The sequence below is a fragment of the Streptomyces sp. NPDC006610 genome (assembly GCF_040611575.1).
Classification (GTDB): domain Bacteria; phylum Actinomycetota; class Actinomycetes; order Streptomycetales; family Streptomycetaceae; genus Streptomyces.
The window spans coordinates 1-55556 of sequence record NZ_JBEXOP010000010.1; the positions used below are offsets into that span (position 1 = coordinate 1).

Genomic DNA, 55556 nt, shown 5'->3' on the forward strand with positions numbered 1-55556 from the left:
GCGGTGCGCCGGCCGGGTTGCCCTACGAGAACCCCGGGCTCGGGCGGGCGGCCCCACTCCGCCCGCCGGACCCCGAGCGAGACCACCGGGAGCCTCGTGACGCGAGCCCGCACTCCCCAGCTACGGGCCGCTCGCGGCAGTCAGCCGGCTCCCCGCGATCCCGGTCCGGGTCAGAACGCGAAGATGCTCGTTCCGTAGGTGTTCTTCTCGCACTCGTTGGCGAAGGTCCGTTCGTAGGACACGTACCGGCCCTGCCAGACGCCGTCGACCGTGACGACCACGGGCTCGTACTCCCGGGTGCACCACACGCCCGGCGTGCTCTGCAGGGTGCCGAGGTCGCCGTCCGCGGCGCGCAGGTCGGCGCACGCCCCGACGGCGTTCGGGTGGGTGCCCGAGGGCCTGGGCGCACAGCTCAGGGTCACCGCGCGTTCCGGGGTGGAGGTCGCCGCGGTCTCGCCGTGGCCCACGGTGAGGACCAGGGCCGAGGGGGCGTGGAGCGAGGCCGGGGCGGTGCCGGGAGCGGCCTGCGCGGCCCCGGTCAGGGGTACGCAGACGGCGGTGGCGGTGAGGCCGAGGAGGGTCGCTGCCCAGCGCGCGGGGTTCCGCATTGTGTGCATCCTTCCGCTCGATGATGAGAGGCCGGCGGGCGACGGATCGGTGCCCGACCGGCGAGCGCGAGTCTGCCGAGTCCGCCGCGGAAACACACCTCGACCCCATGCGTTTCGGTAACCTTGCGTATTGAATCAGTGGCGGGAAGTCACGTAATTCGAACGTTACAACCCCCCAACCGCGCGGTTCTTGATCGCGTTCGATGGCCGAATGGCCGAAAAACACCGTCTTCTGATTCGGCCGGAAACGTTCCGAACGAGCCCCTTCTGAGGCATCGTCGGCGGCGAGCGGCTCGACGGCGAGAGGCGGGGACCGGCGGTGGGCAGGCACTGGGCGGACTTCCAGTACGAGATCTATCTGGGCGGCATGACGGGGGCGGTCCCCCGGCTGCCCACGGACCCGACCCGGCTGGAGGAACTGACCGAGCGGCGGCTCGGGCCGGGTCCGGTCGGCTATGTGGCGGGCAGCGCGGGGGACGGCAGCACCGCCCTGGCGAACCGGGCCGCGCTGGAGCGGCGGCGGATCGTGCCGCGGATGCTGCGGGACGTCCACGAACGGGACCTCACGGTCGAGGTGCTGGGCCGCGCCCTGCCAGCGCCGCTGGCGCTGGCGCCGGTCGGCGTGCTGTCGATCATGCATCCGGACGCGGAGCCGGCCGCGGCACGGGCGGCGGCGGCGCACGGGGTGCCGTTCGTGCTGTCCTCGGCGTCCAGCACGCCGATGGAGGAGGTCGCCGAGGCGATGGGCGACGCCGAGCGCTGGTTCCAGCTGTACTGGGCCAAGGACCGCGAGGTGACCCTGAGCTTCCTGAACCGCGCGCGGGCGGCGGGGTTCTCCGTGCTGGTCGTGACCCTGGACACCCCGCTGCTGGCCTGGCGTCCGCGCGATCTCGACCAGGCGTACCTGCCGTTCCTGCACGGGGTGGGCGCCGCCAACTACTTCACCGACCCGGCGTTCCGGGCCGGGCTGGCCAAGCCGGTGCACGAGGACCCGAACGCCGCTGTGCTGCACTTCGTCGGCATGTTCGCGGACCCCGGCAAGACCTGGCCCGACCTGGCGTTCCTGCGGGAGAACTGGGACGGTCCGATCGTCGTGAAGGGCGTGCTGCACCCGGACGACGCCCGGGCCGCCGCCGACGCCGGCATGGACGGCGTGGTCGTGTCCAACCACGGCGGCCGTCAGGTGGCCGGCGCGGTGGCGGCGGCCGACGCGCTGCCCGGGGTGGCGGCGGCGGTCGGGGACCGGCTGACGGTCCTGTTCGACAGCGGGGTGCGCACGGGGGCCGACGTCTTCAAGGCGCTCGCGCTCGGCGCGCGGGCGGTCCTGCTGGGGCGGCCGTACGTGTACGGCCTGGCCCTCGACGGTCAGGCGGGCGTGGACCACGTCATCCGCTGCGTCCTGGCCGAACTGGACCTCACCCTCGCCCTGTCGGGCCACGCCGCCCCGGCCGGCGTGACCGCGGCCGACCTCTTCGAGGGACCCGCCTGACCGGGGCCGGCGCGTCGGTCACCGGCCGCCGGTCAGCTCGGCCGGGCGGGCGGAGGGGGCGGCGCGTTCGGCGACGGAGAGCGAGCCGGAGGCGGCCGGGCCGGGGTCGGTGAGCCAGTGCTGGGACGGGGAGCCGTCGCGGAGCCTGACGACGATGTCGGCGCCCGTCTGCGCGGCGGTGGGCGACAGCGCGAGCCGTACGTCCCGGCGGGGCAGCAACTCGCCCCGGGCGGTGAGGTCGTAGCGCACGTCGCCGCCGCGCGCCTGTCCCGCATCGGCGCACGCGCCGAGGACGACGACGCCGGCGTCCGCCCGCGAGTCCAGGCACAGCCCCGGGTCGGCGGCGCTGCGCAGCAGCCCGTCGGTCTCGTACGACCACCGCTGGGTGAGGTCGTCGGAGCAGGCCGCCAGCTGGGTCCCGGCGCCGGCCCGGGGCTCCCCGGCGACGTCGAGGCACAGCCGGGACGGGAGGCTCCGCAGCCGCGTCTGCGGGGGGCCGGCGGGCAGCCGGGCGGCGCCGGGCGAGGTGCTCGACGGGGCGGGCGGGGTTCGCGGGCCGGCGCCCGGGGCGACGGCGCCGTCGGTGGCGCCGGACGAGGCGGCGGGGTCGGTGCCGGCGTCGGAGGACGACAGGGCGGTGGCCAGGACCGTGCCGAGCAGGGCGGCGGAGGCGATGCCGACGCCGGTGCGCAGGGCCCGCGAGGAGCGTCCGGCGAGGCCCGGGACGCGGTCCAGGACACGGGGGCGGCCGGCGTGACGGGCGCGCGGGCGGTGCGGGGTGCGGCCGGGCCGGGAGTCGAGATAGCGGCGGGCGCCCCAGCCCAGGACCGCCTCGGTGAGCAGGATGCCCAGCCGGTCGTCGAAGTGGCCGAGCTGGTCGGCGGCGTCACGGCAGTGGCGGCAGTCGTCCAGATGGCGCTGGACGTCCGGCAGCAGGCCTGCGCCGCGGCGGATGGGGACGTCGAGGAGACGGTTGTGGAACCGGCAGTCGTCGCTCGGCGCGAGTTCCCGGTGGGCGCGGGCGCAGGCCCGGCGGAATTTCTCCCGTGCCTGTTCGGCGGTGGCCGTCGCGGTGTCGGTGTCCGTGCCGATCAGGGCGGCGGCGAAGTCGGCGGTCTCCGCCTCGACCTCGATGTGCCACAGCAGCGTGCGCAGCGGTCCGGGAAGGGAATGGAAAGCGCGTTCGGCCAGCTTGCGGTTTTCCGGTGTCATGGAGTGGGCCGCGCGCATACCTCGTCCCCCCGCGGGTTTGCGCAACACCCCGAGCGTCGCGGATATCCGTTCGTCGGCGGCCCAGGCGCGGACGGTGTCCCGCACGGCGACCAGGAGGGCGGGGCGCAGCGCGGCGGCCGGTTCTCCGCGGGTGAGGCGGTCGAGAACCTGGTGGAAGGCGGCGGTGGTGACCGTGTCGGCGGCGTGCGCCGAGGAGGCGAGGCAGATCACCGCGTAGTCGTGCGCGGCCTGCCGGTGCCGGGCGATCAGCAGGGCGGTGGCATGGGCGACGTCGGCGTCACGGGCGCCGCGCAGCCGGGCGGCGAGGGACTCGTCGGTCGCGCCGGGCGCCCCGCCGGGCAGGTGCGGAGAGCGGGCGGGGTGGGGGGTGGGCACTGAGCGGATTCCTTCCCACGCTGGACGCACGAGGGTGGTCGTTCGCCGAAAAGGGGCCCGGGCTTGGTGCGTACCTTTTGGCGGCGCGGGGGCGCGAATCCGCCGTCCCGGCTTTTTCCTCCCCCGCCGGGAGGGCTCACCTTTTCACACGACGCTCACGGCCAACAAGGCGCTCGGGTGATATCGGCCTTGTGGAAACGGTGTCGAATAGGCGGCGGGCCGGCGCGGGTCACGGACGCTTCGGTTATTGACGGAAGTGGATTCACCCGCCGTTCGCCGGGTTTCGCGGCGCAGCCCGGGCTTTGCCGGCAACCGTCAGATCTGCCAGGAACGCAGCCGGTCCGCGGCGCCGTAGACGTCGGTCCTGCCGTCGATGAGGTCGCGGACGAGGTCGACGAGCGCGCCGTAGGGCGGGTCGATGCCGACGCCGCTGACGAACATGTAGGCCACCGCGGTCGCGCAGGCGAAGCGGGCGTTGGCCGCCGGCAAGGGCTTCAGCAGCGCGATGGTGTGCAGCAGGGCCGCGGCCCGCCAGGCCGGGTCGGAGTTCACGCCGAGCCGGGGCGGGTCGACGCGGTGCCGGGCGACGGCGGCGACGAGCGCGGAGAAGTCGTTGACGGTGGGCTGGTCCGGCAGGACCTCTTCGTGCCGCTGGAGCAGCCAGGGCACGTCGATGTGGATGACAGGCGCCATCGGTCAGGCGGCCCGTCCCTCGCCGCCCGCGGGCGGCTCGTCGTCGGGGAAGGCGGCGGCGAACTCGTCGGCGTGCGCCGAGAAGAACCGGCGGAACGCCTCGGCGCCCTCCTGGAGGGCACGGTGCCGCGCTATGTCGGCCGCGGCCGCTTCCCGTACGAGGGCCTTCATGGACGTACCGCGCTCCTTGGCGATCTGACGCAGGTCCTCCAGCTCACGATCGCTGAACTCCACGTTGAGGGCTGGCATGCGTTCCACGGTACCGCGCCGGTACTCGGCAGTAAATGGCCGCAGCTCACAGCGGTGGGGGCACGGTACCTCCGGGCAAACGGGAGCGGTCGGAATGTGACGGCGTCGGGTCGTTTCCGACCGTCCGCCGCCGCATTCCGACCGCTCAGGGGACTACTCGCGAACTATCCGCGACTGCTGGTGCGGATCAGGCCTGGTCGGCGACGAAGGCCGCCATCCGGGCGAGCGCCGCGTTCCAGTTGATGGTCAGCTCGTTCGTGGACCACGACTGGATGTCGTCGATGAAGCAGAACTGGGCGACGCAGCCCTGGAGCTTGCTCTGCGCGACGGGGTCCTGAATGCTCGAGTTCGGACCGCCCGAGAGCGAACCGGCCGGCGGGTTGGGCAGGTTCGGGTCGAGCTGGTGGGCGTACCAGCGGCTGTGCTGGTTGCGCACGTCGGCGTCGCCGTAGCCGGTGACGTACGACACGTTCAGCGCGTTGCGGCCCAGCACGTAGTCCATGCTCTGGACCGCGCCGTCCCGGTACTTCGAGCCGCCGGTGATGTCGTAGGCGGTGGCCAGCACCACGGCGTTGTTGAGCACCTGGTGGTTGGAGCCCCAGTCGTACCGGTTGCCGTCGGGCGCGTACGGCAGGCCGTACGGGTGCGCCTTCAGCGTGGCCAGGTAGCGGTCGGCGCCCTTGACGACGGACTGGCGGACCTTGTCCCGGCCGGGGAGCCGGTTGGGCACCAGGGCCAGGTCGAGCCGGCCGGCGGCCGCGGTGCGCGCCCAGTCGAACCCGGTCGGGCCCCAGATGTCGGCGGTGTGCACCGGGGAGCTCAGGATGTGGTCCTGGAAGGCCTTCTCACCGGTGGTGAGGTACAGCTGGGCGGCCGCCCAGTAGAACTCGTCCGCCACGTCCCGGTCGGGGTACGCGCCGCCGCCGATGCCGTCGTTCTCGTCCGCGTAGACGTCGGGGTGCTTCAGCGCCGCCGCCCAGGCCTTGCGGGCCGCGGTCAGCGCCCGCGCCGCGAACTCGCGGTCGTAGGGCTTGTAGAGCCGGGCCGCCTGGGCCGCGGCGGCGGCCAGGTTGAGGGTGGCCGCGGTGGTCGGCGGGTGCAGCTCCCGCTTTTGCGGGTCGTCGCTCGGCATCAGCGGCAGCCCGGTCCACGCCTCGTCGTGGATCTTGTGGTGGGCCATGCCCGCCAGCGGCTGTCCGTCCGGGACCTGCATCTTCAGCAGGAAGTCCAGCTCCCAGCGGGTCTCGTCCAGGATGTCCGGGACGCCGTTGCCGCTCTCCGGGATGTTCAGGGTGCCGTCGCGGAACTTGCCCGGCTCCCCGGTGCGGGCGTACAGCGCGCGCTCGTAGGTGCTCAGCAGCTCCCAGGCGGATATGCCGCCGTTGACGACGTACTTGCCGTGGTCGCCGGCGTCGTACCAGCCGCCGGAGACGTCGAGCCGGTAGTCGCACACGCCCGGCTGGCACGGCACGTCGGTGTCGCCCTGGTTCGGCGCGACGCCCACGTGGCCGGCCTCACGGCCGTAGCCCGGGCGCAGGTCCTCGCGTATCGGGGTGCCGCTGCGCTGGGTGTAGTAGAACTTCACCGAGTCCAGGCGCAGCCGCTCGTAGGCGCGGGTCCCGATGTCGAACGGGCGGCTGGTCTCGCCGTCCGCGACGAGCGTGAAGCCCTTGCCGGCCCGGCGGTAGGCGCCGAAGTCGATGGAGTGGACGTTCTGCCCCGAAGAGGCGTCCAGACCGCGCGGCACGCTCGCGCCCCGCGCCACCACGACCCCGTCGGCGTTCTTGAGCTGCCAGGGCAGCGGGTCGGCGGCGTCGGTGACCACGGTGGCGTTCTTCGGGCCGGCCGGCAGGTAGGCGAGCTGGTTGACGCGCACCCTGGGTCCGGTGTCGGGCTTGTACTCCTCCGGCGGCACCCCGCCGAGCAGGGACACGTCGTCCATGCAGAAGCGCCAGTCCTCGGCGGCGCCGCCGAGCTGGAAGCCGACCTGTCCCTGGGGGGTGTCGACGGGCGAGGTGAAGGTGTAGCTGTAGGTGTTGCCCGAGACGCTCAGCGCCGGACTGACCTCGAAGTACGTGTCGTACGGCGACACCGACAGGCCGACGATCGCCCGGACCACGTTGTCGGCGGGGGTGCCGGTGGCGCTGAAGGAGAAGCGGTACGACTCCCCCTTCACCAGCGCGATGTCGTTCTGGCCGACGGCCGCGTCCCAGCGGTTGGTGGTGCCGCCGGGCACGTCGGCGCAGAGCTTGCCGTCGGAGACGCCCGCGGTGACGTTGCTCGACGTCCACCAGGACTCGGTGCCGGAGTCGAAGGTGCCGTTCTTGACCTGTTCGACCTCGTCCGCCCCGGCCGGCGCCGCCGGGAGCGAGACGAGCCCTCCGGCCATCACGGCCGACAGGGCCAACAGGGCGGTCTTGCGTTTTCTCACGTCTGGGCTCCTCGTCGGAGATGCGGGTGACGCTGATGGGAGCGCTCCCATGCGCTGACGCGCCCCATGCTTGCCGTACTCATGTCATGGAGTCAACGGTCCGGACAGGACGGGATGGGAGCGCTCCCAAAAGCTGACGCCCGACATGCTTGTTGCACTCGTGTCGTGTCGTCAACGGTCGTGACGCGACAAATTCGACGAGGGCTTCGACGGAGCGGACGCACTAGGCTGGACCCGAGTGACTCTCTGTTCACTGTGGGTGCGCGCGATGGAGTGGCGACGATGAGCCGGGGCTATCCGTTCGACGAGGCCGCGACGGCCCGCGCTGTCATCGACGGCGAGGGCGTCGTGACCGAGTGGAGCGAGGGCGCCCGGCGGCTGCTGGGCTGGACGGCCGAGGAGGTCGTCGACCGCCCGGCGGACCGGCTGGTCGAGGGCCCGCTGCCGCCGCTGCGGGGCTCGCGCCGGCACGGGACGGTGACGCTGCGCCACCGGGACGGCCGTACGGTCCGGGTCTGGCTGCTCGCCCACCACCGCTCCCCGCGCTACGGCGGCGCCGGCGACTGGCTCGTCGTCACCCCGCTGGAGGCCGGCCGCGACCGCCCCGCGGACCGTGCCCTGGACGACGCCGACCTCACCCAGTACCCGTGCGCCCTCGCCGTCTACGACGACCGGCTGCGCCTGTACCGGATGAACGACGCGCTGGCCGAGGTCGTCGGACTGCCCGAGGAGCGGCTGCGCGGTCTGCGGCTGCCCGAGATGAGCGTGCGGCTCGCCGGCGACGAGATCGAGCGGCAACTGCTCCAGGTCCTCACCACCGGACGCGGGCACGACATGCACACCTATGTGCCGATCGGCGACCACGGCCGGGTGCACGCCTGGCTGGCCCGGATGACGCCGCTGAAGGACGAGGCGGGCCGGGTGCGCGGGGTGTGCGTCGCGGTCCACGACTTCTCCGAGCAGTACCTGGCGCGCGAACGGCTGCAGCTGGTCAACGAGGCGAGCAGGCGCATCGGCACCACCCTGGACGTCACCCGCACGGCACAGGAGCTGGCGGACGTCTGCGTGCCCGCCCTCGCCGACTTCGCCTGCGTGGACCTGCTCGACCCGCCCGAGCCCGGGACCGACGCCGCGCCGGGTCCCCTCGCCGCGCCGCTCCGGCTGCGCCGGGCCGCCCACCGGGCCGTCGGCCCCGAGGGCTTCGAGACGGTGGTCAAGCCCGGCCGGGTGGAGAGCTACCCCGCCGGCTCGCCGCAGGCCGATGCCATGACGGCCGGCCGCACGATGGTCGCCTCGGCGCCGTCCGACGAGCTGGAGCGCTGGACGGGCTGGGACGAGGCCCGGCTGCGGCACGCCCGGCAGTACGGCATCCACTCCACGATGTCGGTGCCGATCCGGGCCCGCGGCACCACCCTGGGGGCCGTCGTCCTGCACCGCTTCAGCCGCCCCGACGCCTTCACGCCGGACGACCGGCTGCTGGCCGAGGAGATCACCGCGCGGGCCGCCGTCTGTGTCGACAACGCCCGCCGCTACTCACGGGAGCGCGAGACCGCCCTCGCCCTCCAGCGCAGCCTGCTGCCCCGCTCGCTGCCGCGCACGGCGGCACTGGAGGTGTCCTCCCGCTACCTTCCGGCGGCGCGCGCCGGGGTGGGCGGCGACTGGTTCGACGTGATCCCGCTGTCCGGGATGCGGGTGGCGATGGTCGTCGGGGACGTCGTCGGCCACGGGGTGCAGGCTTCGGCCACCATGGGGCGGTTGCGCACCGCCGTGCGCACCCTCGCGGACATCGACCTCGCCCCGGACGAGCTGCTCACCCACCTCGACGACCTGGTGGTCAGGCTGTCCGCCGAGTCGGGCGGCGAGGGCAGCCCCGGCGAGCTGGGCGCCACCTGCCTGTACGCGGTGTACGACCCGGTGTCCCGGCGCTGCGCTCTCGCCCGGGCCGGCCATCCGCCGCCGGTGGTGGTCCCGCCGGGCGGCGCGGCGCGGGAGCTGGAGCTGCCCGCGGGCCCGCCGCTGGGCCTGGGCGGGCTGCCGTTCGAGGCGGCGGAGCTGTACCTGCCCGAGGGGACCGTGCTGTCGTTCTACACGGACGGCCTGGTGGAGAGCCGCGAGCGGGACGCCGGGACCGGCCGTGCGCTGCTGTGCGCGGCCCTGTCGGAGTCGGCCGACTCCCTGGACGGCGCCTGCGACCGGGTGCTGCACGCGCTGCTGCCGCCGACGGGCGCCTGCGACGACGTGGCCCTGCTGCTGGCCCGCACCCACGGCCTGTCCGCCTCGCAGGTGGCGACGTGGGACATCCCGGCCGACCCCGCCCTGGTCGCGCCGATCCGCAAGCAGGTCGTGGACCAGCTGGACGCCTGGACGCTGCAGGACGCCACCTTCACCGCCGAGCTGGTCGTCAGCGAGCTGGTCACCAACGCCATCCGCTACGGCGCGCCGCCCATCCGGCTCCGGCTGATCCATGACGCGGCCACGCTGATCTGCGAGGTCTCGGACACCAACCACACGGCCCCGCATCTGCGCCGCGCCAAGACCTGGGACGAGGGCGGCCGGGGTCTGCTGCTGGTCGCCCAGCTCACCCAGCGCTGGGGCAGCCGGCACACCCCCGAGGGCAAGACGATCTGGGCGGAACTGGCGCTGCTGGAAGAGGGGTGATGTTGTCCGGAGCCGGGCACATCGAGTTACATGTTCCTTACGTCCCCCTCCGTGCGCCCGCCGTCGCTCCTCGTGGGCGCGGTCGCGGTCCTGGGCCTGCTGACCGGGTGCGGCGGCGAGAGCGGCGGAACCGCGAGCGACACCGCACGGCCCTCGGCCACCGGCACGCCCACGAGTCCGGCCCCCGCGGCCCCGTCCGCCTCTTCGCCCGCTTCCCCGTCGGCCACCGCCCCGGCGTCGTCCCCGGCCTCGGCTCCGGAATCGGCGTCCGGATCGGCACCGGGATCGGCGTCCGCCCCGGCCTCTGCGCCGGCCGGCGCCCGCTGCCGCACCTTTGAGCTGAACGCGTCCCTCGGCACCCCCGACTTCGGCGCCGGGCAGCGGAACTTCCCGATCGTCCTCACCAACACCTCCTCGCGCTCCTGCACGGTGTACGGCTTCCCGGGCGCCGCCTTCGCCGACGCCGCCGGCCGTCAACTGGGCCCCGACCCCGAGCGCGGGCCCGAGTCGCCGGCCCGCGTGACGCTGGCCCCGGGCGGGCACGCGTGGGCCGGGCTGTCGTACTCCAACCCGGAGCTGAGCGGCGCGCCCACGGCGACCCCGGCGGCTCTGATGGTCACGCCTCCGGACGAGCGGGAGCCGTTGAGGGTGCCGTGGACGGCGGGCGCGGTGCCCGTGGGCGGCGCCGAGGGAGAGGTGACCCTCACCCCGTTCCGGGCGGGCACCGCGGGCTGATCGGTCAGCGGTGGGCGGCCCGGTGGGCGCCGGGCGGGGTGCCGTAGCGGGCGCGGAAGACCCGGTTGAAGTGGAACGGGCTGGCGAACCCGGAGGCGGCGGCCACCCGCTCCACGGACAGGTCGGTGGCCTCCAGCAGCTGGGCGGCGTGCCGCAGCCGCGCCTCGCGCAGGGCCCGCATCGGCGACCGGCCGAGCTGCTGGGCGAACAGATGGGCGAGCCGGGACGGTGACAGGGCGACCGCCTCGGCGAGCGAGCGGACGGTGTGCGGCGCGCCCGGGTCGGCGTCGATGAGCGCCTGCGCCCGGCGCACGCGCTCGTCCACGCCCGGCGCCGGGGCCGGCTCGCGGGCGGCGGAGGCGGTGAGCAGCACCACCTCCGCCAGCGCGCACAGGGCGAGTTCGCGGGCGGCGGTGCCGTGCGCGACGGCGACCCGGTCGTCGGCGGGCACGGTGTCGGGCGGGGGTCCGGCGCCGGTCCAGCGGGCGTCGGCGCGCATCCGGCGGAACGCCGACTCGATCCGGCCGTGCAGCCCGGCCGGCACCGGCCCGACGACGTACATGCCGTCCCCGGCGTCGTACGGGCGCAGCCAGGACTGCCAGGTCGGGCGGGGCGGGCAGTGGGCCCACCAGAACCGCCAGTGCGGGGCGTCCGGCGCGACGGCGTACTTCTGCCGCACGCCGGGCGCGAGCACGACGAGGTCGCCGGCGCCCGCGCGGGTCTCGGCCCGGCCCTGACGCAGCCTGCCGTGGCCGCCGGTCGTCCAGGTGAACAGCCAGCTGTCCGACCCGCGCGGCCGGTCGACGGCGTAACCGGGGGCCTGGTCGAAGTGTCCGACGACCACCAGGCCGGGCGGCGGCGACGGGGCGCCGCCGCCGGCAGCAGTCCCGGGCAATTCGTCAGCGCTCATGGGCATCCTCCCGGGCGGCGTACCGGCCTAGCGTGGGTGCACCGGGACACCTCAGCGAGGAGTGGACGCATGACAGCCACGGACATCGGCGCCGCCGGTACCCCCATGCTTACCCCGGAAGGGCTCGCACGGTTTCGCGACGACGGCTTCACCGTGGTGCGGGGGCTGTTCGGGCCCGCCGAGATCGCCCTGCTGTGCGGCGAGTTCGCGGCGCTGCACGCGGCCGGCCCGGTGCCGGGCCACTTCGAGCCGCGGGCCGTCGAGGCGGGCCGGCCCGCCGATCCGCTGGCGGAGTATCCGCGCGTGATGCACCCGCACGAGATCAACCCGGTGGCGCGGGGCTTCCTGCTGGACCCGCGGCTGCGCCGGATCCTGGAGACGCTGCTGGGCGAGGAGGTGCTGGCGGCGCAGAGCATGTTCTACTTCAAGCCGCCGGGCGCGCGCGGGCAGGCGCTGCACCAGGACAACTTCTATCTGCGGGTCGAGCCGGGCACCTGTGTGGCTGCCTGGGTGGCCTGCGACGACATCGACCGGGAGAACGGCGGTCTGGAGGTCGTGCCGGGCACCCACCGGATGGACGTCTTCTGCCCGGAGGAGGCGGACGCCGAGGTGTCCTTCGCTCGGGAGTACGTGCCGCCGCCGCCCGGCCTGAGCCCCGTGCCGGTCGACATGGCGCCGGGCGACGTCCTGTTCTTCAACGGCAGCCTGGTGCACGGCTCGGGGCCCAACCGCAGCGCCTGCCGCTTCCGCCGCTCCTACATCGGCCACTACGTGGGCCGCTCCACCGAGCGCATCGGCGGCTACTACCGCACCCTCGCCATGAACGGCGACCGGGTCCCGCTGCCGGAGAGCGAGGGCGCCGGGCCGTGCGGCACCGAGTTCGCGCCGGGAGGCCCGCACTGAGGATTGCTGCCCGCAGGTGACGGCCCGGCGTGGGAACGCGGGCTCGGCGCGGACCGTCGCGCATCCTCGGAGCGGACGACCGGCGACCGGCCGGTCCCCCCGGCGCCACGGCAGACCCGTGGCGCCGGCAGGTCCGGGAGGAACGCGATGCCGACACGTCCCACCACACGCAGGGTGCTGCGGGCACTGACCGCCACGACCGCCTTGACCCTCGCCCTCGCGGCGCCCGCCGTCGGGAAGTCCGAACCACCGGCCGCCGTCGCACGTCCCGAACCGGTGGCCGCCGTCGGGAAGCCCGAACCGGTGGCCGACCCCCTGCCCGGCACCCCCGCGACGCTGTGCGCGCCCGCCGGGACGCTGCGGGGCGCGGGCGGACAGCGCGCCTCGGTCGGCCTGTGCGCGAGCAGCGGCACGCCGACGATGGCCGTCTCGGCGCCGGCGACCTGCCACGGCAGGGCCGCCTGTCTGACGTCCGGCACCTGGACGGCGCTGCGCGGCGGCCGCACGGTCGCCTCCGGGACGCTGCCCGGATCAGGGCCGTACCCGGGGCCGGGCACGTACGACATCGAGGCCGACGTGCGGGTGCGCTCCGCCCCGGTCGGCGTCGACCTGACCGGCACCGTCCGGGCGCGGCTGACCTTCACCGCGCCGCTGCCGGAGCCGACGCACCGCGTCGAGGTCGCCGGGGGCCCGCTGCGGACGGGCGCCACGACCACGCTCACCTACACCGTCGCCCGGGACAGCGAACAGGGCGACGGCAGCGCCCGGTTCGGACTCATCGGCGAGGAGGGCAGCGGCGTACGGCTGGCCACGGACGACGCCCGCTGCGTCAACCCGCTGGTCGGCAGCCACCCGTCGAGGACCCGCCTCGGCCACGCCCTCGACTGCGCCCTCACCGACCTCCAGCCGGGCCGTCCGTCCACCGTCGTCGTCCGGGTGACGCTCGGCGGGTCCTGCTCGACGGTGGTCTCGAAACTGGGCTACTGGATGCCGCGCGGCCAGGCCCTGTACACGGGCGGGATGCTGGCGGGTCCGACGGTGCGCTGTGGCTAGCTACCGCTCGATCAGGTCCAGCGCGCGGGTCCAGGGGAACGCGGGTCGGCGGCCGTCGGGACCAGGGTCCCCGGAGTACGGGTCGCCGAAGCGGACGTTCATCGCGCGCAGCCGGGTCAGGCTGTCGCCGTACGCGGGGTGGGCGGCCAGGGCGTCGGAGACGCAGGGCAGGGCGGCGACGGGGACGCCGAGGCCGAGGGCCTCGCACAGGGTGGCCAGGGCCAGGGTGTCGGCGATGCCGGCCGCCCACTTGTTGACGGTGTTGAAGGTGGCGGGGGCGACGATCACGGCGTCCGGCGGCGGGAAGGGACGCGGCTCGCCGGGCCTGCGCGGAGCGCAGCGGATCGGACGGCCGGACAGCGCCTCGACGGCGGCGGCGTCGAAGAAGCCGTCCATCGCCGCGGGGGTGGCGATGACGCCGACCGTCCAGCCCCGCTCCCGGGCGGCGGCGACGAGGTCGCCGACGCCCGCCGCGATCCCGGCGGCGCAGACGACGACGTAGAGGAAGGGCTTCTCGTCCTGTTCGTTCACCCGGGCAGCCTAGTGCGGCCCGGTGGACGGAAAAGGGGAGGCCGAGGCTCGTCGACGGTCGCCGCGGCGGGGCGCCTCGGTAACGGCGTGGAGCGGATCGGCGGGCGGACCTCGGAAGCGGCGTGAAGCGCATCGGCGGGCGGTCTCGGAAACGGCGTGAAAGGGCGCATCGGCGACGCTCGCCGCCCCGCCCGCCGCCGCCGTCGCCGGGACGCCGACGGCGGCGGGCCGAGCGCGTCAGCGGGAGGCGGCGAAGGCGTCGGCGACCGCCAGGCTGTCCTCGTAGACGTGGTGGCGCACGATCCGGCCGTCCTCGACGGTGAGATGGAGGGCGAAGCGAGCGCGGTAGGGGCGGCCGGTGGAACGCGCCGTCTGGCGGATCTCCCCGAGCAGCACGGCGTCGGTCCCGTCGACCAGGATGCGTTCGACGCGGGTGTCGGCGGTGTCGGGGAGGTGGTGGGCGGCGAGCTCCCGGTAGTGCTCGGCCGCCTCGGCCCGGGTGCCCCGTCGCCGGATCCACGGGGTCTCCGCACGCCCGTGCTCCGCGTCCGGCCAGCTCAGGCGCCAGTCGACGGAGTCCGCGTACAGGTCGGCGATCAGGTCGGGCTCGCCCCGGCCGATCCTGCGCAGCAGTTCCTCGACCACTGCGCGGGTGCTCTGACGGGGGGTGTCGGTCATGCGGGGCACTCTCCTTCGACTTCGGGGGGGGGTGACGTGCGGGACGATGTTCCCAAACCCGACTGTGCCGCGTGCCGCGGTCGTGGCGCCGCTCCCTGCCGACGTAATCGGCCACCGTCGCCGGCCGGGACGGCCGATGCGCGAGTCGCGGAGGAAACCCGGGGCGCCGGGTGTTGCATGGGAGGACAGGAGCAGGAGCAGAGCCAAGGAAGCTAGTGGATGAGGGGACGGTGACCATGCCTCTGGAAGGCGAGTACGAACCCAGCCCGACGCAGTGGGTGCGGGAGCAGGTGGAGCTGTACGAGAGCTCCGGCGGGACCGAGGGCACGACCCTGGGGGACACGGGGATGCCGGTCGTCCTGCTGACCACGCGGGGCGCCAAGAGCGGCAAGCTGCGCAAGACGCCGCTGATGCGGGTCGAGCACGAGGGCCGGTACGCCGTCGTGGCCTCGTCGGGCGGCGCGCCGAAGCACCCGGTCTGGTACCACAATCTCAAGGCGGATCCGAAGGTGGAGCTGCAGGACGGGCCGGTGAAGCAGGACATGACCGCCCGCGAGGTCACCGGCGCGGAGAAGGCCGAGTGGTGGGAGCGGGCCGTCGCGGCCTATCCGCCGTACGCCGAGTACCAGGAGAAGACGGACCGCGAGATCCCGGTGTTCGTGCTGGAGCGGACCGAGGGCGGGAACTGACCGCGCCACCCCGCTGATTTCCGCCAGTTCCATGCATTTTTCTGCCCGGCACGCATGAACCCGTGCGGGCCGGGCACCGGATTAGCAGGCCCCGCCGCGCTCCCCCGTCGCGGCGGGGCTTTCCGCTGCCTCCCGTGCGCGCCGGTCGGTGACGTCGAGGAAGATCCGGTCCGCCTCGGGCACGGTGCGGGCGATCGACCGTTTGATGCGCACGGCCACCTCCTCGACCCGCTCGCTGTCGAGCCCGGGCACGAGGTCGACGCGGGCGGCGACCAGGGTGGAGTCGACGCCGGTCTTCATGGTGAACAGCGCCTCCACGCTGTCGATCTCCGGCTGGGCCGCCAGCAGGGCGCGGATCCGGGCGTCGGCCCGCGGGTCCGCGGCCTCGCCGATCAGCTGGTCACGGGCGTCCCGGCCGAGGCGGTACGCCACATGGACGAGCAGCGCGCCGATCGCCAGCGAGGCCGCCGCTTCCCACGCCATCCGCCCCGTGGCCATGTGCAGGCCCATGCCGGCCAGGGCGATGACGACGCCGAGCACCGCGGCGCCGTCCTCGGCGATCACCGTGCGCAGCGCGGGGTCGCGCAGCCCGTCGGCGACGCCCTGGACGCGCAGCTGGTGCAGGGCGCGCAGCAGTGAGGTCCCCTCGGCGAGCAGGGCGACGCCGAGCACCGCCATGCCCGCCGTGTAGCCGCCGAACGACTCCTCCCCGCCGTCGCGGAGCGCCTCGACACCCTGGAAGACGGAGAAGCAGCCGCCCATCACGAAGATGCCGACGGCCGCGAGCAGCGCCCAGAAGTACCGTTCCTTGCCGTAGCCGAAGGGGTGCCGCCGGTCGGCGGGGCGGCGGCTGCGGCGCAGGGCGGCCAGCAGGAACAGCTCGTTGACGCTGTCGGCCACCGAGTGCGCGGCCTCGGACAGCAGGGCGGGCGATCCGGCGACGAGACCGCCGGCCGCCTTGGCGGCGGCGATCACCAGATTGGCGGCGAGCGCCACCAGCACCGTGACCCGCGTCCTTCGATCGGCCCTGCGGGCCGCCTCGCTCCTCGGGGCGGCTTCCCGCGGGGTCTGCGAGGGGGTCTTCGGCGAGGTCTTCGGGGAAGTCGACATCACCACGCCGTTTGCCCCGGCCCCCGGCGATCACACCGGTGCCGGAGCCGGAAACGGGGGAACTCGTGCACGCGACGAGCGGGACGCCCCGGGGCGGCGTGCCCGCAAGGCGGAGGAGAGGGCACCATGCGCGGCGAGGGCGACGGCAACAGCGCCTACGGAAGGAAGTCGTTCAGCCGGTCCAGGAGTCACTTCGGGGACCGGATCACCGCCGACGGCCGGGACGGGTGGCCGGTGGCGGCCGGACGGTACCGGCTGGTGGTCAGCCGTGCCTGTCCGTGGGCGAGCCGCGCGGTGATCTCCCGGCGGCTGCTGGGGCTGGAGCCCGCGTTGTCGCTGGCCATCGCCGACCCGCTGCAGGACGACCGCAGCTGGCGGTTCACCCTGGACCCCGACGGCCGCGACCCGGTCCTCGGCATCCGCCACCTCAGCGAGGCCTACGACAAACGGGAGACGGGATATCCGGGCGGCGTCAGCGTCCCGGCGATCGTGGACGTGGGCAGCGGAGAACTGGTCACCAACGACTACCAGCGGATCACCCTGGACTTCGCCACCCAGTGGACGGCCCTGCACCGCGAGGGCGCTCCGGACCTGTATCCCGAGGCGCTGCGGGACGAGATCGACGACGTCATGGCGGGCGTCCACGAGGACGTCAACAACGGGGTGTACCGGGCCGGGTTCGCCACCGGGCAGGAGGAGTACGAGGCTGCCTGCACGGACGTCTTCCGGCGGCTGGACCTGCTGACGCAGCGGCTGTCCCGGCGGCGGTACCTGGTCGGCGACACCATCACCGAGGCGGACATCCGGCTGTTCACCACACTGGTCCGGTTCGACGCCGTCTATCACGGGCACTTCAAGTGCAACCGCTACAAGCTGACGGAGAACCAGGTGCTCTGGGCGTACGCCCGTGACCTGTTCCAGACACCCGGCTTCGGGGACACCGTCGACTTCGACCACATCAAGCGGCACTACTACCAGGTGCACACCGGCATCAACCCGACCGGGATCGTGCCGCTCGGTCCGGATCTGTCCGGCTGGACCGCGCCGCACCACCGCCAGGAACTCGGCAGTCGCCCGTTCGGGGACGGCGTGCCGCCCGGACCGGTCCGTCCGGGGGAAGAAGTGCCGCAAGCGGGCCGCCCCTGAGCGACCGGGGACGGCCGCCGGGAATCACCATCGGGAAACGACCAGGAGCAGGAGACACCCACGTGGGCAAGAAGAGCAAGAAGCAGAAGCTGCCGTTCGCGTATCAGCCGGTCGGCTGGCTGTTGGGCTACGCGGGCGGCATGCTGGCCGGCATCGCGTTCCGCAAGACGTGGATGGCGATCCGGCACGAGGAGGACGCGCCCGACGCGCTGGACCCGGACCGCGGCTGGGGCGAGATCCTGCTGGCCGCCGCGATCCAGGGCGCCATCTTCGCCACGGTGCGCAGCGCGGTGGACCGCAGCGGCGCAAAGATCATCGAGCGCCGGACCGGGGTGTGGCCGGCCGGGGAGAAGGGCGGCCGGGACTGACCCGGCGGCGCCGACCGCCTTGGAGGCCCCGGCCGGTGCCGGGGCCTCAGCCCTGTTTGGGGGCCGTCGGGGTGGTCGTCCGCAGGATGAAGGAGTGGCCGGCGGGGTCGGCGTAGCCGCGCTCCTCGAAGGGGCCGGAGGCGTCCTTGGTCTCCGTGGGGCGTCCGCCGAGCGAGACGATCCGGCGTTCGGCGGCGTCCAGGTCCGTGACCTCGAATTCCAGGTGGGTCTGGAGGGAGTTCTCGGGGCGCGGCCAGCTCGGCGGGGTCGCGTTGACGTCGCGGCGCAGCGCCAGGCGGATGCCGTCGGCGCCGCGGATCTCGACGCGGTTGGCGCTCGCCTCCGTCTCCTCGGCATCCAGCAGCTGCCGGTAGAACTCGGCGAGCTTCTCGGGCTCGGCGCAGTCCAGCACCACCACGCCCGCGGTCACCAGTGCCATGTCTCCTCCGTGGGGCTTGCCGCTCTCCGGCCGCGCGGCGGTCGGCCCCGCGGCCCTGCACCAAGCGGATATCCCGGCTCGGTGGATTCAGTCGGCGGGGCGGCGGGGCCCGGCGGGGCGCGCGGGTGGGAGGGGGCGGCTCGGGCCGGGCGCCGGGTCCCCGACGGCGTCGAGCGCGGGTGCGCCGCACCGGTGCGCGCCCGCCCCGTCAGCGGGTCGTCTGGAAGGTGCGCCGGTAGGCCTGCGGGGAGACGCCGATCGCCGCGTGGAGGTGCTGGCGCAGGGACGCCGCGGTGGCGAAGCCGACCTGGCCGGCGATGCGGTCGACGGGCAGGTCGCTGGACTCCAGCAGGTGCCGGGCGCGGGCCACGCGCTGCTGGACGAGCCAGCGGCCCGGGCTGAGGCCGACCTCGTCGTGGAAGCGGCGGGCGAAGGTGCGCAGGCTCATCCCGGCGTGGGCGGCGAGCCGCGTCAGCGTCAGGGGTTCGCCGAGGCGTTCCAGCGCCCAGGCGCGGGTCGCGGCCGTGCTCGCGGCGCCGGCCTCGGGGACGGGCCGCTCGATGTACTGGGCCTGGCCGCCGTCGCGGAACGGGGGCACCACGCAGCGGCGGGCGACGGTGTTGGCGAGGCTGCTGCCGTGGTCCTTGCGGACGAGGTGCAGACAGACGTCGACGCCCGAGGCGGCCCCGGCGGACGTGAGGATGCGGCCGTCGTCGACGAAGAGCACGTCCGGGTCGAGGTCGACGTACGGGAACCGGCGCCGGAACTCGTCGGCGAGCTGCCAGTGGGTGGTGGCCCGGCGGCCGTCGAGCAGGCCCGCCGCGGCGAGCACGAAGGCGCCGGTGCAGATCGACACGATGCGCGCGCCGGGGCGGATCAGGCCGAGCGCGGCCCGTAGTCCGTCCGGCAGTCCGTCGGGTACGGCCGCGGGGGCGACCGGCGCGATGACGACCGTGTCGGCGGTGGCGAGGATGCCGGGGCCGTGCTCGACGGTGACCGAGAAGTCGGCGTCGGTGCGGACCGGGCGGCCGTCGACGGTGCAGGTCAGCACCTCGTACCGGCCGTCGGCCGCGCCGAATATCCGGGCCGGGATGCTCAGTTCGAAGGGGTAGACCCCGTCGAGCGCGAGGACGACGACCCGCTGCGCCCGCCGCCCGTCCTGTCCGCCGTCGTCACACCGCATGGCAGGATCCTATCGGACCATGACCTTCATGCCATTTCCCGAACGGGCGGATCGGGGCAGGCTGGGTGACCATGAGCGATGTGAACACGATGCGAGCCATCAGCCAGGACGGCCTCGGCGGCCCCGAGGTCCTCCGCGAAGTGCGCGTGGAGCGGCCCGCTCCGCGGCCGAACGAGGTGCTGGTCCGGGTGCGGGCCGCCGGCGTCAACCCGACCGACTGGAAGCACCGGGAGACGGGCGGCTTCCTGGGCGAGCCGCCCTTCGTGCTCGGCTGGGACGTCTCCGGCGTCGTCGAGGAGACCGGGATCGGCGTGTGCGCCTTCCGGCCCGGCGACGAGGTCTGGGGCATGCTGCCCTATCCGTTCGGCCACGGCTCCCACGCCGAGTACGTCACCGTCCCGGCCCGCGCCCTCGCGCCCAAGCCGGCCGGGATCGACCACGTCCAGGCGGGCGCGCTGCCCCTGGTGTCGCTGACCGCGTGGCACGCCCTGGTGGAGAACGCCGGGCTGCGGCCCGGACAGCGGGTGCTGATCCACGCCGCGGCGGGCGGGGTCGGGCATGTGGCGGTGCAGATCGCCAAGGCGCTCGGGGCGCACGTCATCGGCACGGCGAGCGCGGGCAAGCACGATTTCCTGCGGGAGCTGGGCGCCGACGAGGTGATCGACTACCGGGAGACCGACTTCGCCGAGGCGGTGAAGGACGTCGACGTGGTGCTGGACACGCTCGGCGGCGAGACCTCCGTGCGCTCGCTGCGGGTGCTGCGTCCGGGCGGGATCGTGGTGTCGATCCTCCCGGTCGGCTCCGACGACTTCTACGAGGAGGCCGAGCGGCTCGGCGTCCGGGCGGTGAGGATGCTGGTGGACGCCGACCGCGCCGGGCTGAACGCGCTCGCGGAGCTGGTCGGGGCGGGGAAGCTGCGCGCGACGATCGCGGGAACGTTCCCGCTGGCCGAAGCCGCCGAGGCGCACCGGCGCGGCGAGACCGGGCGGACCGCGGGCAAGCTGGTGCTGGTGGTCGACTGAGCCGCCGTCCGGCCCTCCGGCCGATTCTCCGCCCGCCCGTCGGCCGACTCTCCGGCCGGCGGGCGAGCGACTTCGTCCAACCCTTCGTTCACACCTCGAACGAACTCGGCCGAACTCCGCCGTAATTCGGCGACATATGTCAACCGAACATGCTGGAATTCACTCGATCGGGGGTAACTTGCTGAGCGGGGCACCTAGTTGGGCGCCCCGCCCGGGCCAGCTGGAGGGACGTCGTCGTGGAGCAGGGGGCTGCGCCGCTCACCCGGCATCTGCGGGTCCACCGGGGCGAGGGGCACACGGTCCTGGAGTTCCGGGGAGAGATCGACATCATCGCCGCGGAGGAGATCCTGCCGCACCTCGACGCGGCGACGGCGACGCCCGGCGCCCGGATCGTCATCGACCTCGGCCCGGTCGAGTTCTTCGACTGCTCCGGCCTGCGGCTGCTGTTCCGGGCGCGCAGCCGGTGCCAGGCGCACGGCGGCCGGCTCCACCTGGTCTGCGCCCACCCGCTGACACTGCGCGTCCTGCGGGTCACCGGCCTGTCCGCGCTGGTGCCCCCGCAGCCCACCCTGGACGCGGCCCTGCGGCGCCCCGGAACGCCCGCGGTCTGACTCCCCGCGCTGCCGCGCCCTCCGTGTCTCCGACGGGTCGTGCATTCCGCCAACCGATCGGTCTGTCACGGCATTTGATGGGCATGCGCAGCACAGGGAAGGAGGACAGCCGCCATGACGACTTCCGAACGTTCCACACGTTCCACACGTTCCACGCGTTCCCCACGGCGCGTGCCCGGCTGGGCCAAGGCGGTGAGCGCGGTGGTGCTCGTGCTCGTCGTGCTGTTCGCCGGACTCCGGCTGACCGTGATGCCCGCGCTGGGGGACCTGTTCGGCACGGAGACCCACGACCGTTCCGGTCCGGCGCTGCTCAAGTCCATCAAGGACATCAGCCGTTACGACGCCGCGTCCGGCAACTTCCAGGTCGTGGTGGACCTGGAGAAGGACACCAAGTACCTGCCCGACGCGATCCGCGGCAGCCGCACGCTCTACGTCGGCGCGGGCACCGTGGACGCCTACGTCGACCTGGGCAGGGTCGGCGAGACGGACGTCACGGTCGACGATGACCGCACCTCCGCCACCATCCGGCTGCCGCACGCGGCGCTCGGCGAGCCGGCCCTCGACCCCGACCGCTCCTACGCCGTCTCCAAACAGCGCGGTCTGCTGGACCGGCTCGGGGATGTGTTTTCGGACAACCCGAACAGCGAGCAGGCCGTGCAGAAGCTCGCGGTGCGGCACATCCGGGACGCGGCGAAGGAGAGCGAACTGACCGCGCGCGCCGAGTCCAACACCACCGGCATGCTCCAAGGACTCCTGGGTTCCCTCGGGTTCAAGGAGGTGCGGGTCGTCTACGGACCCTGACCGCTCCGCACGGCATCGAGGACAGGTTGCCGGGTAAGCGGCTCTCACCCGGCGGCCGTCGACGACTGGAGGACCGACCATGTCCCTTACCGCCCTGCGCGCCCGCCTCCTGCCGCGCCCTCGCGCACGGCAGGCCGAGGCGCCCCGGACCCCGGAGCGCCGGACCCCGGAGCGCCGGCCGCCGCGGCGGCTGCTCGCGCTCCTGCTCCGCGGGCTGGCCGTGGCGGTCGCCTTCGTGGCGATGGTGGCGTTCGCGGTGGTCCTGGCCCGGCTCACCCTGCAGCCCTCCCCCGCCTCCGAGTCCCTGACCCACAGCAACGTGCGGCCGGGCGACTCCCTGCGTGCCTACGTGGACCAGCCGTCCCTGCGTTACGCCGTCAAGCAGATCGGCGGCAACCTGCTGCTCGGCGTGCCCTTCGGCGTCCTCGTCCCCGTCCTCGCGCCGCGCACCCGGGGCTTCCTGCGCGTCCTGCTGCTGACCGCGACGGTCATGCTGCTGGTGGAGCTGGCCCAGGGCGCGATGGTGACGGGCCGCGCCTTCGACATCGACGACGTCATCCTCAACACCACGGGCGCGCTGATCGGTTACCTGCTGCTGGGGCGGCGCATGAGCCGGGCGGTGCACTCCCGCACCTGAACGGCGAGGGCGGCCGGGGCGGTCGCGGGGACCCCCCGGATCCCGGTCTGTACCAAGGTATTGACGAGTCCTTAGTTCAGTCCTTGAATCAAGGGGAAACCTCACCTTCACCCCCCACCACAGGCGGCGCCCCGGATCCTTCCTGGGCCGCCGCCCGGAAGGGAATGCCCGTGGCCGCCTCCCCGCGCCTGCTCCGCAGATGTCTCCTCGGCGCCCTGTCCGCGCTCCTGGTCGGCTCCGCCGCCGTCGTCCCCGCGCACGCGGAACCGGTCGGCGTCCAGGCCGTGACGTTCTCCGACACCTTCGACGGGCCCGCCGGCGCGGCGGTCGACCCCGCCAAGTGGCAGCTGGAGACCGGCGACAACGTCAACAACCACGAGCGGCAGTACTACACGGCCGGCACCCGCAACGCCGCCCTGGACGGCCAGGGCCACCTCGTGATCACCGCCCGCCGCGAGAACCCCGCCAACTACCAGTGCTGGTACGGCACCTGCCAGTACACCTCGGCGCGGCTGAACACCGCCGGCAAGTTCACCGCCCAGTACGGGCACGTCGAGGCACGCATGAAGATCCCGCGCGGCCAGGGCATGTGGCCGGCGTTCTGGATGCTGGGCCACGACCTGGGCCAGGTCGGCTGGCCGGCCTCCGGCGAGATCGACGTGATGGAGAACGTCGGATTCGAACCCTCCACGGTCCACGGCACCCTGCACGGCCCCGGCTACTCCGGCTCCGGCGGCATCGGCGCGGGCTACACCCTGCCCGGCGGCCAGGCCTTCGCGGACGGCTTCCACACCTTCGCCGTCGACTGGGCGCCCGACTCCATCACCTGGTCGGTCGACGGCAACGTCTACCAGCGGCGCACCCCGGCCGACCTGAACGGCAACCCCTGGGTGTTCAACAAGCCGTTCTTCCTGATCCTCAACCTGGCGGTCGGCGGCTACTGGCCCGGCGACCCGGACGGCTCCACGGTCTTCCCGCAGCAGCTCGTCGTGGACCACGTGTCCGTGACGACCGGCGACTCCCCGGCCGGCGCCGCGATCAGGGGCCTCGCGGGCAAGTGCGTCGACGTGGCCGCGGCCAACACCGCCAACGGCACTCCCGTACAGCTCTACGACTGCAACGGCACCGCCGCGCAGCGCTGGACCGTCGGCGCGGACGGCACGATCCGGGCGCTCGGCAAGTGCCTCGACGTCTCGGGCGGCGCCACGGCGGACGGCACTCCCGTGCAGCTGTGGGACTGCAACGGCACCGGCGCCCAGCGCTGGGTGGTGACCGCCGCGCGGGACATCGTCAACCCGCAGGCGAACAAGTGCCTCGACGTCACCGGGAACAACTCCGCCAACGGCACCCGGCTGCAGATCTGGACCTGCACCGGCGGCGCCAACCAGAAGTGGACGGTCGGCTGAGCCGACGCGTCGGTGCGCGGTCCGGGGCGGACGTCAGTGCACGGTCCAGGTGAACTTGTCGCCGCCGACCCAGCGCACGACGTCCGGATCGTCCAGGTCGTGGACCGTGATGCCGAAGGCGGCGGCGGCCGTCAGGACGTCGGTGACGGCCCTGGCCGCACCGACCACCTCGCCGTCGATCTCCACGATGCGGAACGGCGGGATGCCGGGCTGAACGCCGAGCACCATGATCCGCGGGTGGGACATGTAGGGGCTCGCGATTTCGGTCATGACATAGAGCGTAGAGCGGAATCGGCCAACTCGGCCGGATGACGGCGGCGGCCCGGGACCGGTTCGGTCCCGGGCCGCCGTGCGGCCGGGGCCGGGCCGGTGCGCGGCCGGGGCCGGGCCGGTGCGCGGCCGGTGGACTGGGTCTCAGGGCCGCCGCCAGTCGTCGTCGGTCAGATGGGACCCGGCCTGCGGGCCCATCCGCAGCATCCCTCCGTCCACGGTCCACGAGGCCCCGGTGACGTACGAGGCGTCCGGCCCGGCGAGGAAGGCGATCACGGCCGCGACCTCCCGTGCGTCGCCCGGACGGCCGAGCGGCACCCCGGGGCGGCGCTCGGTGCGCACGTCGGTGTCCTCCTGCCCGGTCATCGGCGTGGCGATCTCGCCGGGCGCCACGGCGTTGACGGTGATGCCGTGCTCGGCCAGCTCCAGCGCCATGACCTGGGTGAGGAGGCCGAGCCCGCCCTTGGCCGCGCAGTACGGGGCCGCGCCCACCCGCGGCTGGTGCTCGTGGACGGACGTGACGTTGACGATCCGGCCCCCGTCGCCCTGCCGGATCATGTGCCGGGCCGCCCGCTGACCGCACAGGAACGGCCCCACCAGGTCCACGTCGAGGACCTCGCGCACGGTGGCCAGGTCGATGTCGAGGTACGGCGTGGCCGTGCCCGTGCCGGCGTTGTTGACCAGGACGTCCAGCCGGCCGAGCCGCTCGCACAGCTCGTCGACGACGTCGGCGGCGTCCGGCAGCCGGGTCAGGTCCATCCGCGCCACCTCGGCGCGCCGCCCGTGGGAGCGGACCTCCTCGGCGGTCTCCTCGGCGCCCTTTTCATCGCCGTGCCAGGTGATCCCGACGTCCAGTCCCGCCTCGGCCAGCCGGACGGCGGTGGCCCGGCCGATGCCGGAGTCGGCGCCGGTGATCACGGCGACCCTGCGGGACGGATCGGACGCGGGGGACGCGGGGGTGGGGGCTGACATCGGGGCCTCCTGGAGGGCGGGGGTACTGACGCTGGGTGCGCTCGCGCGCACGTCCCGTCGTCGTTTCGGTCGGGGCATCGCAGTACCCGTGGCGCGTACCGGGCAAACCGCCCTGACCGCCGTGCGGGCGGCGCGGCTCTGGGGAACCCTTGAGGGACCGAGGAGGTGACGATGGAGCCGGTCGAGGCACTGGAGCGGATCGCGTTCCTGCTGGAGCGGTCCCTGGCGCCGACCTACCGCGTCCGAGCCTTCCGCACCGCCGCCAGGGTGCTGTCCGGGCTGCCCGCGGACGAGGTGCGCGAGCGGGCGGGCAACGGCACCCTGGAGTCGCTCAAGGGCATCGGCCCCAAGACGGCGCAGGTCGTGCGCGAGGCGCTGACCGGGCAGCCGCCGGGTTATCTGGCCCAGCTGGAGGCCGAGGCCGCCGAGGAGCGGCCGGACGACCGGGCCGGCGCGGCGTTGCGGGCGATGCTGCGCGGGGACTGCCATCTGCACTCCGACTGGTCCGACGGCGGCAGCCCGATCGAGGAGATGGGCCGGGCCGCGGCGGCGCTCGGCCACGAGTGGGCCGTGCTGACGGACCACTCCCCCAGGCTGACGGTGGCGCGCGGCCTGTCGGCGGAGCGGCTGCGTGAGCAACTGGACGTGGTGGCCGCGCTCAACGCCACCTGGGCGCCGTTCCGGCTGCTCACCGGCATCGAGTGCGACATCCTCGAGGACGGCTCGCTCGACCAGGAGCCGGAGCTGCTGGACCGGCTCGACGTGGTCGTCGTCTCGGTGCACTCCAAGCTGCGCATGGACGCCCGCTCGATGACCCGCCGCATGGTCGCCGCGGTGAGCGATCCGCACGCGGACGTCCTCGGGCACTGCACCGGGCGGCTGGTGACCGGGCGCGGGCGGCCGGAGTCGCAGTTCGACGCGGACGAGGTGTTCGCGGCGTGCGCGCGGTCGGGCACCGCCGTGGAGATCAACAGCCGTCCGGAGCGGCTCGACCCGCCGCGCCGGCTGCTGCGCCGGGCGGTGGACGCGGGCGTGCTGTTCTCGGTCGACACCGACGCGCACGCGCCGGGCCAGCTCGACTGGCAGATCCTCGGCTGCGCCCGCGCCGAGGAGTGCGGGGTGCCCTCGGAGCGCGTGGTGACCACCTGGTCGGCGCCGGAGCTCCTGACCTGGACGAAAGAGGGGCGGGTGCCGGCCCGGGCGGCGTGAAGAGGGGGGCGGGTGCCGGCCCGGGCGGGGTGAAACGCGAGGCGGGTGCCGGCCCGGTGGGGTGCTGAAGGGCGGATGCCGGCCGGGGCGGGGTGAGACGGACCGCCCGGTGGTACTCGGGAGCCATGAACCGTGCCGCTGTCTTCGACGTCGACGGAACCCTCGTCGACACCAATCACCTGCACGTCGTCACCTGGTGGGAGGCCTTCCGGCAGGCGGGCCACCGGGTGCCCATGCACGCCGTCCACCGGGCCGTGGGCCTCGGCTCCACGGACCTCGTCGCGCATCTGCTGGGCGAGGACCGGGACAAGGAGAAGGACGCCGACCTGAGCGCCGCCCACAAGGCGCTCTACGGACAGTACTTCGACCGGCTGCCCGCCCTGCCCGACGCCGGCCGGCTGCTGCGCCGGCTGCACCGGGACGGCTGGACGGTGGTCCTCGCCACCTCGGCGGGCGGCGCGGAACTGGACGCCCTGCGGCGCGCCCTCGACGCGGACGACGCCATCGCGGCGACCGCGAGCGCGGACGACGTGGACGAGGGCAAGCCCGCGGCCGAACCGGTGGAGCACGCCCTGGAGCTGGCCGGGGCGCCCGCCGCGCAGTCGGTGTTCGTCGGCGACACGGTGTGGGACATGCGGGCGGGCAGCAGGGCCGGGGTGCGCTGCGTCGGCGTGCTGTGCGGCGGGGTGCCTCGGGCCGACCTGGAGGAGGCCGGGGCCGACGCGGTCTACGCCGACCCCGCCCATCTCCTCGCGTCTCTGCCGGGCGACGGCATCTGGTGACCGACGTCACTCGGGGTCCCGGCCGTGCGGCGGAACGCCCGACGCCGTCCGTCCGTTGCACCCCTCGGACCGCCCCGACCGGAATCCCCCGTCCGGTCGGGGCTTTTTCGCGCCCTCACGGGTACTCGGTCCGTCCCTCCCCGCAGGACGGCCGAAGGAGACGGAAGTGAGCAGCGCAGCGGGCCGAAGGATCGTCGTCACCGGCGCCACGGGCAACGTGGGCACCAGCGTGGTACGGGCCCTCGCCCAGGATCCGCGGGTCGGATCCGTGCGGGGACTGGCCCGCCGGCTGCCCGACGAGGCGCCGGCGAAGACCGACTGGTCGGCGGTGGACATCGCCTCGCAGCAGGCCGATCTCGTCAAGGAGTTCACCGGTGCGGACGCCGTGATCCATCTGGCGTGGGCGTTCCAGCCCACCCACGATCCGGCGACCACCTGGCGCACCAACGTCCTCGGCGGCATCCGCGTCTTCGACGCGGTGGCCGAGGCGGGCGTACCGGCGCTGGTCCACGCCTCCTCGGTGGGCGCGTACTCGCCGGGTCCCAAGGACCGGGCGGTGGACGAGTCCTGGCCGACCCACGGCTGGCCGGACGCCGCGTACTGCCGCGAGAAGGCCTACCTGGAGCGCACCCTCGACACCTTCGAGCGGGACCATCCGGGGGTGCGGGTGGTGCGGATGCGGCCCGCGTTCCTGTTCAAGCGCGAGTCGGCGAGCGAGCAGCGGCGCATCTTCGGCGGCCGTTTCCTGCCGGGTCAGCTGGCGCGCCCGGAGCTGCTGCCGTTCCTGCCGGACATTCCGGGGCTGCGGGTGCAGGCGCTGCACACCGACGACGCGGCGGAGGCGTACCGGCTGGCGGCGCTCTCCGAGGTCCGGGGCGCGTTCAACATCGCCGCCGATCCGCCGGTCGACGCGCGGCTGCTGGCGGAGCACTTCGGCAGCCGTCCGGTGCGCCTCCCCCGTTCCGCTGCCCGTTCGGCGGTCGCGGCGGCCTGGGGGCTGCATCTGCTGCCCGCCTCCCCGCACCTGTTCGACGCGGTGCTGCGGCTGCCGCTGATGGACTGCACCCGTGCCCGCACGGAACTGGGCTGGAGCCCTCGGCGCACGGCGACCGAGGTCATCGAGGAGTTCGTGCAGGGGATGCAGCAGGGAGCGGGGGAACGCACCGCGCCGATGCGGGGGCGCAAGGTGGGCTAGCCGGTCAGGCCGGGGACTCCTGCGGTCCCTCGTCGTCCCCCGGCTCCGGCTGCCGGCCGGTGCCGCCTTCGTCGGTGTCGGGGACGTCGGCGGAGGGGTCGGTGGGACTCGCCTTCTTCCCGGCCTCCCTGGCGATGCTCTGCGGGTTCACGTCCCACGGGTCGTCGCCCTCGTAGGTCTGCTGGTCGGGCAGGTCCCGCGGCAGCGGGTCCTCGCTGCGGCCCGGCTCCTCGTTGCGGTGGTCCGTCACGGTGTGCTCCCTCGGTACACGGGCCCGGGCGGTCCGTGCCCGGGCCCACGCGAGTACCTCCCGGGCGGGCGCGCGAAACAGCGTTCCGGGCCCGGGTCCCGGGGCTCAGTGCGAGGCCCGCTCCTCCAGCACCGCGTGCCACGCCGGGAGCGGCCCCTGCGGCGCGGGCTCGGGACGGCGGCCGCCGCGGGCGAAGAAGTCGGCCAGCGGGAGGATGGCGGCGCCCACGGTGACCGCGTCCGGACCGAGCCGGCCCAGCTCGATGGCGACCTTCTCGGCCGGGTGGCGCAGCGCGTAGGCGGTGGCGTGGCGGCGTACGGCGGGCAGGAAGCCGGCGCCGAGCTGGAGGCCGGCCCAGCCGCCGATCAGGATGCGCTCGGGCTGGAAGAGGTTGATCAGGTCGGACAGGCCCGCACCCAGGTACTCGGCGGTCTCCTCCAGCACGCCGAGCGCGACCGGGTCGGGCGCGGCGCCGTCCGGCGGGTAGGCGGCGGCGAGCATCGCGGTCAGCGCGGTCTCCTCGTCGGCGTCCCGGGGCGGCCGGCCGCCCGCCTCGCGCCAGCGCTCCAGCAGGGACTCGGCGCCCGCGTAGGCCTCCAGGCAGCCGAGGGCTCCGCAGCGGCACCGGCGTCCGCGCACCCGGACGGTCAGGTGCCCCCACTCGACGGCCCGGCCGTGTTCCACCTCGGGCGTGACCAGGCAGGCGCCGACGCCGGAGCCGAACAGCACCACGACGGCGTTGTCGGCGCCGCGTCCGGCGCCGAACCACATCTCGGCCTGGCCGAGCGTGCGCGCGCCGTTGTCGATGAAGTACGGGACGCCGTCGGGGAGCGGGGACGAGGAACGCAGCAGGGCCTCCAGCGGGACGGCGTCCCAGCCGATCGTCTGCCCGTGCACGACCGCGCCCCGGTCGTCGGTGCGCTCGACTATGCCGGGCACGCCGATGCCGGCGCCCAGCAGCCGCTCGGGCGGCACGCCGGCGCCGGCCAGCACCTCGGCGACGCCGTCGCGGATGTGGCCGACGATGACCTCGACGTCGTAGCGCTGCTGCTCCAGCGGGCGCTCGGTGCGGGCCAGCTCGGTGAGGGCGAGGTCGAACAGCTCGACGCGGACCCGGGTCTCGCCGACGTCGACGCCGATCATGTGGCCGCTGGCGGGCGAGACCCGCAGCAGGGTGCGCGGCCGGCCGCCGTCGGAGTCGACGCTGCCCGCCTCCTCCACCAGCCCGTCGGCGACCAGGTCGGCGACGACGTTGCTGACCGAGCCGGAGCTGAGGCCGGTCGCCGGGCCCAGCTCGAAGCGGCTGAGCGGCCCGTCGAAGTACAGCCGTTGCAGCACGGCCGTGCGGTTGGCCCGCCGCAGATCCCGCACCGTGCGCCCGTTGCGCCCCGCCATGTGGCTCCCTCCGAAACCCTGCCCGACCTGCAACATACCCCGCCCGGGTCATCGGGGACACTATTGCCCCACCCCTTAATTCACGCCGTGAGCTAAGCGGGGCGGTGCGAACGGCCGGGCCTGGCGGTGCGGCTCCAGGCTACGGCGTCGCCGACGGCCCGCCCGTGGCCGCCCCGGAAAATCGGTTGGCCCGGGCGCGCGGACGCCGCCTAACCTGGCCCGGGCCCGGAGATTCCGGGCCCTTTGTGCGGCGTTCTCCGGAGACCCCCCTCATGCGACCACTCACCGAGCAGGACATCCGCGGTTCGTTCGTGAACTGCTCGAAGGGCGAGGCCAAGCGCCTGCCCGTGCCGCGCGATCTCGCCGACCGGCCCTGGGAGGACCTGGACTTCCTCGGCTGGCGGGACCCGGGGGCGCCGGACCGCAGCTACCTGGTGGTCGAGGGGGGAGAGCGCCTCGTCGGGATCACCCTGCGCTTCCCGCCCGCGCAGCGCGGCTATCTGCACCGGAGCCTGTGCTCGCTGTGCCTGACGACGCACCCGCGCGGCGGCGTGTCCCTGATGACCGCGCGAAAAGCGGGAGCGGCGGGCCGCGAGGGCAACTCGGTCGGCGTCTACATGTGCACCGACCTGGCCTGCTCCCTGTACCTGCGCGGCAAGAAGATCTCCGAGTCCGGCGCCCGCTTCGAGGAGAGCCTCACCCTCGACGAGCAGATCGCCCGCACCACGGGCAACCTCTTCGCCTTCCTGGACAAGCTCGGCGCCTGACCGCTCCCGCCCGGCGTTGCGCCACGTGACGGCAGTGCACTGGCGGGACGTTCGAGGTCCCTGGGGAACGGGAACAGGCCAAAGGATGCAAGTAGTACGAAAGTGGCCCGCCTCCCTTGCCCAGTCGCTGAAGCGGCATCGAGAACCCGTGGTCGTCCAGGCGTTCCGGTCGACCTTCGGGGCGACGCTCGCCTACGTCATCGCCCTACGGCTCAGTCCCGAGGCGGCCCCGCTGACCGCGCCGCTCACCGCTCTGCTGGTCGTCCAGGTCACGCTGTACGCCACCCTCACCAACGGCGTGCGCCGGGTGAACTCCGTGGTGGCGGGGGTGCTGGTCGCCATCGCGTTCAGCATGCTGGTGGGCCTGACGTGGTGGAGCCTGGCGCTGCTGATCATGGCGGCGCTGGCGGTCGGGCATCTGGTGCGGGTCGACGAGTACGTGCCCGAGGTGGCGATCAGCGCCATGCTGGTGCTCGGCGTCACCGCGCACGGGGACACCGCCTGGGCGCGGATCCTGGAGACGCTGATCGGCGCGGTGGTCGGGATGGGCGTCAACGTGCTGCTGCCGCCGCCGGTCTGGGTGGGCGAGGCCGGCGAGTCGATCGAGGGCCTGGCCCGCCGGATGCGGCAGCTGATGCTGCGCGTCGGCGAGCAGGCCGCCGGGCGCACCCCGTACGAGCGCGCGGCCGAGCGGCTGCACGAGGCGCGCCGGCTCGACCACGACATCGTGCAGGTGGACGCCGCGCTGCGGCAGGCCGAGGACAGTCTGCGGCTCAACCCGCGCGTGCGGGAGGGCGTGCTGCACCGGGTGGTGCTGCGCACCGGTCTGGACACGCTGGAGATCTGCACGGTCGTGCTGCGGGTCCTCGCCCGCTCCCTCACCGACCTGGCCAAGGAGCGGGAGCCGGAGCCGCTGTTCGAGCCGCCGACGGGCGCCGTGGTGGAGCAGTTGCTGGCGGAGATCGCCGACGCCGTGGTGAGCTACGCGGTGCTGGTCACCACGCATGTCAGCGAGAGCGCCGAGTCGGCGGAGGAACGGCTGACGGCCGAGCTGCACACCGCCCGGGCCACCCGCGACAAGCTGGCCGACCTGTTCCTCGACGAGGTCCGCCGCGACCCCAGCCAGTGGCAACTGCACGGCGCGGTGCTGACCGAGGTCAACCGCATCCTGGACGAGATGGACACCGAGCACCGCTCCCGCCGGCTGCTGGAGGAACTGGACCGCTCCACCCGCGAGCAGCGCGAGCGGCTGCCGCGGCTGACCCGGCTCCAGGACCGGCTGCGCGCCCTGCGCCGGTCGCGGCGGAACCGCGGGGCCGCCGCGCGGCGTGCTGAGTGACGAGGTCGCGGGCGCCCGCCCGCGGGCGAGAGGGCGACGAAGGGGAGCGTGGGATGGCCGACGGCGGCGGCGTACGGATCGACGGGAACACTCTGCGGCTGCCGGGCGGGGCGGCGGTGCGGTTCATCCGCACGCTGCGACTGCCCGAGACGGGCACGCACGCCCTGCCGCCCGGGCTGGGCGAGTTCCCGGTGCGCCGGGTCGCGGACTACCCGGACACCGTGCCGGAGCAGTGGCGGGCGCGCGGTGGCGTGATGCTGCCGGTGTACCTGCGCGAGGCGATGTGGCTGAGTTTCTCCGGCACGACGGAGCCGGCCGCGCTCCAGGTCGGGGTGGGCAAGGTGTGCGCGGTGTCCGGCCGGCCGTGGAGCGACCGGCTCTCCCGCGATCCGCAGAACTACGTCGTGCTGCCGCGCCAGCCGTGGCTGGACGGCATCAACTCGGGCAAGGGCACGGTGCGCCAGTTCGTCGCCGTTCCGCTCGGGCTCGGCGCGACGGTGGAGGGCCAGGTCACCGGCGAGGAGGTGTGGGGCGGCGTGCAGCTGCAGTCGTTCCCGCTGGGCGAGGGGGCGCTGGCCGTCTGGCGCGAGGCGCAGCGGCGGCTTGCGGAGCGTGCGCCCGCGGCGCCGATGATGGCCGCCGGTTTCGGCGCCCCGCCGCCCGCGCCGGGCGCGGCGCCCGCGGGCCGGCCGCGGGGCGCGGCGGCCATGGGGCTCGGCGTCGGCGGCTCGATGCGCCAGGAGGTGTACCGGGACGACCGGCCGCTGTCGGACTGGGCCGGCGAGCCGGCGGGGCGGGTCTTCGTGCATCTGGTGACGCCGCCCGAGTGGCGGCGGATCACCGGCGAGGCGCCGCCGCCGTCTCCGGTGGACCGGGCTGCGTACACGCGGGCGGGGCTGCCCTGGTTCGAGTACTACGACGAGGACGCGCTCGATCTCGACCCGACGCACACGCTGGGCGGGGCGAAGCCGGTGGGCGACTGGCTCGGCGACGACCACGAGCCGTGGCAGGACCCGGCGCCGTACCAGGTGAAGCCGCTGGGCGACGCGCCGGGCAAGCCGGTCCAGGACGGCGACTGGTAGCCGGCCGGCGGGCGTCAGCCGTCGCCGTCCGTGCGCTGCCGGTGCAGGGCGCGCGGGCAGGCGGCGGCGCTCGCCCGGGCCAGCAGGACGTGCATGCGCTCGGCGAGCTGGGCGACCCCGTCGGCGGGCGCGTGGAAGGCCAGGCGTACGTCGCCGTGGGCGCGGCGGCGTTCGATGCGCAGGGTCAGTCCGTGCCGGTCGACGGCGAGCGGCTGGACGCGGACCGCGCCGTGCCGGCTGCCCGGTTCCACGAGCCGGGTCAGCCGCTCGACGGCGTCGGGGTGGGCGTCGGCGAGGTGGGTGAGCAGTCCGGCCTCGGCGGTGGCCAGCGGGTCGGGGCGGGCGGCGGCGAACTCGTCCGGGTCGACGACCTCGGCGCCGGCGGTGCCGTGCAGCACGACGCGGGTGGGCCGGAAGGCGAGGCGGCCCTCCTCGACGGCGAACCAGCCGGCGAGCAGGACGCGGGCCCGGATGCGGTGGCGCAGCGGGACGGGCGCGACGTCGGCGAACTCCAGGACGGCGGACGGCTCGCCGCGCGGTGCGCACAGGGCGACGGCGAGCAGCGCGCTGTCGTCCGGCACGCGCAGGAGCACCCGGCCGTCGTCGGCGACGTCGTGCGCGCCGACGAGTTCCTCCCGGACGCCGTCCGTGCTCACGGCGCACGACCAGGCGGCGGCGAGCACCGAGCGGGCCCGTTCCGCCGCGGCGGGTGCGGCCGTCCGGGCTTGGCTGTCACGCATCCTCGACTCCTCATGATTAGGTAAGGCTCACCTAACCTATCGAAGATCGCGGCGCACGCCAACCGGGCACGTCCCAGGATTCCTGTTGAGGGATGGGGCGTTACGACCAGTGCGCGGGCCGGCGCAGCGACCGCGGCAACCGGGTGCCGGCCGTGCCGCGGGCCGCGTTGAGCTGCGGCTGGGTCAGGAAGAAGGCGCCGGTCAGATCGGCGTCCGTGAGGTCGGCGCCGCGCAGGTCGGCCCCGATCAGGTCCGCGCCGCGCAGATCGGCGCCGGTCAGGTCGGCGGCGATGAGACAGGCCCCGCGCAGGGTGGCGCACCGCAGGTCGGCCCGTCGGAGCCGGGCGCCGATCAGGTCGGCGCCCCGGCGCATCTTCCCGCGCCCGCGGACCCCCGCGCGGGCCAGCTCACTGGCCTTCAGCAGCAGGACGTCGACCTCCTGCCGGTGCGCGCCCACGTCCAGGGCGGCCAGCTCCTCCGCGGAGCGCAGGGTGAGTTCTTCGGTCCGCTCCAGGGCGTCGCGCAGATCGCCGTACAGCGGGCGGGCGGCGGGCAGGGCGAGCGCCTCGGTGAGATACCAGAGCAGCTCGTGGAGATGGCGTACGACGGGAAAGACGTCGAACATCCGGCGGGCGTGCTCACGGGAACCGGTGCGCCAGTCCTCGCCGCCGAAGGTGATCCGCGAGACCTTCTGGCCGGCGCCGAAGCAGTCGTAGACCGTGCACCCGGCGAAGCCCTCGGACCGCAGCCGGGCGTGGATGCCGCAGCGGTGGTCCTCGCGCAGGTTGCGGCAGGGCGTCCCGGCGGCCTTGTCCACCGCGAAGTCGGCGGAGGCGGCGAAGGGCAGGGCGACGCAGCACAGCCCGAAGCAGTTCGCGCAGTCGCCGCGCAGGGCGGCGGATCCGGCCGGGTCGCCGGGGTGGTCGTCGTGCATGGCGGCCAGCCTAATCGGCGCCGGAGCCCCGGAACGCGCCGGTGGGCCGCTGTCAGGGGCGCGAACGGCACGGCCGGCGTCAGCGGCCGGACAGGCTGGAGCGCCGTACCACCAGTTCGGGCTGGAGCACGACCCGCCGGTGCTCGTGCCGGACCGACCCCTCGATGCTTCCCGTCTCCTGGAGCAGCAGTTCGGCGGCGAGCGCCCCCAGCGTGACGGCGGGCTGCCGTACCGAGGTGAGCGGGACGGCGGCAGCGGCGGCGAACTCGATGTCGTCGTAGCCGACGATGGCGAGGTCGTCGGGGACGGAGACGCCGGCCGCGAACATGGCCTGGAGCACGCCGAGGGCGAGCAGGTCGTTGACGCAGAACACCGCCGTGGGGCGGTCGGCGAGGCCGAGGAGGCGGGCGCCCGCGTCCCGGCCCGCGGCGACGTCGAGCCGGTCGGTGGGCAGTTCGCGCAGCGCCTCGGGGCCGAGGCCCGCCTCCGCGAGCGCGTTCAGCGCGCCGGTGCGCCGGTCGCGGACCTGGTTGAGGGCGGGCGGCCCGCTGACGTACGCGATGCTGCGGTGCCCGGCGTCCACCAGGTGGCGCACGGCCAGCGCGCCGCCGGCGACGTCGTCCACGGAGACGGAGCACTCGGTGGCGCCCTCGGCGACCCGGTCGACGAGCACGAAGGGGATGTTGTGGCGGCGGAACGCCGCCATGTTGCGGCCGGTCGCGTCGGCCGGGGTGAGCAGCACCCCCCGCACCCGCTGCTCGGCGAAGAGGGAGAGGTACTCGGCCTCCTCGGCCGGGTCCTGGGCGCTGTTGCAGACCATCACGCCGAGTCCGGCGTCGCGGGCGGCCCGCTCCGCGCCGCGCGCCACGTCGACGAAGAAGGGGTTGCCCATGTCGAGGACGAGCAGGCCCATGATCCGGCTGCGGCCGGCGCGCAGTTGACGGGCGGACTCGCTGCGCACGTAGCCGAGCCGCTCGATCGCGGACTGCACGCGCGCGCGGGTCTCGGTGGCGACGGTCTCGGGCCGGTTGATCACGTTCGAGACCGTGCCCACGGAGACGCCGGCGGCGCGGGCGACGTCCTTGATACCCACGGACTGGGCCATCAGGCAGCGACCTCCAGGGAGACGAGGGGCGACGGGAGGGCCTTCACACTACCCGCACGCCGCCCCGGGCCGGTCACGCTCACGCGGGCAGCCGGAAGTCGACGACGCGGAGCGCGGACGGCGTCGTGCCGGTGGACCGCTCCTGGTACATGAACGACAGCACCCCGTCCTGTGCGACGCGGGTCTCGTCGGTCACGACCTCGCCGAAGGCGTTGAGTCCCGCCCCGTCGAACAGCAGCCGCCAGTCGGTGTGCCCGGATGCCTTGGAGGCGCCGGCGATCCGGCCGAAGGGGAGGATCGCGTAGGCGTTGTCGTACCTGTCCAGGATCAGCCGGGTCCGCTGGCTGGAGTCGAGCGGGACGGGGATCTCCGTCTTCTGCCAGGCGCCGGAGGCGGCCCTGCGCAGGTGGAACGCCCTGCCGCCCGCGGTGCGGTCGGCTACGTAGTTCGTGGTGCACTGGCCGAAGCGGCCGGGCACGTAGCTGATGATCGCGTGCGGCAGTCCGGCGGAGTCGGTGAACTGGCTCTCCTGGTTCATCAGGGAGTGGTCCGGGTTCAGCGCGTCCACCACCAGGCCGGGGTCGGTGACCTGCACGCGGTCGGCGCCGGTCGTGCCGACGACCGTGCCGGCGCTGTTGCGCCAGGTGCGGCCGCGGTCGTCGGAGTGGACGTAGCCGGTGTCGTGGTTGGTGATGCCGCCGCCGGAGCACATGACGGCGGCGTTCTGCTCGCGCCAGGTGAAGAACGCGTGCAGCCGGCCGGCCCGGTCGTAGTCGATGCCGTGCAGGTACATGTTGCGGGCGGTGCTGGAGCCGTGCTCGCTGGTGTACGTGCCGGTGGAACCGGACCACTCCCCCAGCGCGGTCCACCGCGAACCGTCGTACTCCGCCAGGCCGTTGCGGCCGTTGCCGGAGACGCCGGCCCGGTAGCTCAGCTGGAGCCCGCCCTCGGGGGTGGCGACGAACTGCGGGTAGGTGAACTGCGAGGTGAGGGCGAGCCCGTCGAGGGTGTTCCGGGGCGCGCCGAAGCGGCTCGCGGTCCAGCTCAGCCCGGTGGGGTCGTCCATGAGCCCGGCGGCGGACCTGACGTAGGTGAAGCCGTCGCTGTGGGAGTCCATGTTCAGATGCAGGCGGCCGTCGACGCGGGAGACGCCCATGGAGATGACGTTGTGGGAGTCGTCGTAGCGCAGGGTGTGACCGATCCTGACGGTCTGCCAGGTGGTCGCGCCCAGCGCCCGGCGGGCGACGACGGCGTTGCGGTCGGCGGTGTACCAGGCCGCGTACTGGTGGCCCTTGTAGGTGAGCAGGCCGTTCTTCTGGAACGCGTTGTTGTTGACCAGGCCGTTGTACGACACGAAGAACAGAGCCCGGGCGTCGAGCGTGGAGGTGCCGGTGCGGGTGACCGACGGGCCCGGGGCGGCGGCGCGGGCGCTGCCCGGCGCCGCCAGCGGGGCCAGCAGGGCGCTCGCCAGGACGGTGCGTCTTCTCATGAACGGACCTCTCTCCCGAACGGACCTGTCAGGCGAGGTGGAACACCTCGGTGAGCGGTTTCATCGCCTCGTCGGGGCGCGACCCGTCGAGGGACTCGAAGAAGGGCGCCATCTCCGCCTGCCACCGGGCGTTGACCTCGGTGGCCTCCATGCCGGCCCTGGCGGCCTCGAAGTCCTCGGTCTCCAGGTAGCCGACGAGCAGGCCGTCGTCGCGCAGGAAGAGGGAGTAGTTGTGCCAGCCGGTGGCCGAGAGCGCCTCGCGCATCTCGGGCCACACGTCGGCGTGGCGTTCGCGGTACTCGGCGATGCGGTCCTCGCGGACCTTGAGAAGGAAACAGACACGCTGCATGACGTACCGCCCCGCTGCTAGAAGTCGTACTGGTCGATGTTGTCGGCGTTGAACACGGTCGGCTTGCCGAGGCTGATGACGCCGTCCTCGCCGATGGTGTACTCGCCCATGCCGCCGGCCGTGAAGGTCTCGCCCTCCTTGCCGGTGATCTGCCCCGAGACCAGCGCGACGGCGGTGCGCGCGGCCAGCTCGCCGAGCTTGGCCGGGTCCCACAGCTCGAACGCCTCGACGGTGCCGTTCTTGACGTACTTGCGCATGTCGTTGGGGGTGCCGAGGCCGGTCAGCTTGACCTTGCCCTTGTACCGGGAGCCGGACAGGTACTGGGCGGCGGCCTTGATGCCGACGGTGGTCGGGGAGATGATCCCCTTGAGGTTCGGGTACTCCTGGAGCAGGCCCTGGGTCTGCTGGAAGGACTGCTGGGCGTCGTCGTTGCCGTACGCGACCTCGACCAGCTTCATGTCCTTGTACTTGGGGTCCTCGAGCTCGTCCTTCATGAACTCGATCCAGGTGTTCTGGTTGGTCGCGGTCTGCGCGGCGGACAGGATCGCGATCTCGCCCCTGTAGCCGATCTGCTCGGCGAGCAGCTGCACCTCGGTGCGGCCGAGGTCCTCGGCGGAGGCCTGGGAGACGAAGGCGTTGCGGCAGTCGGGCTTGGTGTCGGAGTCGTAGGTGACGACCTTGATGCCGTTGCTCATGGCCTGCTTCAGGGCGGTGCACAGGGCGCCGGGGTCCTGGGCGGAGACGGCCATCGCGTCGACCTGCTGCTGGGTGAGGGTGTTGACGTAGGAGACCTGGCCGGAGGTGTCGGTGGCGCTGGAGGGGCCGACCTCCTTGTAGCCGGAGCCCAGCTCCTTCAGGGCCGCCTCGCCGCCCTTGTCGGCGGAGGTGAAGTAGGGGTTGTTGACCTGCTTGGGCAGGAAGCCGACGGTCAGGCCCTTCTTGAGCTCGGCGTTCGGGTCGGCCCGGCCGGCCGCGGCGGCCGAGCCGCCCTCCCGGCTCACGTCCTCCTTCGTGGTGCCGCCGCAGGCGGTGGCGGCGAGGGCGAGCGAGGTGACGGCGGCGAGCGCGGCGCAGGCGCGACGCAGCGATGACTTGCGCATGACGGGGGTCCTTCGCGGAGGGAGGGTCAGGGGGTGGGTGCGGGCGTCCTGCCCGGCGGTTTCGAGGCGGCCGCCCGCCCGGCCCGTGCCGCCGCGATCTGCCGGGCGGCGCGGGGGCCGAGGACGGACAGGACGAGCAGGACGCCGGTGACGACGATCTGCGACTGAGCGGAGACGTCCTGCAGACTCATCACGTTCTGCAGCGCGCCGAGCAGGAACACGCCGGCGATCGCGCCGCCCAGCGTGCCCTTGCCGCCGTCGAAGTCGATGCCGCCGAGCAGCACGGCGGCGACGACGGACAGTTCGAGGCCGGTGGCGTTGTCGTAGCGGGCGCTGGCGTAGTGCAGGGCCCAGAAGACGCCGGTGAGGGAGGCCATGAGGCCGGTCGCCGTGAACAGGATCAGCTTCTGCCGCCTGACCCGGATCCCGGCGAACCGGGCCGCCTCCTCGCTCGCGCCGATCGCGAACAGCGACCGCCCGAACGGGGTGGCGTGCAGGACGACCACGGCGACGATCAGCAGCGCCAGGAAGGGCGGGAAGGCCCGCGGCACGAACGTGTCGCCGATGCGGCCCGCCGCGAACTCCAGGTAGGGCGTGGGGAAGTCGGTCACCGCGTCCGCGCCGAGGACGATCTGCGCGATGCCCCGGTAGGCGGCCAGGGTGCCGATGGTGACGGCCAGGGACGGCAGCCCGAGCCTGGTCACCAACAGCCCGTTGACCAGCCCGCACGCCGCACCGAGCAGCAGGCACACCGGGATGATCGTCTCGATGGTCATGCCCTGGTTCCACAGGGCGCCCATCACCGCGCCGGACAGCCCGGCGGTGGAGGCGACGGACAGGTCGATCTCGCCGGAGACGACGAGCAGCGTCATCGGCAGCGCGATCAGCGCGATGGGCAGGGTGTTGCCGATCAGGAAGGACAGGTTCAGGGCGTTGCCGAAGCCGTCCACGAAGGTGAACGACGCCAGCAGCACGGCGACGAGCAGCGCGCCGACGACCGTGTCCCAGCGGACCGCGCGCGTGAGGGACTCAGGCATGGCGGGCGTTCCTCTTCTTGAGGGCGGTGGCCACGCGCAGCGCGACCATCCGGTCGACCGCGATGGCGAGGAGGAGCAGGATGCCGTTGATCGCGAGCACCCAGACGGAGCTGACGCCGAGGGCGGGCAGCACGCTGTTGATCGACGTCAGCAGCAGCGCTCCGAGCGCGGCGCCGTAGACGCTGCCGGAGCCGCCGGTGAAGACCACGCCGCCGACCACGACGGCGCTGACCACGGTGAGTTCGTAACCGGTTCCGGTGCCTGAGTCGACGTTGCCGAACCGGGCCAGGTACATCGCCCCGGCGAGGCCGGCGAGGGCGCCGCAGAAGGTGTACGCGGCGAGGATCCGCCTGCGCACCGGGATGCCGGCGAGGCGGGCGGCCTCGGGGTTGGAGCCGAGCGCGTACAGCTCCCGGCCGCCGCCGAAGTGCCTGAGGTAGTAGGCGGTCGCCGCCAGCACCGCCAGCGCGATCATCGCGAGCCAGGGCACGGCCCACAGGCCGCCGGAGCCGAAGTCGACGAAGCCGCCGGGCAGGTCGGCCGCGGTGATCTGGCGGGATCCGACCCACAGGGAGTCGATGCCGCGGATGATGTAGAGCGTGCCGAGGGTGACGACGAGGGCGGGCACCTGGCCGAGGCTGACCAGCAGGCCGTTGAGGAGGCCGAAGCCGATGCCCAGGAGCACCGCGAGCGCCACGGCGACGACGGGGTCGCCGCCGCCCTGGAGGTGGGCGCCGGCGGCGAAGGCGCTGATGCCGAGGGTGGAGCCGACGGACAGGTCGACGTTGCGGGTGATGACGACCAGGGCCTGACCGGTGGCGACCAGCACCAGGATCGTGGCGTTGAGCAGCAGGTCCTTGATGCCCTGTTCGGACAGGAACGCGCTGTTGCCCGCCTGGGTGACGCCGATCATCACCAGGAAGACGGCCAGGATGGCCAGTTCGCGCATCTTGAACGCGCGGTCGACCAGCCGGGTGGCGCCGGCCCGGGGGGTCTCGGCGACGGGGGCGGGGGTGGTCACCGTCATGAGGCGGTCCTCCCGGTGGCTGCGGCCATCACGGTTTCCTCGGTGGCTTCGGAGCGCGGGATCTCGGCGGTGAGCCGGCCCTCGTGCATCACCAGCACGCGGTCGGCCATGCCGAGGATCTCGGGCAGGTCGGAGGAGATCATCAGGACGGCCACGCCGTCGGCGGCCAGTTCGCCGAGCAGCCGGTGCACCTCGGCCTTGGTGCCGACGTCGATGCCGCGGGTCGGTTCGTCGACGATCAGCACCTTGGGGCCGGTGGCGAGCCACTTGGCGAGGACGACCTTCTGCTGGTTGCCGCCGGACAGGGTGGAGACGGCGTCGGCGATGCGGGCGTACTTCACCTGGAGCCTGACGGCCCAGTCCACGGAGCGGCTGCGCTCGGCGCCCCGGTCCACCAGGCCGGCCCGCACGGTCGTGCGCAGCCCGGTCAGGCCGATGTTCCGCTCGATGGACATGTCCATCACCAAGCCCTGGGCGCGGCGGTCCTCGGGGACGAGGGCGAGGCCCGCGGCCATGGCGGCGGACGGGGCGGCGTTGGGCAGCTTCCGTCCGTCGACCACGACCTCCCCGGCGTCGCGGCGGTCGATGCCGAACACGGCCCGGGCCACCTCGGTGCGCCCGGCGCCCACGAGTCCGGCGAGGCCGACGATCTCGCCGCGCCGCACCTCGAAGGAGACGTCGGTGAAGACGCCCTCGCGGGTCAGCCGCCGTACGGCGAGGGCGACTTCGCCGGGGCGGACGGCCTGCTTGGGGTACAGCTCGTCCAGGTCGCGGCCGACCATCCGGCGCACCAGGTCGTCCTCGGTCATGCCGTCGAGCGATTCGCCGGCGATCCGGGCGCCGTCGCGCAGGGTGGTCACCCGCCGGCAGAGCTCGAAGATCTCCTCCAGGCGGTGGGAGATGAACAGCACGGCGGCGCCCTGGTCGCGCAGGGTGCGGACGACGCCGAAGAGGCGGGCGACCTCGCTGCCGGTGAGGGCGGCGGTCGGCTCGTCCATGATCAGGACGCGGGCGTCGAAGGAGAGGGCCTTGGCGATCTCGACGATCTGCTGGTCGGCGATGGACAGCCCGCGGGCCGGCCGGTCCGGGTCGAGGTCGACGCCGAGGCGGCGCATGAGGGCGGCGGTCGCGGCGCGGGTGGCCCGGTGGTCGATCCGGCCGAAAGCGCGCCGCATCTGGCGCCCCATGAAGATGTTCTCGGCGATCGAGAGGTCGGCAAAGAGCGTGGGCTCCTGGTAGATCACGGCGATGCCGGCGTCGCGGGCGTCGCCGGGGCCGTGGAAGACGACGGGCTCACCGTCGAGCAGCACCCGGCCGGCGTCCGGCCGGTGCACTCCGGCGAGCGTCTTGATGAGGGTCGACTTGCCCGCGCCGTTCTCTCCGGCGAGGGCGTGCACCTCGCCGGGGAACAGTTCCAGGGACACGTCCCGCAGGGCCCGTACGGCGCCGAAGGACTTGGAGACGCCCTGCAGCGCCAGCACCGGGGCCGGTCCCGTGTCGGACGGGTGGGTCATGAGGGCTCCTCGACGACGCACAGGGGGGACGGCCGAGGCGACCCACACAACGCCGTGAAAGGTTTCAACAGGGTTGCCGGGACGTTAGGCGCGCCGGATGCGTCGCGTCAATGGGGCCCTGTCGAAAAATTTTCGAGAATCAGGGGCCGGGAGCGGTCACGAGAAGCAGGGTCTGTCACAACGCTTGACACCCCTCCGAGGGACTCATAGCTTGCCTCTTGAATCGTTTCACATCGTCGTTCGCAGACCGTTCAGCCACCGTCGTGTGCGCGGACTCGTTCCGACCTATGTCACAGGAGCCCAGCAGTGACCGATCTCGCCGCGGTGAAGGCCGCGCTCAGGACCCAGGCCGTCGAGACGCCGTCGTGGGCGTACGGCAACTCCGGGACCCGGTTCAAGGTCTTCGCGCAGGCCGGCGTGCCCCGCGACCCGCGGGAAAAGCTGCAGGACGCGGCCAAGGTCCACGAGTTCACCGGGGTCGCGCCGACCGTGGCGCTGCACATCCCCTGGGACCGGGTCGAGGACTACGCGGCGCTGGCGAAGTTCGCCGAGGACCACGGCGTCCGGCTCGGCGCGATCAACTCCAACACCTTCCAGGACGACGACTACAAACTGGGCAGCATCTGCCACCCGGACGCGGCGGTGCGTCGCAAGGCCGTCGACCACCTGCTCGAGTGCGTCGACATCATGGACGCCACCGGCTCGCGCGACCTCAAGCTGTGGTTCGCGGACGGCACGAACTACCCGGGGCAGGACGACGTCCGCGCACGTCAGGACCGGCTCGCCGAGGGCCTGGCCGAGGTGTACGAGCGGCTGGGAGAGGGGCAGCGGATGCTGCTGGAGTACAAGTTCTTCGAGCCGGCCTTCTACACGACCGACGTCCCGGACTGGGGCACCGCCTACGCCCACTGCCTCAAGCTCGGCGAGAAGGCGCAGGTCGTGGTCGACACCGGGCACCACGCGCCGGGCACCAACATCGAGTTCATCGTGGCCACGCTGCTGCGCGAGGGCAAGCTCGGCGGGTTCGACTTCAACTCGCGGTTCTACGCGGACGACGACCTGATGGTGGGCGCGGCGGACCCCTTCCAGCTGTTCCGGATCATGTACGAGGTCGTGCGCGGGGGCGGCTTCTCCTCCGACGTGGCGTTCATGCTCGACCAGTGCCACAACATCGAGGCGAAGATCCCGGCGATCATCCGTTCGGTGATGAACGTGCAGGAGGCCACGGCCAAGGCGCTGCTCGTGGACCGGGACGCGCTCGCCGCCGCCCAGGCCGCCGGGGACGTGCTGGAGGCGAACGCCGTGCTGATGGACGCCTACGACACCGACGTCCGTCCGCTGCTGCGCGAGGTGCGCGAGGAGATGGGGCTCGACCCCGAGCCGATCGCGGCGTACAGGGCGTCCGGGTGGGCCGAGAAGATCGTGGCCGAGCGGGTCGGCGGTGAACAGGCCGGATGGGGGGCGTAGCCGCCGAGTTCCGCACGCCGGGGCGTGACCGGCCCCGGTCCCCCGAGGGCGTCCCCCCGGCCTTCCTTTCGCTCCTCCTTCGACCGTCGTCGTGACCCTCGTCTGAAAAGGACTGAACCCACATGGCACCCCATCCCGAAGCCGCCGCCCTGCTCGCGCGGTCGCACCGGCTCGGCTCCGATCCCCGCAACACCAACTACGCCGGCGGCAACGCCTCCGCCAAGGGCACCGACACCGACCCCGTCACCGGCGGCGACGTCGAGCTGATGTGGGTCAAGGGGTCCGGCGGCGACCTCGGGACCCTGACCGAGGCCGGGCTGGCCGTACTGCGCCTCGACCGCCTGCGCGCGCTGACCGGCGTCTACCCGGGCGTCGACCGCGAGGACGAGATGGTCGCCGCCTTCGACTTCTGCCTGCACGGCAAGGGCGGCGCCGCGCCGTCCATCGACACCGCCATGCACGGTCTGGTGGACGCCGCGCACGTGGATCATCTGCACCCCGACTCCGGGATCGCGCTGGCCTGCGCGGCCGACGGGGAGAAGCTGACCGCCGAGTGCTTCGGCGACAGCGTGGTGTGGGTGCCGTGGCGCCGGCCCGGTTTCCAGCTCGGCCTGGACATCGCGGCCGTCAAGGAGGCCAACCCGCAGGCCGTCGGCTGCATCCTCGGCGGGCACGGCATCACCGCCTGGGGCGACACGTCCGAGGAGTGCGAGCGCAACTCGCTGCACATCATCCGCACCGCCGAGAAGTTCCTCGCCGAGCGCGGCAGGCCCGAGCCCTTCGGTCCCGTGATCGAGGGCTACGAGGCCCTGCCCGAGGCCGAGCGGCGGGAGCGGGCGGCGGCGCTGGCCCCGTACGTGCGGGCCCTGGCCTCCCAGGACAAGCCGCAGGTCGGGCACTTCACCGACAGCGACGTGGTGCTGGACTTCCTGGCGCGCGCCGAGCACCCGCGGCTCGCGGCGCTGGGCACCTCCTGCCCAGATCACTTCCTGCGCACCAAGGTCCGCCCGCTGGTCCTCGACCTGCCGCCCGCCGCGGACCCGGACGAGGCGATCGCGCGGCTGAAGGAACTGCACGCCGCCTACCGCGAGGAGTACGCCGCCTACTACGAGCGGCACGCCGAGCCCGGCTCCCCCGCGATGCGCGGGGCCGACCCGGCGATCGTGCTGATCCCGGGCGTGGGCATGTTCAGCTTCGGCAAGGACAAGCAGACGGCGCGGGTCGCGGGCGAGTTCTACGTCAACGCGATCAACGTGATGCGCGGGGCCGAGGCGGTCTCCGCGTACGCGCCGATCGAGGAGTCGGAGAAGTTCCGCATCGAGTACTGGGCCCTGGAGGAGGCCAAGCTGCAGCGGATGCCGAAGCCGAAGCCGCTGGCCACGCGGGTGGCGCTGGTGACGGGTGCGGGCAGCGGCATCGGGCGGGCCATCGCCGAGCGGCTGGTTGCCGAGGGCGCCTGCGTGGTGATCGCCGACCTCGACGGGGAGAACGCCGCCGCGGTCGCCGAGGAGCTGGGCGGCCCGGACAAGGCCGTCGCCGTGACGGTGGACGTCACCTCCGAGGAGCAGATCGCCGAGGCCTTCAAGGCGGCGGCGCTCGCCTTCGGCGGCGTGGACCTCGTCGTCAACAACGCCGGCATCTCCATCTCCAAGCCGCTGCTGGAGACCTCCGCCAGGGACTGGGACCTCCAGCACGACATCATGGCGCGCGGTTCCTTCCTCGTCTCGCGCGAGGCGGCCCGCATGATGATCGCGCAGGGGCTGGGCGGCGACATCGTCTACATCGCTTCCAAGAACGCCGTCTTCGCCGGCCCGAACAACATCGCGTACTCCGCGACCAAGGCCGACCAGGCGCACCAGGTGCGGCTGCTGGCGGCCGAGCTGGGCGAGCACGGCATCCGCGTCAACGGCGTCAACCCGGACGGCGTGGTGCGCGGCTCCGGGATCTTCGCGGGCGGCTGGGGCGCCCAGCGCGCGGCCGTCTACGGGGTCCCGGAGGACAAGCTCGGCGAGTTCTACGCCCAGCGCACCATCCTCAAGCGGGAGGTGCTGCCGGAGCACGTGGCCAACGCGGTGTTCGCGCTGACCGGGGGCGAGCTGACGCACACCACCGGTCTGCACGTCCCGGTCGACGCGGGCGTCGCCGCCGCGTTCCTGCGGTGAGTCCGGGCATCAGGTCGTACGCCGCGGTCGACCTCGGCGCGTCCAGTGGACGCGTCATGGTCGGCCGCGTCGGGCGGCACGAACTGGAACTGACCGAGGCGCACCGCTTCCCGAACCGGCCCGTGCGCGTGCCGGAGGGGCTGCGCTGGGACGTCCTGGGGCTGTACGCGGGCGTGCTGGAGGGCCTGCGGGCCGCGGGCGACCGCTGCGGGGGACGGCTGGACTCCGTCGGCATCGACAGCTGGGCCGTGGACTACGGGCTGCTGGACGCGGACGGGGCGCTGCTGGGCAATCCGGTGCACTACCGGGACGCGCGCACCGACGGCATCGCCGAGCAGGTGTGGGCGGCCGTGCCCGCCGACGAGCTGTACGCGGCGACCGGGCTGCAGTACGCGCCGTTCAACACGCTGTACCAGCTGACCGCGGCGAAGTCGTCGGCGCAACTGGCGCACGCCGAGCGGCTGCTGCTGATCCCCGACCTGCTGGCGTACTGGCTGACCGGGGAGCAGGGCACCGAGCTGACCAACGCCTCGACGACGCAGCTCGTCGACCCGCGCAGGCGCGACTGGTCGTACGACGTCGCGGCGCGGCTGGGCATCGACCTGAGCCTGTTCGCGCCGCTGCGCCTGCCGGGCGACCCCGCGGGGCTGCTGCGGCCGGAGGTGCTGGAGGAGACGGCGCTGACCGGTCCGGTGCCGGTGACGGCGGTCGGCTCGCACGACACCGCCTCCGCGGTGGCCGCGGTGCCGGCGTCCGGCGAGCGGTTCGCCTACATCTGCACCGGCACCTGGTCGCTGGCCGGCCTGGAGCTGACCGCGCCGGTGCTGACCGAGGAGAGCCGGGCGGCCAACTTCACCAACGAGCTGGGGCTGGACGGCACGGTCCGCTATCTGCGCAACATCATGGGTCTGTGGCTGCTCCAGGAGTGCGTGCGCGCCTGGGGCGAGCCGGACCTCGGCGAGCTGCTGCGGGCGGCGGCCCGGGAGCCGGCGCTGCGGTCGGTGGTGGACGCGGGCGACGCGGCGTTCCTCGCGCCGGGCCGGATGCCGGAGCGGATCGCCGAGGCGTGCCGCGCCTCGGGGCAGCCGGCGCCCGGGACTCCGGCCGGGATCACGCGCTGCATCCTCGACTCCCTGGCCCTGGCCCACCGGCGGGCCGTGGCGGACGCGCAGCGGCTCGCCGACCATCCGGTGGACGTGGTGCACATCGTCGGCGGCGGGGTGCGCAACGCGCTGCTGTGCCAGCTGACCGCCGACGCCTGCGGGCTGCCGGTGGTGGCGGGCCCGACGGAGGCGGCGGCCCTGGGCAACGTCCTGGTGCAGGCCCGGGCGCACGATCTGGTGGGCAACCGGGCCGACATGCGCCGCCTGCTCACCCGCACCCAGCCGCTCACCCGGTACGAGCCGCGCGGCGACGCACAGGCGTGGCGCGCGGCCGAGGCACGGCTCGCCGGATCGTGAACCGGACCCCCCGGCCCTCGCGGCCCGCACTAACCTGCCCCCATCCGACCATCGACGACGAGGAGCCGCGATGCGTGTCGCCCTGTTCCTGACCTGCGTCAACGACACGCTCTACCCGGACACGGGGCGCGCCGTGGTGACGCTGCTGAACCGGCTGGGCGTGGAGGTCGACTTCCCGATGGCCCAGACGTGCTGCGGCCAGGCGCACTACAACACCGGCTACCGGCACGAGACGGAGCCGATGGCACGCAACTACGCCGAGGTGTTCGGCGGGTACGAGGCGATCGTCACGCCGTCCGGTTCGTGTGCGGCGATGGTGCGGGAGCTGTATCCGCGGATGGGCGAGCGGGCCAGGGCCGAGGGCCGGGGGGACGCGCTGGCGGCGACGCTGGCGCCGGTGGTGCCGAAGACGTTCGAGCTGACGGAGTTCCTGGTGGACGTGCTGGGGGTGACGGACGTCGGCGCGTACTACCCGCACACGGTGACGTACCACCCGACCTGTCACGGGTTGCGCGGCCTCGGGCTCGGGGACCGGCCGCGGCGGTTGCTGGAGGCCGTGAAGGGGCTGGAGCTGGTGGAGCTGCCGGGGGCGGAGGAGTGCTGCGGTTTCGGCGGCACGTTCTCGCTGAAGAACGCCGACGTCTCGGCGGCGATGGGCGCCGACAAGGTGCGCGCCGCCGAGTCGACGGGCGCCGAGGTGCTGTGCGCCGCCGACAACTCCTGTTTGATGCACATCGGCGGCACCATGACGCGGCTGCGCACCGGGATGCGGCCGGTGCACATCGCGGAGATCCTGGCGAGCACGGAGGAGGAGCCGGCCGTATGAGCGGGACGTTCGTAGGGATGCCGGCCTTCCCGAAGGCCGCGCGCGAGGCGGTCCACGACGAGACGCTGCGCGGCAATCTGCGCCATGCCACCCACACCATCCGCGCCAAGCGGGCGGCGGCCGTGGCCGAGGTGACGGACTGGGCGCAGCTGCGGGAGGCGGGCAAGCGGATCAAGGATCACACGCTGCGCCATCTGGACCGCTATCTGGTGCAGTTGGAGGAGGCGGTGACCGCGGCGGGCGGCGTGGTGCACTGGGCCGCCGACGCCGACGAGGCCAACCGGATCGTGACCGAACTGGTCCGGGCGACCGGCGAGTCGGAGGTCGTGAAGGTCAAGTCGATGGCCACGCAGGAGATCGGGCTGAACGAGGCCCTCCTGGAGGCGGGCATCCACGCCTACGAGACCGATCTGGCCGAGCTGATCGTGCAGTTGGGCAAGGACCGGCCCTCGCACATCCTGGTCCCGGCGATCCACCGCAACCGGGGCGAGATCCGGGACATCTTCCGCTCCGAGATGGGCGAGTGGGGCCGCCCGGCCCCCGAGGGTCTCACCGACACGCCCGCCGAACTCGCCGAGGCGGCCCGGCTGCACCTGCGGGAGAAGTTCCTGCGGGCGAAGGTCGGCGTCTCGGGCGCCAACTTCATGGTCGCCGAGACGGGCACGCTGGTGGTCGTGGAGTCCGAGGGCAACGGCCGGATGTGCCTGACCCTGCCCGAGACGCTGATCTCGGTCGTCGGCATCGAGAAGATCGTGCCGACCTGGCGGGACCTGGAGGTGTTCCTGCAGACCCTGCCCCGCTCCTCGACGGCCGAGCGCATGAACCCGTACACCTCGACGTGGACCGGCACCACGGACGGTGACGGGCCCCGCGCGTTCCATCTGGTGCTGCTGGACAACGGCCGCACCGACACCCTCGCCGACGAGGTGGGCCGGCAGGCGCTGCGCTGCATCCGCTGCTCGGCGTGCCTGAACGTGTGCCCGGTGTACGAGCGTGCGGGCGGCCACGCCTACGGCTCGGTCTATCCGGGCCCGATCGGCGCCATCCTGAGCCCTCAGCTGCGGGGCACCGGCAGCGAGATCGACGCCTCGCTGCCGTACGCCTCCTCGCTGTGCGGCGCCTGCTACGAGGTGTGTCCCGTCGCCATCGACATCCCCGAGGTGCTGGTGCATCTGCGGGAGCGGGTGGCGCAGGGCGGGGAGGTGATCCGCGAGGGCAACAAGGCCGTGCTGAAGCCGGCCAAGGGCCATGCGATGGAGCGGGCGACGATGCGGGCGGTGCGGTGGGCGTTCACCCGTCCGGGGCTGCTGCGCTCCGGCCAGCGCATCGCGTCGCGCACCCGCCGGATGCACCCGCGCACCCTGCCGGGCCCCGGCCGGGCGTGGAGCGGCACCCGGGATCTGCCGCCGGTGCCGGCGGAGCCGTTCCGCGACTGGTGGCAGCGCACGCACGGCGGAAAGGACGGCGGCAAGTGAGCAGCAGGGAGCGGATTCTGGGCCGGGTGCGGCGCGCGCTGGCCGACGTGGAGCCGGACGGCACCCCGTACGAGGAGGCGGTCGGCCGCGCGTACGCGCACGAGCACGGCGGGCTGAGCCCCGAGCGGGCGGCGGATCTGCTGGCCGAGAACCTGGCCGACTACCGGGCGATCGTGCACCGCTGCACGGACGCCGAACTGCCCGTGCTGCTGGCGCGGTTGCTGACTCGGCGCGGCTCGGGCAGCGTGCTGGTCCCGCCGGGTCTGCCGGCGCACTGGCTGGAGGGCGTGGACGCGACGCTCGTCCCCGACCGCGCGGACGGCTCGCCGGCCGAACTGGACCGGGTGGACAGCGTGGTGACGGGCTGCGCGGTGGCCGTCGCCGAGACCGGCACCGTCGTCCTGGACGGCGGCCCGGACCAGGGCCGGCGCCGGATCACCCTGGTCCCCGACCATCACGTCTGCGTGGTACGGGTTCCCGACCAGGTCGTCTCCTCCGTCCCGCAGGCTCTCCCCCGGCTGGATCCGGCCCGCCCGCAGACCTGGATCTCCGGCCCCTCGGCGACCAGCGACATCGAGCTGGACCGCGTGGAGGGCGTGCACGGTCCGCGCACACTGGAGGTGGTTCTGGTGACGGCGTCGGTGTCAGACGTGGGCGAGGGGACAGCCGCGCCGCAGTGAGTGCTGGGCGGCGCGCAGATACAGCGCGACGTAGAAGGCCGCGTCCAGGTCGGCGGCCCACGGGCCGGGCCGGGCGGCGGCGGTCCTCCTCGCCCCGCCCTCCCGGAACCACATCGTGAGATCGAGGTTGTCGCAGGCGGCGGGCAGCGCGTCGACGGGCAGGGCGACGGCGGCGGCCAGCCGCTCCATGAGCGCGAGGACCCGGGGCGCTCCGGCGACCACCGTCTCGTTGTCGTGGGCGGAGGGGACGGGCAGCCGTATCGCCTCTTCCAGCGGGAGCGGGACGAGGATGGACCAGGAGCCCATGAAGTCCCCGTCCGCCGGCGACAGCCGGGAACGGCACAGGGCCGCGAAGCCGTCCATGGGCGGTATCAGCTTCTCCTCGAACCGCAGCCCCGAGCCGCGCACGACACCGGCCTGCTCCGGCAGGCCGTCGTAGGGCGGCAGGCCCCGCGCGCGCAGCTCGGCGTCGAGGGCGTCGGCCACTTCGCCCATTCCGTCCTCGGTCGCGTCGCACCACTCCCGCGCACCGACGTCGACCAGATAGATCCCCATGCGGCCAAGGTTAAGGAGCGCCGCCGACAATCGACGGGGACCACTGACAACAGCGATGAACAAGCGCTTAGATAGGAGGGCTGACCGCCCCTTGCGCGCCTCGTCGCGCGCCGACCGCCGGAGGCCCGGTTGTTCTTCACGTCCGTCGACGATGTCTCCGCCCGGCTCGCCGGGGCCGGCTATCTCCCCTCCCCGGCGGTCGCCACCACCGTCTTCCTCGCCGACCGCCTCGGCAAGCCGCTGCTGGTGGAGGGGCCGGCCGGGGTCGGCAAGACCGAGCTGGCCAAGGCCGTCGCCGAGGTCGCGGACGTGCGGCTGATCCGGCTGCAGTGCTACGAGGGCGTCGACGAGTCGCGCGCCCTGTACGAGTGGAACCACGCCAAGCAGTTGCTGCGGATCAGCGCCGGGCGCGACGAGAGCTGGGAGGAGACCCGCACCGACGTCTTCGGCGAGGAGTTCCTGCTTCCCCGTCCGCTGCTCACCGCGATCCGGGGCGACGACCCCAAGGTGCTGCTGATCGACGAGACCGACAAGGCCGACGTCGAGGTGGAGGGCCTGCTGCTGGAGGTGCTCAGCGACTTCCAGATCACCGTCCCGGAGCTGGGGACGATCCGTGCGACGCGCCGCCCGTTCGTCGTGCTCACCTCCAACGCCGGCCGCGAGCTGTCCGAGGCGCTGCGCCGCCGCTGCCTCTTCCTGCACATCGGGTTCCCGGAGGAGGAGCTGGAGCGGCGGATCGTCCGGCTGAAGGTGCCGGAGATCGACGCGGTGCTGGCCGAGTCGGTGGTGCGGGTCGTGAGGGCGCTGCGGGCGATGGACCTGCGCAAGGCTCCGTCGGTCGCCGAGACCGTCGACTGGGCGCGCACCCTGCTCGCGCTCGGCGCCGGCACGCTGGACGAGACGGTGGTGCGCGACAGCCTCGGCGTGGTCCTCAAGCACCAGGACGACGTCCTGAAGGCCGCCGCCAAGCTCGACCTGGACGCCGTGTGACCGCGCCGGACTCCCCCGTCGCCGCCCGGCTGACGGAGTTCGTGGCCGCGCTGCGGGCGCACGGGGTGCGCGTCGGCACGGGCGAGACGGTGGACGCGGCACGGGCCGCGGCCGAGCTGGGATTCGCCGACCGGACGCTGCTGCGCGAGGGGCTGGCCGCGACGCTGCTGCACACCGCCGGCCAGCGGCAGGTTTTCGACCCGGTCTTCGACCTCTACTTCCCGCGGGGCGTGGGCCATCCGCGAAGCGGCCCCGCCGACCGGGAGGAACTGCGCGAGCGGCTGGCACGGGCCCTCGCCGCGAACGACACCGCGCTGCTGGGCCGGTTGGCGGTGGAGGCCGTGGACGGCTTCGGCGGGTACGGGAGTTCACCGGGCTCGGGCGGCTGGTCGTCGCACCAGACTCTCGACCGGCTGCGCCCGCAGACGCTGATCGCGCGGGTGCGCGACGGCGTCCGGGCGCAGGGCGGGCCGGGGTTCGCCGACCGGCTGCTCGAGGACGAGATCCGGCGGCGCGTGGAGGTGTTCCGGGGCCTGGTGGCGGCGGAGGCGCGGCGCCGGGTCGCCGAACGGCGCGGGCGGGAGGAGATCGCCCGGCGGGCCGTCGCCCCGACCGCGGACCGGGTCGACTTCCTGTACGCCGGGAAGGACCGGCTGGCCGAGCTGCGGCGGACCGTGCAGCCCCTCGCGCGCAAGCTCGCGACCCGGCTGGCCGCCCGCCGGCGCCGGGCCTCCCGGGGCAGCATCGACCTGCGGCGCACGCTGCGGGGTTCGCTGTCGACGGGCGGGGTGCCGATGCGGCCGGTGCTGCGGCGGCGCCGCCCGGCGCGGCCCGAACTGGTGCTGCTGTGCGACGTGTCGGGCTCGGTGTCCGGGTTCTCGGACTTCACGATGCTGCTGGTGCAGGCGCTGCACGACCAGTTCGCCCGGGTACGGGTGTTCGCCTTCGTCAACCGGATCGACGAGGTGACCGGCCTGCTGGTGCACGGCGCCGCCGACCCGGAAGGGCTGGGTGCGCGCATCCGCGCGGAGGCCACCCTCACCGGCTGGCACGGCAGCAGCGACTACGGCATGGCGCTGGGCGAGTTCGCGGAGCGGTACGGCGACGCGGTGGGCCCGCGCACGACGGTGTTCGTGCTGGGGGACGCCCGGACGAACATGAGCGACCCGAACCTGCCCGCCGTACGGCGCGTCGCCGAACGGGCGCGCCGCGTCCACTGGCTGAACCCGGAGCCGCGCGCCCTGTGGGGCACGGGCGACTCCGCGGCGCCTCAGTACGCGGAGCTGGTCGGGATGCACGAGTGCCGCAACGCGCGGCAGCTCGGTGATCTGGTGGCGCGGCTGCTGCCGGTGTGAGCGCCGGGCGGGCCGCGGCCGGTCCGCCCGGCAGGGGCTCACTGGTCCGACTTGGCGTACTCCCGGGCCATGCTGCCCGCGAAGTCGTAGGCCACGCACTGTTCGTCGCCCACGACCCAGGCGTCGTGCCCGGGCGGGCAGACGAAGACGTCGCCGGGGCCGACCTCCTGTTCGGCCCCGTCGTCCATGCGGATGTGCAGCCGGCCCTGGACGACGTAGCCGTTGTGGTGGATCTGGCAGGAGTCGGTGCCCGCGATGGGGCCGACGGACTCCGACCACCGCCAGCCCGGCTCGAAGGTGGCCACCGCGAAGTCGAGGCCCGAGAGGTGGACGGCCTCCAGGTGCCCGCGCGGGAAGTCGCGCCGTTCGTCCGGCTTGTCGAGCGTCTTGATCTCCAGCATGACGCCCACTCCTTTCCGGCCGCGTACCGAGCGGCCGGGGCCGGTCTCCGTCCGGCGTTCCCACCGACCGGGAGCGCCGCCGGCGGGGGCCGTGCCCCACGTACTCCATCGTCCGCCCGCCCGGCCCGGCGGGCCACCGCTCGGCGCACGAGGCGCCGGCGTCCGCGGGGTCGGTCGGGTCCCCGAGCCGATCATGCCGCCCCGAGTCCCCCGCTCAGCCGACCCCTCCCGCGCACAGCAGCGCGAAGCGCTCCGCGTCCACATTGCCGCCGGAGACGATCACGCCCACGCGACGCGGGAGGCGTTCCACTCGGCCGGAGAGCAGGGCGGCCAGCGGGGTGGCCCCGCTCGGCTCGGTGACGGTCTTCAGCCGCTCGAAGGCGAAGCGCATCGCCGCCCGGATCTCGTCGTCGGTGACCAGCGCGATCTCGTCGACCAGCCGCCGGTTCACGGAGAAGGTCAGTTCACCGGGGGTGTCCAGTGCCTGCCCGTCAGCAATGGTGTGCGGCACCGGGACGGTGACGCGGCGGCCCGCCGCCAGCGACCGCCTGGTGTCGTCCCCGGCCTCCGGCTCGACGCCGATCATCCGGATTCCCGGGTGCAGCGCCTTGGCCGCCGTCGCGCTGCCGGCCATCAGCCCGCCCCCTCCGACCGGGACCACCAGGGCGTCCAGGTCCCCCGTCTCGTCGAGCAGTTCGAGCGCGGCCGTGCCCTGCCCGGCGATCACATGGGGATGCTCGTAGGGCGGGACGACGGTCAGCCCGCGCTCGGCGGCCAGGGCCTCGGCGATCGCCGCCCGGTCGCCGGTGTAGCGGTCGTACGTGACGATCTCCGCGCCGTACCCGGCGGTGGCGGCCCGCTTGGCGGCGGGGGCGTCCTCGGGCATGACGATCACCGCCCTGGTCCCCAGTTCGCGGGCGGCGAGCGCGACGGCCTGGGCGTGGTTGCCGGACGAGTAGGCCGCGATGCCCCGGGCCAGTTGCTCCGGGGCGAGCCGGGAGGCGGCGTGGTAGGCGCCGCGGAACTTGAAGGCGCCGACGCGCTGGAAGTTCTCGCACTTGAGGAACACCTCGGCGCCGACCCGCGCGTCCAGCGTCCGTGAGCGCAGCACCGGCGTGCGGTGGACGACGCCCTTCAGACGGGCGGCGGCGTCCTGGACGTCGGCGAGTGTGAGCGGCATGTACGTCCTCCCCGGGGTTTCGGGGCGGCCCGTCCGCCGCCCCCCGGGGAGCCTACGTCCGAGCCGGGCGGGAAGCCGCGCAGATCATGCCGCCGAGCGTGGCCCCGGCAGCGCGACGCCCCCGGCCGGGTGGTCCGGCCGGGGGCGTCGGGCGGTTCGTTACGCCGGTTCCTGGGTGAAGACGGCGTGGAAGCGGCGCGTGTGGTCCACGTACCGCTCGTCGCCGGTCAGGGCGACCTTCGCGACCAGGCGCGGGTCGGTGCTGGAGGCGGACAGCCGCAGTTCCAGCGCGCCCGGCTCGATCACGCGCCGTCCGTCGCGGCCGGTGAAGGAGGCGAGGTCGGCCGGGACCGTCACCTGCACCCGTCGGGCCTCGCCCGGCGCCAGCGGCACGCGGGCGTAGCCGATGAGCCGCTGCACCGGCTGGACCAGCGACGCGACCGGGTCGTGCAGGTAGAGCTGGACGACCTCGGTGCCGTGGCGCTCGCCGG

55 protein-coding genes (1 of these 55 running past the window's edge) are annotated in these 55556 nt (G+C 73.8%); 27 read left to right on the plus strand and 28 right to left on the minus strand.

All coding sequences use genetic code 11. The annotated features are described in order from the left end of the window. Positions 1-170: 170 nt before the first annotated feature. A complete protein-coding gene (locus ABZY13_RS10380) occupies positions 171-608 on the minus strand; it encodes a subtilase-type protease inhibitor (RefSeq protein WP_356628849.1) in 438 nt (145 codons plus the stop codon). 319 nt (positions 609-927) lie between these two features. On the opposite strand from ABZY13_RS10380, the gene ABZY13_RS10385 reads away from it, so the two are divergent. Then, positions 928-2097, plus strand: coding sequence for an alpha-hydroxy-acid oxidizing protein (locus ABZY13_RS10385; RefSeq protein ID WP_356628851.1), 1170 nt, complete (start codon positions 928-930; stop codon positions 2095-2097). Positions 2098-2115: 18 nt separating this feature from the next. On the opposite strand, the gene ABZY13_RS10390 is transcribed toward ABZY13_RS10385, so the two are convergent. The 4 genes from ABZY13_RS10390 to ABZY13_RS10405 form a co-directional block, all read right to left on the minus strand. Then, complete coding sequence (locus ABZY13_RS10390) at positions 2116-3705, minus strand: RICIN domain-containing protein (RefSeq protein ID WP_356628853.1); 1590 nt, start codon at positions 3703-3705, stop codon at positions 2116-2118. 315 nt (positions 3706-4020) lie between these two features. Then, entirely contained in the window at positions 4021-4398 is a 378-nt protein-coding gene (locus tag ABZY13_RS10395; RefSeq protein ID WP_356628855.1) for a toxin Doc, read from the minus strand. A gap of 3 nt (positions 4399-4401) precedes the next feature. Continuing rightward, positions 4402-4647, minus strand: coding sequence for a hypothetical protein (locus ABZY13_RS10400; protein ID WP_356628857.1), 246 nt, complete (start codon positions 4645-4647; stop codon positions 4402-4404). 187 nt (positions 4648-4834) lie between these two features. Then, positions 4835-7078 (minus strand): glycoside hydrolase family 9 protein, encoded by a 2244-nt coding sequence (locus ABZY13_RS10405; RefSeq protein ID WP_356628859.1) that lies wholly within the window; start codon positions 7076-7078, stop codon positions 4835-4837. Between the two features lie 282 nt (positions 7079-7360). Here ABZY13_RS10405 and ABZY13_RS10410 point away from each other — a divergent pair, with 282 nt between their 5' ends. Both ABZY13_RS10410 and ABZY13_RS10415 read left to right on the plus strand, forming a co-directional pair. After that, complete coding sequence (locus ABZY13_RS10410; RefSeq protein WP_356628861.1) at positions 7361-9736, plus strand: SpoIIE family protein phosphatase; 2376 nt, start codon at positions 7361-7363, stop codon at positions 9734-9736. Positions 9737-9766: 30 nt separating this feature from the next. Beyond that, positions 9767-10471, plus strand: a complete 705-nt coding sequence (locus ABZY13_RS10415) for a DUF4232 domain-containing protein (RefSeq protein WP_356628863.1) — start codon at positions 9767-9769, stop codon at positions 10469-10471. A gap of 4 nt (positions 10472-10475) precedes the next feature. Here ABZY13_RS10415 and ABZY13_RS10420 read toward each other — a convergent pair whose 3' ends face one another. Next, positions 10476-11381: a helix-turn-helix domain-containing protein gene (locus ABZY13_RS10420; RefSeq protein WP_356628865.1), complete on the minus strand. Its 906-nt coding sequence runs from the start codon at positions 11379-11381 to the stop codon at positions 10476-10478. Positions 11382-11450: 69 nt separating this feature from the next. Here ABZY13_RS10420 and ABZY13_RS10425 point away from each other — a divergent pair, with 69 nt between their 5' ends. Both ABZY13_RS10425 and ABZY13_RS10430 read left to right on the plus strand, forming a co-directional pair. Then, on the plus strand, positions 11451-12284 hold the full coding sequence (locus ABZY13_RS10425; RefSeq protein WP_356628867.1) for a phytanoyl-CoA dioxygenase family protein: 834 nt from the start codon (positions 11451-11453) through the stop codon (positions 12282-12284). 147 nt (positions 12285-12431) lie between these two features. After that, positions 12432-13337, plus strand: coding sequence for a hypothetical protein (locus ABZY13_RS10430; protein WP_356628869.1), 906 nt, complete (start codon positions 12432-12434; stop codon positions 13335-13337). Here ABZY13_RS10430 and ABZY13_RS10435 read toward each other — a convergent pair whose 3' ends face one another. Together ABZY13_RS10435 and ABZY13_RS10440 are read right to left on the minus strand one after the other, a co-directional pair. After that, positions 13338-13868: a flavoprotein gene (locus tag ABZY13_RS10435; protein WP_356628871.1), complete on the minus strand. Its 531-nt coding sequence runs from the start codon at positions 13866-13868 to the stop codon at positions 13338-13340. Positions 13869-14105: 237 nt separating this feature from the next. After that, complete coding sequence (locus ABZY13_RS10440; protein WP_356628873.1) at positions 14106-14546, minus strand: nuclear transport factor 2 family protein; 441 nt, start codon at positions 14544-14546, stop codon at positions 14106-14108. A 236-nt stretch (positions 14547-14782) separates the two neighbouring features. On the opposite strand from ABZY13_RS10440, the gene ABZY13_RS10445 reads away from it, so the two are divergent. Beyond that, positions 14783-15235, plus strand: coding sequence for a nitroreductase family deazaflavin-dependent oxidoreductase (locus ABZY13_RS10445; RefSeq protein WP_356629178.1), 453 nt, complete (start codon positions 14783-14785; stop codon positions 15233-15235). Positions 15236-15316: 81 nt separating this feature from the next. Here ABZY13_RS10445 and ABZY13_RS10450 read toward each other — a convergent pair whose 3' ends face one another. Beyond that, positions 15317-16345 (minus strand): cation diffusion facilitator family transporter, encoded by a 1029-nt coding sequence (locus tag ABZY13_RS10450; protein ID WP_356628875.1) that lies wholly within the window; start codon positions 16343-16345, stop codon positions 15317-15319. Positions 16346-16471: 126 nt separating this feature from the next. On the opposite strand from ABZY13_RS10450, the gene ABZY13_RS10455 reads away from it, so the two are divergent. Next, positions 16472-17491 carry a glutathione S-transferase C-terminal domain-containing protein gene (locus ABZY13_RS10455; protein ID WP_356628877.1) on the plus strand — a complete coding sequence of 340 codons (1020 nt, stop codon included), beginning with the start codon at positions 16472-16474 and terminating at the stop codon, positions 17489-17491. 62 nt (positions 17492-17553) lie between these two features. Further along, positions 17554-17859: a DUF4235 domain-containing protein gene (locus ABZY13_RS10460; protein WP_356628879.1), complete on the plus strand. Its 306-nt coding sequence runs from the start codon at positions 17554-17556 to the stop codon at positions 17857-17859. 46 nt (positions 17860-17905) lie between these two features. Here the strand turns inward: ABZY13_RS10460 and ABZY13_RS10465 are convergent, their stop codons facing one another. Then, positions 17906-18298, minus strand: a complete 393-nt coding sequence (locus ABZY13_RS10465; protein ID WP_356628881.1) for a VOC family protein — start codon at positions 18296-18298, stop codon at positions 17906-17908. Between the two features lie 208 nt (positions 18299-18506). Further along, complete coding sequence (locus ABZY13_RS10470) at positions 18507-19481, minus strand: helix-turn-helix domain-containing protein (RefSeq protein WP_356628883.1); 975 nt, start codon at positions 19479-19481, stop codon at positions 18507-18509. 71 nt (positions 19482-19552) lie between these two features. On the opposite strand from ABZY13_RS10470, the gene ABZY13_RS10475 reads away from it, so the two are divergent. The 5 genes from ABZY13_RS10475 (at position 19553) to ABZY13_RS10495 (ending at position 23958) form a co-directional block, all read left to right on the plus strand. Then, entirely contained in the window at positions 19553-20503 is a 951-nt protein-coding gene (locus tag ABZY13_RS10475; protein ID WP_356628885.1) for an NADP-dependent oxidoreductase, read from the plus strand. 236 nt (positions 20504-20739) lie between these two features. Continuing rightward, positions 20740-21114, plus strand: a complete 375-nt coding sequence (locus tag ABZY13_RS10480; protein ID WP_356628887.1) for an anti-sigma factor antagonist — start codon at positions 20740-20742, stop codon at positions 21112-21114. 114 nt (positions 21115-21228) lie between these two features. Then, positions 21229-21915: a DUF4230 domain-containing protein gene (locus ABZY13_RS10485; RefSeq protein WP_356628889.1), complete on the plus strand. Its 687-nt coding sequence runs from the start codon at positions 21229-21231 to the stop codon at positions 21913-21915. Positions 21916-21994: 79 nt separating this feature from the next. Continuing rightward, complete coding sequence (locus ABZY13_RS10490) at positions 21995-22552, plus strand: VanZ family protein (RefSeq protein ID WP_356628891.1); 558 nt, start codon at positions 21995-21997, stop codon at positions 22550-22552. A gap of 164 nt (positions 22553-22716) precedes the next feature. After that, positions 22717-23958 carry a ricin-type beta-trefoil lectin domain protein gene (locus tag ABZY13_RS10495; protein WP_356628893.1) on the plus strand — a complete coding sequence of 414 codons (1242 nt, stop codon included), beginning with the start codon at positions 22717-22719 and terminating at the stop codon, positions 23956-23958. 33 nt (positions 23959-23991) lie between these two features. Here the strand turns inward: ABZY13_RS10495 and ABZY13_RS10500 are convergent, their stop codons facing one another. Next, positions 23992-24228 (minus strand): hypothetical protein, encoded by a 237-nt coding sequence (locus tag ABZY13_RS10500; protein ID WP_356628895.1) that lies wholly within the window; start codon positions 24226-24228, stop codon positions 23992-23994. A 144-nt stretch (positions 24229-24372) separates the two neighbouring features. After that, a complete protein-coding gene (locus ABZY13_RS10505) occupies positions 24373-25200 on the minus strand; it encodes an SDR family oxidoreductase (protein WP_356628897.1) in 828 nt (275 codons plus the stop codon). Between the two features lie 171 nt (positions 25201-25371). Between ABZY13_RS10505 and ABZY13_RS10510 the strand changes: the two genes are divergently transcribed. The 3 genes from ABZY13_RS10510 (at position 25372) to ABZY13_RS10520 (ending at position 28386) form a co-directional block, all read left to right on the plus strand. After that, on the plus strand, positions 25372-26409 hold the full coding sequence (locus ABZY13_RS10510; protein WP_356628899.1) for a PHP domain-containing protein: 1038 nt from the start codon (positions 25372-25374) through the stop codon (positions 26407-26409). Between the two features lie 125 nt (positions 26410-26534). Then, on the plus strand, positions 26535-27191 hold the full coding sequence (locus ABZY13_RS10515; RefSeq protein ID WP_356628901.1) for an HAD family hydrolase: 657 nt from the start codon (positions 26535-26537) through the stop codon (positions 27189-27191). A 166-nt stretch (positions 27192-27357) separates the two neighbouring features. Then, complete coding sequence (locus ABZY13_RS10520) at positions 27358-28386, plus strand: SDR family oxidoreductase (RefSeq protein ID WP_356628903.1); 1029 nt, start codon at positions 27358-27360, stop codon at positions 28384-28386. A 4-nt stretch (positions 28387-28390) separates the two neighbouring features. Here ABZY13_RS10520 and ABZY13_RS10525 read toward each other — a convergent pair whose 3' ends face one another. Next, positions 28391-28636 carry a hypothetical protein gene (locus tag ABZY13_RS10525; RefSeq protein ID WP_356628905.1) on the minus strand — a complete coding sequence of 82 codons (246 nt, stop codon included), beginning with the start codon at positions 28634-28636 and terminating at the stop codon, positions 28391-28393. Between the two features lie 105 nt (positions 28637-28741). Beyond that, positions 28742-30031, minus strand: a complete 1290-nt coding sequence (locus tag ABZY13_RS10530; RefSeq protein WP_356628907.1) for an ROK family transcriptional regulator — start codon at positions 30029-30031, stop codon at positions 28742-28744. 272 nt (positions 30032-30303) lie between these two features. Between ABZY13_RS10530 and ABZY13_RS10535 the strand changes: the two genes are divergently transcribed. The 3 genes from ABZY13_RS10535 to ABZY13_RS10545 all read left to right on the plus strand — a co-directional run bounded on the left by ABZY13_RS10535 (position 30304) and on the right by ABZY13_RS10545 (position 33219). Next, positions 30304-30798 carry an FBP domain-containing protein gene (locus ABZY13_RS10535; protein ID WP_356628909.1) on the plus strand — a complete coding sequence of 165 codons (495 nt, stop codon included), beginning with the start codon at positions 30304-30306 and terminating at the stop codon, positions 30796-30798. An 85-nt stretch (positions 30799-30883) separates the two neighbouring features. Continuing rightward, positions 30884-32137: an FUSC family protein gene (locus tag ABZY13_RS10540; RefSeq protein WP_356628911.1), complete on the plus strand. Its 1254-nt coding sequence runs from the start codon at positions 30884-30886 to the stop codon at positions 32135-32137. Positions 32138-32190: 53 nt separating this feature from the next. Continuing rightward, the gene (locus ABZY13_RS10545) at positions 32191-33219 is read left to right on the plus strand and encodes a hypothetical protein (protein WP_356628913.1); all 1029 of its coding nucleotides are present in this window, start codon (positions 32191-32193) and stop codon (positions 33217-33219) included. Positions 33220-33233: 14 nt separating this feature from the next. Here ABZY13_RS10545 and ABZY13_RS10550 read toward each other — a convergent pair whose 3' ends face one another. From ABZY13_RS10550 to ABZY13_RS10590, 9 genes are all read right to left on the minus strand, one after another. Further along, positions 33234-33959, minus strand: coding sequence for a DUF2470 domain-containing protein (locus ABZY13_RS10550; RefSeq protein ID WP_356628914.1), 726 nt, complete (start codon positions 33957-33959; stop codon positions 33234-33236). A gap of 100 nt (positions 33960-34059) precedes the next feature. Continuing rightward, positions 34060-34893 carry a pentapeptide repeat-containing protein gene (locus ABZY13_RS10555; protein ID WP_356628916.1) on the minus strand — a complete coding sequence of 278 codons (834 nt, stop codon included), beginning with the start codon at positions 34891-34893 and terminating at the stop codon, positions 34060-34062. Between the two features lie 79 nt (positions 34894-34972). Beyond that, a complete protein-coding gene (locus ABZY13_RS10560) occupies positions 34973-35998 on the minus strand; it encodes a LacI family DNA-binding transcriptional regulator (protein WP_356628918.1) in 1026 nt (341 codons plus the stop codon). 79 nt (positions 35999-36077) lie between these two features. Then, positions 36078-37487, minus strand: a complete 1410-nt coding sequence (locus ABZY13_RS10565; protein WP_356628920.1) for a BNR repeat-containing protein — start codon at positions 37485-37487, stop codon at positions 36078-36080. 28 nt (positions 37488-37515) lie between these two features. Continuing rightward, positions 37516-37836 carry an L-rhamnose mutarotase gene (locus ABZY13_RS10570; RefSeq protein WP_356628922.1) on the minus strand — a complete coding sequence of 107 codons (321 nt, stop codon included), beginning with the start codon at positions 37834-37836 and terminating at the stop codon, positions 37516-37518. Positions 37837-37853: 17 nt separating this feature from the next. Next, positions 37854-38936 carry a rhamnose ABC transporter substrate-binding protein gene (gene rhaS, locus ABZY13_RS10575; protein ID WP_356628924.1) on the minus strand — a complete coding sequence of 361 codons (1083 nt, stop codon included), beginning with the start codon at positions 38934-38936 and terminating at the stop codon, positions 37854-37856. Positions 38937-38962: 26 nt separating this feature from the next. Then, positions 38963-39973 (minus strand): ABC transporter permease, encoded by a 1011-nt coding sequence (locus ABZY13_RS10580; RefSeq protein ID WP_356628926.1) that lies wholly within the window; start codon positions 39971-39973, stop codon positions 38963-38965. Further along, a complete protein-coding gene (locus tag ABZY13_RS10585; protein WP_356628928.1) occupies positions 39966-41000 on the minus strand; it encodes an ABC transporter permease in 1035 nt (344 codons plus the stop codon). Before ABZY13_RS10585 ends, ABZY13_RS10580 begins: the two co-directional genes overlap by 8 nt. After that, a complete protein-coding gene (locus tag ABZY13_RS10590; RefSeq protein ID WP_356628930.1) occupies positions 40997-42514 on the minus strand; it encodes a sugar ABC transporter ATP-binding protein in 1518 nt (505 codons plus the stop codon). Before ABZY13_RS10590 ends, ABZY13_RS10585 begins: the two co-directional genes overlap by 4 nt. A gap of 306 nt (positions 42515-42820) precedes the next feature. Here ABZY13_RS10590 and rhaI point away from each other — a divergent pair, with 306 nt between their 5' ends. From rhaI to ABZY13_RS10620, 6 genes are all read left to right on the plus strand, one after another. Further along, positions 42821-43981 carry an L-rhamnose isomerase gene (rhaI, locus tag ABZY13_RS10595; protein ID WP_356628932.1) on the plus strand — a complete coding sequence of 387 codons (1161 nt, stop codon included), beginning with the start codon at positions 42821-42823 and terminating at the stop codon, positions 43979-43981. 122 nt (positions 43982-44103) lie between these two features. Continuing rightward, positions 44104-46143 carry a bifunctional aldolase/short-chain dehydrogenase gene (locus tag ABZY13_RS10600; RefSeq protein WP_356628934.1) on the plus strand — a complete coding sequence of 680 codons (2040 nt, stop codon included), beginning with the start codon at positions 44104-44106 and terminating at the stop codon, positions 46141-46143. A gap of 8 nt (positions 46144-46151) precedes the next feature. Next, positions 46152-47603: a rhamnulokinase family protein gene (locus tag ABZY13_RS10605; RefSeq protein WP_356629180.1), complete on the plus strand. Its 1452-nt coding sequence runs from the start codon at positions 46152-46154 to the stop codon at positions 47601-47603. 70 nt (positions 47604-47673) lie between these two features. Continuing rightward, positions 47674-48429 (plus strand): (Fe-S)-binding protein, encoded by a 756-nt coding sequence (locus ABZY13_RS10610; protein ID WP_356628936.1) that lies wholly within the window; start codon positions 47674-47676, stop codon positions 48427-48429. Continuing rightward, complete coding sequence (locus ABZY13_RS10615) at positions 48426-49904, plus strand: lactate utilization protein B (RefSeq protein WP_356628938.1); 1479 nt, start codon at positions 48426-48428, stop codon at positions 49902-49904. The genes ABZY13_RS10610 and ABZY13_RS10615 overlap by 4 nt, the downstream gene beginning before the upstream one ends. Continuing rightward, a complete protein-coding gene (locus ABZY13_RS10620; protein ID WP_356628940.1) occupies positions 49901-50584 on the plus strand; it encodes an LUD domain-containing protein in 684 nt (227 codons plus the stop codon). Before ABZY13_RS10615 ends, ABZY13_RS10620 begins: the two co-directional genes overlap by 4 nt. Here ABZY13_RS10620 and ABZY13_RS10625 read toward each other — a convergent pair. Then, on the minus strand, positions 50549-51139 hold the full coding sequence (locus tag ABZY13_RS10625) for a hypothetical protein (protein WP_356628942.1): 591 nt from the start codon (positions 51137-51139) through the stop codon (positions 50549-50551). The genes ABZY13_RS10620 and ABZY13_RS10625 overlap by 36 nt on opposite strands. 129 nt (positions 51140-51268) lie before the next feature. Here ABZY13_RS10625 and ABZY13_RS10630 point away from each other — a divergent pair, with 129 nt between their 5' ends. Together ABZY13_RS10630 and ABZY13_RS10635 are read left to right on the plus strand one after the other, a co-directional pair. Continuing rightward, complete coding sequence (locus ABZY13_RS10630) at positions 51269-52129, plus strand: MoxR family ATPase (RefSeq protein WP_356628944.1); 861 nt, start codon at positions 51269-51271, stop codon at positions 52127-52129. Beyond that, positions 52126-53484 carry a VWA domain-containing protein gene (locus tag ABZY13_RS10635; RefSeq protein ID WP_356628946.1) on the plus strand — a complete coding sequence of 453 codons (1359 nt, stop codon included), beginning with the start codon at positions 52126-52128 and terminating at the stop codon, positions 53482-53484. Before ABZY13_RS10630 ends, ABZY13_RS10635 begins: the two co-directional genes overlap by 4 nt. A 38-nt stretch (positions 53485-53522) precedes the next feature. Here the strand turns inward: ABZY13_RS10635 and ABZY13_RS10640 are convergent, their stop codons facing one another. The 3 genes from ABZY13_RS10640 to ABZY13_RS10650 all read right to left on the minus strand — a co-directional run. Further along, positions 53523-53885: a cupin domain-containing protein gene (locus ABZY13_RS10640; protein WP_356628948.1), complete on the minus strand. Its 363-nt coding sequence runs from the start codon at positions 53883-53885 to the stop codon at positions 53523-53525. A gap of 214 nt (positions 53886-54099) precedes the next feature. Continuing rightward, positions 54100-55065 (minus strand): threo-3-hydroxy-L-aspartate ammonia-lyase, encoded by a 966-nt coding sequence (locus ABZY13_RS10645; RefSeq protein WP_356628950.1) that lies wholly within the window; start codon positions 55063-55065, stop codon positions 54100-54102. Positions 55066-55224: 159 nt separating this feature from the next. Continuing rightward, positions 55225-55556, minus strand: the 3' end of a protein-coding gene (locus tag ABZY13_RS10650; RefSeq protein ID WP_356628952.1) for a glycoside hydrolase family 3 N-terminal domain-containing protein. 2041 nt of this gene lie beyond the right edge of the window; only the last 332 of its 2373 coding nucleotides appear in the window; the start codon falls outside the window, past its right edge — the gene reads right to left on this strand; its stop codon occupies positions 55225-55227.

Coding starts and splice junctions, on each gene's coding strand:
- ABZY13_RS10380 (WP_356628849.1), bottom strand. CDS start 608: ATGCGGAACCCCGCGCGCTGGGCAGCGACCCTCCTCGGCCTCACCGCC.
- ABZY13_RS10395 (WP_356628855.1), bottom strand. CDS start 4,398: ATGGCGCCTGTCATCCACATCGACGTGCCCTGGCTGCTCCAGCGGCAC.
- ABZY13_RS10400 (WP_356628857.1), bottom strand. CDS start 4,647: ATGCCAGCCCTCAACGTGGAGTTCAGCGATCGTGAGCTGGAGGACCTG.
- ABZY13_RS10410 (WP_356628861.1), top strand. CDS start 7,361: ATGAGCCGGGGCTATCCGTTCGACGAGGCCGCGACGGCCCGCGCTGTC.
- ABZY13_RS10415 (WP_356628863.1), top strand. CDS start 9,767: ATGTTCCTTACGTCCCCCTCCGTGCGCCCGCCGTCGCTCCTCGTGGGC.
- ABZY13_RS10420 (WP_356628865.1), bottom strand. CDS start 11,381: ATGAGCGCTGACGAATTGCCCGGGACTGCTGCCGGCGGCGGCGCCCCG.
- ABZY13_RS10425 (WP_356628867.1), top strand. CDS start 11,451: ATGACAGCCACGGACATCGGCGCCGCCGGTACCCCCATGCTTACCCCG.
- ABZY13_RS10430 (WP_356628869.1), top strand. CDS start 12,432: ATGCCGACACGTCCCACCACACGCAGGGTGCTGCGGGCACTGACCGCC.
- ABZY13_RS10440 (WP_356628873.1), bottom strand. CDS start 14,546: ATGACCGACACCCCCCGTCAGAGCACCCGCGCAGTGGTCGAGGAACTG.
- ABZY13_RS10445 (WP_356629178.1), top strand. CDS start 14,783: ATGCCTCTGGAAGGCGAGTACGAACCCAGCCCGACGCAGTGGGTGCGG.
- ABZY13_RS10450 (WP_356628875.1), bottom strand. CDS start 16,345: ATGTCGACTTCCCCGAAGACCTCGCCGAAGACCCCCTCGCAGACCCCG.
- ABZY13_RS10455 (WP_356628877.1), top strand. CDS start 16,472: ATGCGCGGCGAGGGCGACGGCAACAGCGCCTACGGAAGGAAGTCGTTC.
- ABZY13_RS10465 (WP_356628881.1), bottom strand. CDS start 18,298: ATGGCACTGGTGACCGCGGGCGTGGTGGTGCTGGACTGCGCCGAGCCC.
- ABZY13_RS10470 (WP_356628883.1), bottom strand. CDS start 19,481: ATGCGGTGTGACGACGGCGGACAGGACGGGCGGCGGGCGCAGCGGGTC.
- ABZY13_RS10475 (WP_356628885.1), top strand. CDS start 19,553: ATGAGCGATGTGAACACGATGCGAGCCATCAGCCAGGACGGCCTCGGC.
- ABZY13_RS10485 (WP_356628889.1), top strand. CDS start 21,229: ATGACGACTTCCGAACGTTCCACACGTTCCACACGTTCCACGCGTTCC.
- ABZY13_RS10490 (WP_356628891.1), top strand. CDS start 21,995: ATGTCCCTTACCGCCCTGCGCGCCCGCCTCCTGCCGCGCCCTCGCGCA.
- ABZY13_RS10495 (WP_356628893.1), top strand. CDS start 22,717: ATGCCCGTGGCCGCCTCCCCGCGCCTGCTCCGCAGATGTCTCCTCGGC.
- ABZY13_RS10500 (WP_356628895.1), bottom strand. CDS start 24,228: ATGACCGAAATCGCGAGCCCCTACATGTCCCACCCGCGGATCATGGTG.
- ABZY13_RS10505 (WP_356628897.1), bottom strand. CDS start 25,200: ATGTCAGCCCCCACCCCCGCGTCCCCCGCGTCCGATCCGTCCCGCAGG.
- ABZY13_RS10510 (WP_356628899.1), top strand. CDS start 25,372: ATGGAGCCGGTCGAGGCACTGGAGCGGATCGCGTTCCTGCTGGAGCGG.
- ABZY13_RS10515 (WP_356628901.1), top strand. CDS start 26,535: ATGAACCGTGCCGCTGTCTTCGACGTCGACGGAACCCTCGTCGACACC.
- ABZY13_RS10530 (WP_356628907.1), bottom strand. CDS start 30,031: ATGGCGGGGCGCAACGGGCGCACGGTGCGGGATCTGCGGCGGGCCAAC.
- ABZY13_RS10535 (WP_356628909.1), top strand. CDS start 30,304: ATGCGACCACTCACCGAGCAGGACATCCGCGGTTCGTTCGTGAACTGC.
- ABZY13_RS10540 (WP_356628911.1), top strand. CDS start 30,884: ATGCAAGTAGTACGAAAGTGGCCCGCCTCCCTTGCCCAGTCGCTGAAG.
- ABZY13_RS10545 (WP_356628913.1), top strand. CDS start 32,191: ATGGCCGACGGCGGCGGCGTACGGATCGACGGGAACACTCTGCGGCTG.
- ABZY13_RS10550 (WP_356628914.1), bottom strand. CDS start 33,959: ATGCGTGACAGCCAAGCCCGGACGGCCGCACCCGCCGCGGCGGAACGG.
- ABZY13_RS10555 (WP_356628916.1), bottom strand. CDS start 34,893: ATGCACGACGACCACCCCGGCGACCCGGCCGGATCCGCCGCCCTGCGC.
- ABZY13_RS10560 (WP_356628918.1), bottom strand. CDS start 35,998: ATGGCCCAGTCCGTGGGTATCAAGGACGTCGCCCGCGCCGCCGGCGTC.
- ABZY13_RS10565 (WP_356628920.1), bottom strand. CDS start 37,487: ATGAGAAGACGCACCGTCCTGGCGAGCGCCCTGCTGGCCCCGCTGGCG.
- ABZY13_RS10570 (WP_356628922.1), bottom strand. CDS start 37,836: ATGCAGCGTGTCTGTTTCCTTCTCAAGGTCCGCGAGGACCGCATCGCC.
- rhaS (WP_356628924.1), bottom strand. CDS start 38,936: ATGCGCAAGTCATCGCTGCGTCGCGCCTGCGCCGCGCTCGCCGCCGTC.
- ABZY13_RS10580 (WP_356628926.1), bottom strand. CDS start 39,973: ATGCCTGAGTCCCTCACGCGCGCGGTCCGCTGGGACACGGTCGTCGGC.
- ABZY13_RS10585 (WP_356628928.1), bottom strand. CDS start 41,000: ATGACGGTGACCACCCCCGCCCCCGTCGCCGAGACCCCCCGGGCCGGC.
- ABZY13_RS10590 (WP_356628930.1), bottom strand. CDS start 42,514: ATGACCCACCCGTCCGACACGGGACCGGCCCCGGTGCTGGCGCTGCAG.
- ABZY13_RS10600 (WP_356628934.1), top strand. CDS start 44,104: ATGGCACCCCATCCCGAAGCCGCCGCCCTGCTCGCGCGGTCGCACCGG.
- ABZY13_RS10610 (WP_356628936.1), top strand. CDS start 47,674: ATGCGTGTCGCCCTGTTCCTGACCTGCGTCAACGACACGCTCTACCCG.
- ABZY13_RS10615 (WP_356628938.1), top strand. CDS start 48,426: ATGAGCGGGACGTTCGTAGGGATGCCGGCCTTCCCGAAGGCCGCGCGC.
- ABZY13_RS10625 (WP_356628942.1), bottom strand. CDS start 51,139: ATGGGGATCTATCTGGTCGACGTCGGTGCGCGGGAGTGGTGCGACGCG.
- ABZY13_RS10640 (WP_356628948.1), bottom strand. CDS start 53,885: ATGCTGGAGATCAAGACGCTCGACAAGCCGGACGAACGGCGCGACTTC.
- ABZY13_RS10645 (WP_356628950.1), bottom strand. CDS start 55,065: ATGCCGCTCACACTCGCCGACGTCCAGGACGCCGCCGCCCGTCTGAAG.